Origin of the sequence: Bradyrhizobium sp. ORS 375, from assembly GCF_000239775.1 — a bacterium.
In the GTDB taxonomy this organism is placed as follows: Bacteria; Pseudomonadota; Alphaproteobacteria; order Rhizobiales; family Xanthobacteraceae; genus Bradyrhizobium.
The window spans coordinates 1-57,671 of sequence record NZ_CAFI01000494.1 but is presented as its reverse complement, the minus strand read 5'-3'; the positions used below and the strand labels follow the sequence as shown (position 1 = coordinate 57,671).

The window sequence follows — 57,671 nt, the reverse complement described above, 5'->3', positions numbered from 1 at the left end:
CAATCATCTCGCGACGCTGCTGTGGCCAGCCACACTGCGCCGGCTCTATGTCGCTGCCGACGCAGATGCCGCAGGTTCCAGTGCGGCGAAGGCTTTGACGACACGTGCGCTGGACTCCGGCATTGAGGCGGTCGAACTTTGTCCGCGCCTGGAAGATTTCAATGAAGATCTCCGCGCGTTCGGGAAAACCCAGCTTCGGGAATTGCTGCGGCCTCAGTTGCTGCCCGAAGACGCCGCGCGGTTCATGGGCGTGGGTGCGGCCTAGACGCCCAGCCTTTGCTTGGGTGCCGTTCGGCATCAGCGACGCGTGCGGGTGCAAGGGGAATCTCGTCTATGCCCGAGAGGGCCGCGCCGAGGGCCTTCTTCAGAGGCGATCGGACGTCAGTCGGTCCGGTCCGGCAATGACGGTGCGCAGCTATTTTCCGCCGGCCCGCAAGCGGGCCTTTGCATCGCGAAGCAAAATAGCTGCGCACCGCCATCCTCCGCTGTCGCTCCGGCCCGCTGCTGAGGTGCAGCGGGTTCTGGTCCGGGCCGCCCGCCGTCTTGGAGATCGCTATGGAAGGCCGCGATGGGCGCGGCTCTGACGATCACAGACGAGGTCCCCATGTCCGACCCGCACGACGAGATGCACGAGCCGCACGACATCCAATCGACGACCGACGACGCCCTGACCGAACTCCAGCTGCATGGCTACCGTCCCTTCGACGACGAGCCTGATCCGCGGCCTTTACCCGAAGGCAGGATTATCGCAGGCGCCGTCGCCGACATCTTCGACGCCCTGGTCGCGACGCTCTCTGACACCCGCCTCGAGCCCGAGCTGAAGGATCTCCTGTGGTCGACGGTCAACCTGTTCCACCGCGCGACGATGCGCATCGAGCGCGAGCTCGACGACAACGAGCAGGCGCAGCGCGCGAGCCAGCGGGAGCAGAACGGCTCGGAGGTCCGCTCCGTCGAGCTCGAGCGCCTGACGTCGGAAGGGCTGTCACTGGTCGAGCGCCGCAACGCCATGGAGCTGTTCCGCGACCTAGCCACAGAGGCCTTCGAGCTCCACACGCGATCACCTTGGCGCCCTCGGTCGGGATCGCAGGTCAACCATCGCACGCTGACAGCGGCCATGATCGACTCCCGCGACTTCCTCGCGGCCAAGCGCCGCGCCGAAACCGAGGTCATGCTGCCAAAGGGTCCGAAGATCGCAATCACCGGCGGACCTGACTTCAACGATGTCGCACTCATCTGGGACCGGCTCGACAAGGTCTACGCCAAGCATCCGGACATGGTCCTCCTGCACGGCGGCTCGCCGAAAGGTGCCGAACTGATCGCCTCCAAATGGGCCGCGAACCGCAAGGTACCGCAGATTGCGTTCAAGCCCGATTGGACCAGGCACAACAAGGCCGCACCCTTCAAGCGCAACGACGCCATGTTGGAGACGCTGCCGATCGGCGTCATGGTCTTCCCCGGTTCGGGCATCCAAGGCAACCTCGCCGACAAGGCTCGTCGCCTCGGTATTCCCGTTTGGACCTTTGGGCAGGGCGGCGCGTGAGCGCCGCCGACGCCAACCATTATGGAAGGCGAGCGGAGACGCGGAAGTCGGCGCGACTCTCCGCAACTTTGTCCAAATCGAGATTTAAGCCGTTTGGATCGCGCCGCGGTGGTTGGTGGAAGGCGCATCCGTCAAAGTCATGTGCGGAGGCCGCCACCATGCTCGCCATTGCCCTTATTCTAGGACTGATCAGCCTTGGCCTGATGTGCCGAGCGCTGTTTGCGCTGGCCGTGCACGCGCTGCCATTCTTCGTTGCCGTCAGCATCGGCATCGCGCTCGTGAATGCCGGAGGCGGTGTCGGCTCGGCATGTCTCGCCGGGTTCATCTCGGGAGTGTTCACTCTGGTCTGTGGTCGGGTTCTGTTCGCCGTATCGGGATCTGTTCTGGTGCGCGGCGTCGTTGCGGCTGCCTTTCTCATTCCCGCTGCGATCGCTGGGCGTCACGCGGCGCTGGGGCTGGCTCTGCTCGTCGGCCCATTACCTCTCTGGCGCGAGATCATCGGATGGTCAGGAGCGCTGCTGGTGTGTTGTGTCGCCTTGCGCCAGTTGCTTGGTCACGAACTGCGTCGCCCGTCTCGCTCCGAGCGGGATCACGACCAGCCTCTTCGTTCCTTGCGGCTATGAACTCTGTGGGGACGCCAAGCCGCCCGGTTCTCGAGTGGGCGTCGATGATGGCAGGTATGCATGATGAGCGCGTCTTGAGCTGAAGAGCGCTTGACCGCGCAGCTTGCGGCCACTTTGGCGAGGATCTCGACCCAGCTCGATAGGTTGGACGGCTGAAGCGGCGCGTTAGCAAGGCATTGAGTGCGATCCAGACGCTCTTTTCTTTCCGGCGATTTCTGATCTTACGCCTGGTGCTGCCGTCCTCTTGCGCAGCCTCAGTTCACCATGTCTCTCCTGTGAGCCGATCGGGGCAGCAACGCACCTTGCCTCGTGATGGCTTGATCTGGCCGAAGAACGGCTACGCCTCGATCGCCTGAGCGCAACGCCGCCGGCCAACTTTCTTCCCCTGGGCTGAAGCCCATTCCTCGCGGGACAAGAAAGTTGGCCGGCGTCGTCCTCCGCTGTCGCTTCAACCCTTCGGGTGCGCCGTCGCTCGCCATTCGCCCGAGATGCGCCATCGAGGCCGCGGTGGTCGCGGCCCGAACCAGCCAAGGAGAGACAACATGGCTTCCATCGGTTCCTTCAAGAAGGTCGGCGACGATTTCCAGGGCGAGATCATCACCCTGAGCCTCAAAGCCAAGGGCGTACGCATCGTCCCCGAAGCCAACCGCTCCAGCGAGAACGCGCCCAGCCATCGGGTCTACGCCGGACGGGTCGAGATCGGCGCCGCCTGGGCCCGCCGCTCCGAGGAGGGACGCGACTATCTCTCGCTCAAGCTCGACGATCCCTCTTTCAACGCGCCGATCTACGCGAACCTGTTCGACGACGAGGGCGGCGAGGGCTACACGCTCCTGTGGTCGCGCCCGCGCAAGGCGGCGGAGTGAGGTCGTGATCGTGCCCCGCCCAGATCTCGCGGGGCACGATCTAAGGCCTCGGCGGCCCGACACTCGGTTGAGCTACGCCTGTCACAGATTCGATCTTTGGCCACTGCCAAGCTATCGGTTTCTGGTCTTAGGTTGTCTCGGATTGCACGCACAAACGTATCGATCGCGGAGCGTATGCAGTCAGATGCCGGCTCGCGTCGTCGTAAAATAGAGCCGGGATTTGCGGCCAGACAGTCTGCGGAGGTTGCTCCACGAAGCGCAGGATGCTTGCTGATTGCTGAAATGAAGTGTCCCCATGACCTACGTTGTCGGCCTCTTCCAACTTGCTCAGTCAGAAACTCATCGAAGCGCGATTTGGTGCCGGCTGCTTGCGTCTCAGTTTTTGATTGTTCTTCCAAGCCGCCGGGCTCTGTGGACATATGGTAATTTTGCATTGACCGCCGGGTCTTCGAATGGAAATAGGGATAGTGATAATCCGATCTGCCTGTTTGAATCTTTGTAGCGGATTGGCTTCAATCGCGCCGACATTGCGCCCTGCTGTGCTCGGCTATGGGTCGATTAGCTATGGGTCGATTGCCTGAGTTGTACGAAAAGGCTGTCATTCGTGAAATCGATCGTCAGAAGCACGAAGGGCGTCGTCCGGATGGATGCCAGGCGAGCGGGGCCGCCTCGTCTGATGAGCGGCGGGTTTCGATGGCGGCATCTGGGTCCGGCATCAGCCCGATTGCTATCGGCAATTCCAAGATGAAGCCAATGGACGATGCCTGGGGCGTGCCTCGTCGTTTGGGAAGGTTGATCGCTTCACCGAGAGCATACGCGCGGCAAAAGACGCTGCTTTCAGGCCTGCGCTGGCTGCGGACGGATCATCCGGTCGGACGTGTTGAGGTGGATGGTTTCGATCCTTTCTGGATCGTCACGCGTCATGCAGACGTGCTTCAAATCAGCCAGAGGCATAACCGTTTTCGCAATGGAGACCGGTCGCACACCTTGGTGCCGCGCGCGTCCGACCAAGCCGCAAGGCGGCAGTCCAACGGCAGCCCCAATCCGATCCGCACGCTCGTGCACATGGATGAGCCCGATCATGCGAAGTACAGGCAGCTGACCCAGCTGTGGTTTGCCCCGGCGAACATGTCGTCGCTCGAAGACCAGATCCGCACCATGGCGGTCGCTGCCATCGATCGCATGGTGGACCACGGATCAACCTGCGACTTCGTCCGGGACGTCGCCGTGCACTACCCGCTTCGTGTCTTGATGCGCATTCTCGGCGTTCCGGCGGAAGACGAGGCTAGCATGCTCAAGCTCACGCAGCAGTTGTTCGCCAGCGAGGATGCCGATCTCGGATATGGCGGCTCATCCGCAGGAGATCCGGCCCGACATGCCCGCGAGCTTCATCGTCTCCTAGGTGAGTTTCGTGACTATTTCGTGCCGCTGCTAGAGAAGCGCCGTCGTGCTCCAGCGAATGATCTCATCAGTGTGATCGCAAATGCCAGGGTCGACGGCAAGCCGATCGACTACTTCGAGGCCGTAAGCTATTACGTCATCCTCGCCACCGCGGGGCACGACACCACATCGTCATCGATCTCCGGCGGGCTATGGGGATTGTGTAGCAACATCGGCGAGCTGCAGAAGGTCAAGGACGACCCGAGACAAGTGCCTCGCCTTGTCGAGGAGGCGATCCGATGGACCTCTCCCGTTCAGCACGTCATGCGGACAGCGGCCGATGACGTGACTTTGCATGGAAACCTGATCAAGAAGGGGGACTGGCTGATGTTGTCTTACCTGTCCGCCAATCGCGACGAGAGCGCCTTCGAGGAGCCGGACAGCTTTCGGATCGATCGTGACGGCTCTCGCAGCATCGTTTTCGGACAGGGGATTCATGCCTGCCTGGGACAGCACCTCGCTCGCATCGAGATGCGGATTTTCTTCGAGGAACTGCTGGCGCGGCTTGTTAGCGTCGAGATCACCGGACGGCCGCAACGGTCAGCATCGCTGTTCATCGGTGGACCGAAGAGCCTGCCGATCCGCTTCAAGTTCGGTTGAGGCCGGCAAACCGCTCAAGCGAGCAATCGGGCAGCCGCATGCCCATCCCGCGGCAGCGCCGCTCCGCCGAGTCGAACAGGGCCTCGGCCTCCGCGCGCTCGTCGGATAGCAGTCGCAGCTGACCCAGTCCGATTTCACAGCGCGCGTGCTCCGGTTCGAGCCCCAGCTCGTCGCAGATCTCGCTCGCCTGGTTGTAGTAGCTGCTGGCCAGCTCCAGGTCGGACGGCGAGCTGGAACTCTGGTGGACTTGCGCAAGAAGGCGGAGCGCATCCGCCTCGATCGCCCGATACTTGTGCTTGCGCGTCAGCTCGAGGACGTTCTCGGCCTCCGCGCGGATATCCGCATTGGTCCCATGCATCAATCTGGCAAAGCCGAGATAGACGCTCGACCATGCCTCGCCATACGCGAACTTGGCGCTACGCGTGTACATCTCGGCCCTTGCGAGCAGGGCGATGCCTTCCGCCCCTCGTCCGGCAAGTGCATAAGCGTAGCCCAACGAGGTCAAGACCACGGGAACGAGATAGTCGATCTGACTGGCCTTGCAGATCTCTAGACTTCGTTCGAGGTGTTCGAGCGCCGGGCCAATGTCGCCCTGGTGCGACCGAACGAAGCCCGCCCACCAGTAGGCCAGGACCAGATCGGCCGGCCGCTGGACCTCGTCGGCGATCAGGCACGCCTTCTCCGTCGCCGCGATCCCGGCCGGAAAGTTTCCCAGCCGCGCCTGCGAAGCTCCGAGCATTCCGAGCCAGAGCACGGATCCGGTCCCGGTCGTGCCGCTGCGCTGGTGCCGTAGCGGGCCGTCTATCCAGCTCAGGTTGTCCGCGAGCAGCGCCACCGCCTCCCGGAATTGCCCGCGCCACATATAGGCTTGGCCGAGGAAGAAGCTCGCGCTGAGTGCGATGGCGGGATCGCCGATCTCGCGAGCGATGCTGCAGGCTCGCAGGCCACACTGAATGGTCGCGTCGAGTTCGCCACGGAAGTTGTAAACGAAGGATCGCGCGACGTTGATGGATGCCAGCCGGCCGCGATCGTTGATTGCGATGGCGGACAATTCCGCCTCGGTCAGGTATTGATCGAGGGTCTCGTAATCGCCGGTCGCTCCGAACACCTGGCGCAGTTTGAGGCGAATATCAATGCCCTTGCAGATATGATCGCGGTCCTGCGGAAGATGAGTCAGCGCCTGGAGCGCTGAATCGAAGAAAGCTCGCGCATCGCGATAGGCCGACAGGTCCATCGCCTTGTCGCCCGCGCGGCAAAGATAGCCGAGCGCGTCTTCCCACCGCAACGCATGCAGCGCGTGATGGGCAAGGCTCGCCATGTGGACCTCGTCCCGATCCAGGGCCTTGAGCGCACGAAGCACGTCGGCGTGCAGGGACCGGCGCCGCGCGCCCACCATGCTGTGATACGCAACGTCGTGAATGAGCGCGTGCTTGAAAATCAGCGATCTAGTGTTCGGCGTCTCACTGAGAAACTGCCCGATCTTCAAGTCCAGCAACGTCTCATTGAGCTCATTCTCGTTCGCCCCCATCACGCTGGTCAGTAGCGGAATGTTGATCTCCGATCCTATCACCGCAGCGACCTGCAGGAGCGCCTTGCGTTCTGGGGGCAGGTGGTCGATGCGTGTCGCTATGACCGATTGCACCGAGCGCGGAATCTGGATCTCGCGGACGTCGCGCGTCAGCTCATACCCCTGTGCGCCGAGCTGCAGGCTGCCATTGTCCAGCAGGGCCCGGACGGCCTCCTCCAGGAACAGCGGAATGCCGTCGGTCCGCTCGACCACGAGGGTTCGCAACGCGGCCTTGCCGTCGCCGACGAGGGCTTCGAACAGCTTCTCCGCGGCAGCCGGGGCCAGGCGGTCGAGCGTGACCTCGGGAAGCTTGGGACTGCCGCTCCATTTGTGTTCGTGCTCCGGGCGGAACGTCATGATCAGCAGGACGCGGCTCGCGCCGATACGATCGATCAGGCTGTCGAGAACGTTCCTGCTTTCGGCGTCGGCCCACTGCAAATCGTCGACCCACAACAGGAGTCCGTTTGTCTCTGCGAGGCAAAGCAGCAGCTGATTGACGCTTTCGATCATTTTGCTTCGGCGCACCGCCGGATCGAGCGCGGACCAGTCGCCGTCAGGGGCGGGCAGGTTCAGCAGCGCTCGGAGCGCCGGAAGCGACACGGAGGCGCCGCTGGGCAGGGAGGCGAGGCGGACGCGCAGACGCTGCTCGGCGTCGGCAGGCGAGGCATCCTCTGCAATCTCGCACCATGCGCGCAGCATATTGCCGATGGCCAGGAATGGCGTGCCGCGCTGGAATTCGACCGCGGCGATCTTCAGCACCGTCCAATCCGAGGGCTCGGCGCCGGCCATGAACTCGTGCACGAGACGCGATTTGCCGCTGCCGGGCTGGCCGCGCACCGCAATCGCCTGACCCCCACCTGCCTGGGCCCTTTCGAAGGCCCGTTGCAGCTCGGCCAGTTCGAGCCTTCGCCCGACGAAAGGCGAAAGCTGTCGCGCCGCTGAGACGTCCCATCGCGTCCGCGCTCCCGTGCGGCCCGCAATCTGATGGACCTGGACGGGTTGATGAACGCCTTTCACGGGCAGGAGTCCAAGTGGACGCGCATCAATGAACCCTGACGCCAGGCGCATGATATCGTCCGTGCAATAGATCGTGCCCGGTGAAGCCATCTGCTCCATGCGCGCCGCCAAGTGCACCGTCGGGCCGATCGCGTCATAGTTGACCGACAGATCGTTGTGGATCGCGCGAACCAGGACGTCGCCGGTGTGCAGCCCGACCCGGAGCAGGATCTGCGAGCCGCAAATCTCGCGGACGTCCTTTTGCATGTCCAGGGCCGCATACGCTGCGCGGACAGGGCTGTCCTCATGCGCCAGTGGAGCGCCGAACAGCGCCATGATTCCGTCCCCCTGGATCCGATTGATCGTGCCGCCATAGCGGTGGACGGCGCGAACCATCGCCTCGATCGGACGCCGGAGGAATTGATCGGCGTCCTCCGGGTCAAGGCCGTCGATCAGGGCTGTCGAGCCCCTGATGTCGGCGAAAAGCACGGTGATCTGCTTTTTCTCGCCCTCGATAAGGGTGCGAGTGTCCAGGATGCGTCTGGCCAGATTTGCGGGAAGGCGAACTGGGGCTGTCATATGATCCCAGTCCTGCGCCAGCACCGTTTTCGGTGGCTCTGGAGCCAAAAGGCTCCCGCATTTGCCGCAAAACCTGTCCGACAGCGGGGCTTCAGCCCCGCATTGATCACAAGCCCTTCGCACCGATGCGCCGCAACTCTTGCAGTGTGAGCTATCGGGTGGGGCGTCGGAGCCGCACGCGGGGCAGTTCATTGAGAGTCCTGAAAGATCGTGCTTTCTTCGAACTTATAGCTCTGCCTTGGCTGCGGCATCAAGGCGGATATTCAATGTTCGGCCGCTAATATCTTTGCGCCACAAGTAAATTCGTGACAATTTGAGATTGCGAGGAGCGCCTTGTTGTACCGAGCGGTGGCTTGCGCGCTGGACGTTGCGAGGAAGCCCGCAAGAACCAGGCGCGCCCGACGGGTGTCGCGTTGGCCAAATTGTTGGGGGGAAACTCGCAAGTCCGGATGCGTCGATTGACCGTGTGTGAGCCCATTGTAGGGTCAATCCTGGGACATTTTGTCTCTGATTCAAAGGTGGGACCGATGACGAGGACGACAGTCAGGCATTATCCTGGCAGGTCAGACATCAACGCGCAATTTTCTGCAGCAAACCTTCGAAAGTCGCTTGCCGACTTCAAGAAGATCAAGACGTCAGGTGGAGACTATCCATTCGGCGCGCTCACAGCTCTGTTCTATCGATTGAGCGCGAGTGAGAAGGAGGTCTGGGAGAACGACCTGAAGATTTATCCGAAGGCCGTGCAGGATGAGATCAAGCGGCATGTGATCGCCGCGCTAACTCATGTCGACGAAGAGGGTAAGGAGTGTCCCGTACCGCTCTCGATCAGTTGGAAGGCCGGGGAGAAGGCGGTCGTTTCGACTTACGACGTTGATCGTGGAACGTATAAAGTCGAGATCTTCGGATTTCCAGCACCGGCGACGTCTTCGCTCGCCGAGCGGCGCTTAAAGCGCAAGTCTTGAGTGGGCCTGGTCGGTGTAATTCGATAGATCGAATTTTCAATTGATCGGTTGCTCTCTTCTCGATGTCTCTGAGCTGTCGGTTGGAGGCTAGAAGGTTTGGTGCGATCGATTTAGGGCTCATAGGAGCGGCGTCCCTGCAGGACGTCGCTCAACTCTGTGCGGGTATGAGGTCGAGATCTGAGATCGATTGTTGCTGCGCCAAACTAACGCCGCGCCGCTTCCTCTCGAATCCGGTCAGCTACAATCTCCGGCTCATCTCCGGCGTGAGGATGACGCCTGATATGCGACGCCGGCGAAAACAGTCCGCTGGGGTTCCGATAATGCGTATCCGGAGTCGAAAAGTAGAGGCGCTCCGCTGCTGAGACCTTGTGCGAATCGTCTCGTCTCCGATAGTGACGCCGGTATCGGAGGGCGGAGCAGGCGGCCATGCAACAATCGAACGATTCTATTCTGCGCGAGCTATCGGGCGCGCAACTGGGAATCTGGACAGCGTTACAGCTCGATCCGACGGGCTGCTTGTATCCGCAAGCCCATTACTTCGACATTGAGGAACATGTCGATCGCCGACTTATGGAGCTTGCCGTCTCGACAGCGATTTCCGAGATGGATGCCCTGAACATCCGGATCGTAGACAGCCCCGAAGGCCCGCGGCAATTCTGTGAACCGCGGGTAGCCTGGAGTATGCCGTTTATCGATCTGTCGGCAGAAGCTGAGCCCGTTTCGGCCGCCGAAGCTTGGATGCGGCGAGACATGACAGGAGCGAGCGATCTCGGTCGCTGGCCCTACTACAACTTCGCCTTGCTTAAAGTCGAGGAAAGGCGCTTTCTATACTACGTGCGTGTGCACCATATCGTCGGTGATGGGGTCAGCGCACTTATCCTGTCTCAACGAGTTGCTCGCATCTACTCCGCGCTTATCGCTGGCAGAAAAGCAGCTGCGGAGGACAGGCCGACGTGGTTTGAAACGCTCGACCTCGAACTCCACTACCGCGCCTCAGCGGGTTATCAACGTGATCGTGATTACTGGACCCGACGAATGGAGGGCTGGGAGGCTCCCCCGACGTTGTCGGGTCGTGCTCCTGGTCGCACGGCGAGCTATCTCCGATACACTGATCGTCTTCCTCAGGATCTCGCAGAGACGCTCAGGCAGACGGCCGCTGCAGCGAAAACCACTATCGCGCAGGTGATGTTTGCGTCCGTAGCTGCCTATATCCATAGATTGTCCGGCCGCCGCGATGTCGCAATCGACTCGGTCGTCACCGGCCGCATCGGGGACCGGGCCCGGCGGGCATTTGGGAATATGTCCAATGTTCTACCACTGCGCTTGGAGATCAGCCCCGACGACACCGTAGGGAGTCTTCTAAGGTCGGTAGCCCTGCGATCGCGGGAGCTGTTGCGACACCAAAGATACAGGGGGGAGGAGCTGCGAAATGCGGCTCGTGCCAATGTTGACACCGTCAGTCTTTGTGGAACGTTCGTCAACGTCATGCCCTTCGATTATGACGTTGAATTCGGTGACGTCCGGGGCCACGAGTGCATGCTATCGACGGGGCCGGTCAACGACCTGGAGATCTGGGTATATACCGGTTTGGCGCGAGGAGACATCCGAGTCACGCTCAACGGAAATCCGAGTAACTACGATGCCGCCGCGCTAGAAAGTCATTTCGCTCGATGGACGACAGTGATGTCGCAGCTGACGGTCGAGTCGCTCGACAAGAAGATTTGCGAGCTCGTGATTGTGGGGGAGGAGGAACAGAGAGAGCTGCTGGCCATCGGCGCGTCGTGTCCCCTGAGCGCGCCCGATGACGTAGTCACGTTGTTCGAGGCGCAAGTCGAGAAGGCGCCGCATTGTCAGGCGGTGTCCTATTCGAACCGCGTCCTCTCGTTCGCAGAGCTTGATGCCGAAGCGAACCGAATAGCCGTTACTTTGATGGAAATGGGGGTGGGTCCCCATGATGTCGTTGCGGTCGCCGTGGAGCGTTCAAGCGTGCTCAGCGCGATCCTAGGCGTGCTCAAGGTCGGCGCGGCGTTTCTTCCTCTCAATCCGGATACGCCGTCTCACCGAGTGCGTCAGATCCTGGATGACGCGAGGCCGGCTGCATTGATCTCTGCGTCGGATGCATTCCGGGCCGTCGCCATGGAAGCCGCAGTCGAATACCTCGATGTCGGCATAGGTGACGCTCCCCGCAATGTTGAAGCGCCGAAGAAGCTCGGCACTTCAAAGACGCGATCTGCGAGTTCGCTTCAGCATCCCGCCTATGTGATGTTTACGTCGGGTTCGACGGGGCGCCCCAAGGGAGTGGTTGTCGAGAGGGGCGCTTTGGCTTCTTTCTTCCACGCGATCTCGCTGCAAATTCCGTTCTCGCCAGACGATTGTCATCTCGCAACGACCACCGTGTCGTTCGATATCTCCATTTTGGAGCTGCTGCTGCCCCTCCTTAATGGTGCCAGGGTTGTGGTCGCTGAGGAAAGTGACGTTGCCGACCCCAACGCGCTGAAAGCGATCATTCGAAGATCTGGCGTGACTTCCATGCAGGCAACGCCCAGCCTGTGGAAGCTCTTGGTCGCAGAAGACAGGCAGGCCCTCAGCGGCGTTCGTGTTCTGACGGGAGGCGAGGCGCTCTCGGTCGAACTGGCGAATCTCCTGGTGTCGAGCACATCGAGCGTCTGGAATCTATACGGGCCGACGGAGACGACCATTTGGGCAACTGCACGGGAAGTGCTGCGCAGTGATGCCGCAGGTTTAGCGAGTGAAGTGGTTTCTCTGGGAACTCCACTTGCAGGCGTCCGGACGTATGTGCTCGACTCGACTCTCCAGATATCCCCGGTCGGAGTTGTTGGCGACCTGTACATCGCCGGGCCCACGCTCGCGCGAGGCTATCTAAACCGCTTTGGTCTGACCGCCGAGCGCTTCGTTGCTGACCCGTACGGTGCGCCAGGGAGCCGAATGTACCGGACGGGAGATCTTGCCTATTGGGATGCAAGCGGAGCCCTGCGATTTTGCGGGCGCTCCGACCACCAGATTAAGATCCGTGGTCACCGCGTAGAGCCGGCTGAAATCGAGGCGATCCTCACGGCAGACCCGCAGGTGCAAGAGGCGCTTGTTATGATGCAGGAACGTGCGGGCGAGCAGCGGCTCGTCGCCTACGTTCTGGCGCAGAACGGCGTAAGCCGCGGACAAGATCAGCCCGATCTCGCGGGCTGGATGGGCAGCTATGATGCTGCGTATGGTCTTGCGCCAACGTCCCTGGAGGCCATGGACGAGATCGTTTGGCGCGACAGCTATCAGGGCGCTCCGTTTCCGCGAGAGGAGATGAAGGTTTGGCTCGACGAAACGGAGGCATGCGTAAAAGCGCTGCGGCCGAGGAGGGTTCTTGAGATCGGATGCGGGGCGGGTGCGCTGCTGAGGCGATTGGCGCCCCATGTTGAGTCGTATGTTGGCCTGGACTTTGCGGCGCAGCCTCTCGCAACACTTCGAGGCTATATGGAGAAGCAAGGCGGGCTCGATCATGTTGAGCTTCGGCACAACGCCGCGCACGAGCTCGACTTTATGTCCGACGACAGCGTCGACGTCGTCATATTGAACTCGGTCGCGCAGTATTTTCCGAATCTGGACTACTTTATAAGAGTTCTCGCGCAGGCGGTTCGTGTCGTATCCGCGGGCGGATCAATCTTCGTCGGAGATGTGCGCAATCTCACGTCGCTCAGGGCCTATCATGCTTCCGTGGAGCTGTTTAAGTCGGCGCCGAGCTCTTCTGTTGCAGTCTTGAAATCGCGGGTGCAGGCCGGTCTTGCCAATGAGAGGGAGCTCGTACTCCATCCCGCTCTGTTCCACGATCTGGCAAGCTCGTGGCCGAAAGTTGGAAGCGCTACGATCGCGCCTAAGCCGGGAGACTACGCAAACGAGATCAGTCGCTTTCGATTCGACGCGATCCTGCATGTCGGCCGGAAGAGATCCATCGCAGACCCTCAAACCTGGATAGCTTGGTCCCCAACCGAAGACTGGGAGTCGCACGTTCGGCGCGCGATTGCTCTAAACCCGAATGCACCGATCGGTTTGAAGGGAGTGAGAGACAGGCGTTGCGCGGGCGCGATCGCGGCAGGTCGGATGTTGTTCGAGGGAGGTGAACAGCAGCTCGACGTCGCGGCGGTCCATCGAAAATCGGCAGAGCCGTTCGGTGAACAGCTATCGCGGATCCATGACCTCGCAACTGAGCTGAATGTTCCGTTCGAATGGATTCGGTTGGAAGCCGACGAGGGCTATGACGGCATCTTCAGTCCGGAGTGGCGGTTTCAGGACGGGGACTCTGCGGGGCTGACGGAAATCGATCATCGCCGTGGTAACCAGCCGAGATTGAAGGAGGATGCTGGTGAGTTGATTTCTCGCCTGAGAGAGGCGCTCGTCCGGTCGCTCCCCTCTTACATGGTTCCCTCGTTTATCGTCCAAGTTGCCGCGTGGCCACTCACGGCGAACGGAAAACTCGATAGACAAATGCTGCCGCGGCCGGACCTGGCGCGATCCCAATCATATCATCCGCCGCGGACCAGCGTTGAGCGCGCACTGTGCGGGATATTCGAGTCGGTGCTCGCCACCGAGCGGATTGGCATTCACGACGATTTCTTCAAGCTTGGGGGAGACTCGCTTGGTGCCACCCGAGTTGCCGGCCGCATACAGGCTGTTCTCGGGAGGAAGGTTCCCGGTCGTCAGCTGTTCGACATGCCGACCGTGGCGCAGTTGGCTCTTCACCTCGGACATGCCAGAAGCGTCCAGGGAAGGAGGTTGTCTGCTGGGGAGCGCCCGCACCTGCTTCCAATGGCGTCGACCCAGGAAAGTCTTGCATTTCTGTGTCAAGACCTGGAGGCAATCCGGGCTTACAACATTCCGCTGGCCTTCAGGGTGACGGGAGCCCTTGACGTTGCCGCACTCAGCACCGCGCTGCTTGACGTCGTGAATCGGCACGAGAGCCTCCGAACACTTCTTCATACGATGGAAGGCGATCCGAGGCAGGTGATCGCTTCAGTCGAGTGGGCGGCGGCTCGCCTGGAGGTCGTCAGGTTGGACGCGGCCGAGGCGGAGCTTGCGCCCATGCTCGCCGATCTTTCGCGGTACAGGTTCGATCTGGCGAAAGAGCTGCCTTTGCGTACCGCGGTGTTGCATCTTGGCGCCGAGAGCTGGGTCGTTCATCTGGTGGTCCATCACACGGCTGCGGATGGCTGGTCACGAGCGAGGTTGGTGGACGATCTCTCGGCAGCGTATGCGGCTCGGGTTCTGGGAAGAGAACCGCGTTGGGCGCCGCTGCCCGTTCAATACGCTGATTTTGCGCTCTGGCAGCGTCGCCGGCTGGGAGAGGCCGACATTGCTGATCAGGTTGCGTACTGGAGAAAGGCGCTCGCGGGAGCCCCAACGCAAATCGAACTTCCCTTCGATCGGCCTCGATCGAGAACAGTAAGCTATGCCGGCGATGCGGTCATTCTTCATCTTGACTCTGATGTTCATCGAAAAATGCGCGAGCTAGCGCATGCAAACGATGCAAGTCTATTTATGGTCCTGCTCGCAGCGATATCGGCGTTCCTGACCCGGATCGGGTGCGGAGACGATATCGTCATCGGCAGTCCAGTCTCGGGACGAGGCGAGATCGTTCTGGATGAGCTCATCGGATGCTTCGTAAACACGTTGCCGTTTCGGATCGACACAGGTGGCCAAGTCAGCTTTTCATCGCTTCTGGCGCATACCAGGGATGTTGCGCTTAAGAATTATGAGAATCAGGATCTGCCGTTTGACCGGATCGTCGAGACAATTAATCCGCCACGGTCGCTGGCTGTACACCCGATCTTTCAGGTCATGCTCAACATGCAGCCGCGTCAATCGCCGCCGCCGAACTTCTCGGGTGCTTCGGTCAAGTGGGAAAGGTTTGAGCCAGAGCTTGTGAGGTTCGACCTCGCCTTCGATGTGACCGAAAGTGATCGCTCCGATTCGGAGGCCGGTGGCGTTCGAATTCGTCTCGAGTATCGGTCGGATTTGTTCGACCGCTCGACCGTCGTGCGGCTCGGTAACTGCTTCAAAGAGCTTCTGGCAAGCGCATTGGAGGCGCCGGATCTGGCGGTTGCGGTCCTGGAGATCATGGAGAAGGACGAACGCGAGCGTCTCCTCTCGCTTTGGAATGATACAAGAAATGCCGTCGCTGAAACATCGCTACGAGCTCTCTTTGAGGAGCAGGTCGTTCGCAACGCCGGTGCGATTGCAGTTCAGGACGAAGCAGAGTGCCTCACTTATGATGAACTCAACGCTCGTGCAAACCAATTGGCCGTCCATCTTATTGAGCTCGGCGTTGCGCCGGGGGATGCAATAGCTGTTGCGCTTCCACGCTCCTGTGCCCTGATCATTGCTTTGCTGGCTGTTTTCAAGGTTGATGCTGCCTATGTCCCGATCGATCTCGGGCTTCCGAATGATAGGATCGGATTGATTCATAGCGATGTGCTGCCGCGATTGACGATATGCAGCTCACGCAACGTTGGCTCTCTCGATCGTGCGGTGCCAGGCGGCTGGAAGCTGATCTATGACTCCCCGGAGACGATGCGGGCGCTCGCCGACAAGCCAACCGCCAACGTTGGTCTCGTAAATCACGCCTCCGAACACGATCGGCCCGCATATATCATTTATACGTCGGGGTCGACCGGACGGCCCAAGGGTGTTGTTGTCCGGCGACGTGGTCTGTTGAACCTCCTTGCGGCCGCCACGAGGATAATCGCATATTGCTCGCATCACCGGGTTCTTGCTTCGACTTCTATTGGATTCGACGCATCCGTGCTGGAACTTGTGTTGCCGCTGATTTCTGGTGCGCGGCTTATCATGGCCTCCCAAAAGGTCGTGGTCGACCCGCTTCGCCTCGTGCAGGAGATCGAGCGATTTGAGGTCACGCACATGCATGGCACGCCGACCCTTTGGCAGACGATGTTGGCAACTGGCCACAGAACGTTCCTGCGGCAGCTCTGCGTCATGTCAGGTGGAGAAGCGTTGCCCTCGGATGTGGCACGGGAACTCTTCCAGTTCTCGCGCGGGCTGATGAATCTCTATGGACCGACAGAGATAACGATATTCTCGACAGCGCATTGGTTGACGGCGGCAGATGTCGCAGATCCGCCCATTGGCGTGCCGATCGATAACACGCGGATCTATGTTCTCGATCGAAACCTGCAGCTGGTGCCAACGGGAGTGATCGGTGAGCTTTACATCGCTGGCAGCGGGGTCGCGGCTGGCTATCTCCGCCAGCCGGGATGGACAGCAATGCGGTTCGTGGCGTGCCCCTTTGGCTCCCCAGGGACGCGCATGTATCGCACAGGAGATCTGGTTCGCTGGCGGAGCGATGGCGCGCTTCTGTTTGTTGGGCGAACCGATGACCAGGTGAAGCTGCGCGGCTTCCGCATTGAACTCGGCGAGATTGATGCAGTCTTGCGTCGCCATGAGCAGGTCCGCGCCGCAAGGACCGTGCTCGCGAAGGACACGCCGGGCGGCGGACGGCTCATCAGCTATGTCGTCCCAAGCATGGGGCTGTCGGTGGACACCGGAAGATTGCGACAAGCGTTGAGCGAAGCCCTGCCAAGCTACATGGTTCCCTCCGTCATCGTCCTCGTAGACGATCTACCACTGAGCGCGAATGGAAAGCTCGATCATTCGCGATTGGCGTACCAATCATTCGCCGAGCACGAACCACCTCATGTGTCTACCGAGAATGAGAGGCTGCTCGTCACTTTGTTTGCCGAGATCCTCGATTTGGAACAGGTCGACGTCAACAAGAGCTTCTTTGAATTGGGTGGACACTCTCTGCTCGCGATGCGACTGACCGCCCTGATCAGGGAACGGCTAGGCATCGACCTGCCGGTCTGGACCGTGTTCGAGAAGCCAAAGATAATTGAGCTTGCGGCGACCTTGGACGAAAACGCGGGCTCTCCGCAATCTGAGAGAGTCTCCCACGCGATAGTGCTGGGACGGAGGCTGGTGATCCGTCAGAGCGCGCGTGCGAGGTCCCTGATCTGCGTTCATCCTGTGGCGGGACTCTGCTGGCCCTATCTTGGGCTTTCCAAGCATCTTCCGGAGGACATCTCGATCTATGGTTTGCAGACGGCCGCTGCTTTGGAACCGAGCTTGCTGCCCCGCTCGCTCGACGATGTGATCTTACGCTGCATGGAGGATTTGATCGAGCTGCAGCCGACCGGGCCCTATCATCTGCTGGGTTGGTCATTTGGCGGCATGATCGCGCACCGCTTGGCTTGTGAACTTGAGGCAAGCGGACAAGAGGTCGCGCTACTCACGATGCTCGACAGCTATCCTCCCGGTATGGTGTCTGCGGAACATGCCGACGCAGAACCGGAATTGTTACACCACTGGATGACCTCGATTGGCTTGCATCTGTGTGCCACAGGCCGGGAGCTGACGCCGGCGGACTGCATCGCGGCTCTGAGACGTGCGAACCATCCGCTGAGTGGATTGGAGACCGAGATGATCGGCCGTTTGGTCGATGCGTTCCGCGCGAATATTCGGGTGGCGAAGCGGGCCGCTGCCATACCTCAGTTCGGAGGCAGGACGGTTCTTTTCGCCGCTGCGAAGAAGGCGGAAGCATCGGGCGTTCCGCCTGTCATGGCCGACCTCTGGCAGCCCTATTGCAAGAGGCCGATCTGCCTGAGAGACATCGATGCGACGCATGATCAAATGTGCGATCCGGGGCCGCTCTCGATGATCGGGCGGAGTCTAGCGGCCGAATTCGGACTGCTTTTTGAGCCCGCCGAATGAAGCGATATCAGTATGGGAGGCAAGCATGAACCCGTTCGATGATCCGAAGGCAAGCTTCTGCGTGTTGGTCAATGCTCAGGGACAGCATTCATTGTGGCCGAGACATATCAAAGTCCCCGCGGGTTGGGAGATGGTCGGGCCCCAAGGGGACCGCGAAGAGTGTTTGCGCTGGATCGATGCGAATTGGACCGACGTCGGTGCTGCGTGAGTCGGCCGATTGCGTCGTGCCGCACGAATCACGGCGCGCGGCCGGCGCTCATTTAATTTGATCGGGTGGTCTGGCTCGACGTCCTAAACTGCGGATTCGTCTCCATGTTCAAGGCGTTCAATGAAACCGAAATGCGCAATGCGTGGGGCTCTGTCCTTGCGTGCTTTGGCGTCGCCTTATTCGTTCGAGGTTTCACCTCCTACGGTCAGGCTGTGTTTCTGAATCAGTTGCAGGTCTCGCGCCATTGGTCCCCCAGTCTGATCGGTGGCGCGACGACGCTTTCGTTTCTTTGCGCCGCCCTCCTTCTGCCCTGGGTTTCGGGAGCTGTGCGCCGCTTCGGTTCACGGGTGGTGTTGACGAGCGGCGTCGGTCTGGTCGGACTCGGTTCGGTCGCGATCAGCCGCTCGGGTGAACCTTGGCACCTCTATATGGCCTCCATCGTCGTAGGAGTGGGGTCAGCGGCTGCCAGCGCAACTGCGATTTCGATTGCGCTGGCGGAGCGATTCACCCGGCAGCGCGGATTTGCGCTCAGCCTTGCGCTCAGCGGAATAAGTGTCGGGGGATTCACCGTTGCGCCTGGGTTACTGCTGCTCGCCCAGCTTCAGGGCTTCGAGCAAGCGGTTTTGCAGACTGTCGCCGGGCTCGTTTTGGTCTTGTTGCCTTTGACATGGTGGGGACTGAAGTGGGCGGTTCCAGCACAGCAAGCAGCCGCTGTTGCGCCTGTCAGCGGCTCGAGGCTCTTGCTCGACACCAGGTTCTGGTCGATCGCTGCGCCGTTCTCTCTGGTCTTGGCGGCTCAGGTTGGCGTACTGGTCTACCAAGTCGACTATCTCGTCCCTCTCGTCGGAACGGAACGGGCCTCTGCCTCAGTAGCCTGTGTCGCAGTGGCAGCATTGCTCGGGCGCATCTTTCTCGGCGCGAACATCGATCGGTTACCTCCACGCAGGGCAAGCGCTGTCATCTTTGCGTTTCAATCTGCATCGACTGCGATGCTGATCTGGTTTCCTAGCTACCCGATCATGCTTTACGTCGCGAGCTGCCTCCTTGGGATTGCCGCCGGTAATGTGATGACTTTGCCGACTCTCATCCTGCAGCGTGAGTTTCCTGCGGCCTCATTCGGCAAAGCGCTGGGCCTCCTGATGTCAGCAGCGCAATTCGCATCGGCTTTGATGCCGGGAATGCTAGGTGCGCTGCACGATTTCAGTGCATCATACGGTCCGGTATTTGCAACATGTTCGAGTCTGCCGCTACTAGCGATCGTAATGGTGGTTTACGCGCCGGCCCCTTCGAGGGGAGAGCAACAACTTAGCACGAGTTGACGCCACGCGAGATCTGGCTCGGAAGACTATGCTCTACCAAAGCGGAGCCGGAGTCGTCGCGGCCCGCGTACCGTACCTTCGGACCAGAGAACAGCTTCGCCCGGGACCAGGGAGAAATTCGGGATACGCTTGAGCCATTCTTCGAGAGCAATGGCAATTTCCATGCGTGCAAGATGGGATCCAATACATCGGTGGATGCCGAGACCAAATGCGACGTGCCGATTTTCCGTTCGGTCGATTATGACTTTGTCGGCATCGGGAAACACTGACGGGTCACGGTTTGCGGCTGGAAAGGACAACAGAACCATGTTGCCCGGTTTCATGGGGCAACCGGCGACAATCGTCTCCTTGACCACTTCCCTTGCCATTGTGACCGGTGCATACGCGCGCAGGAATTCCTCGACCGCACTGCTCATCAGCTGGGGCTCGGCAACCAATCGCTCACGATCCGACGGCGTTTGCGCGAGATGCCACAAAGCGGCTCCGATTGCGCTCCAGGTGGTATCGATGCCTGCAACAAGGATAAGCCGGAGTGTGCCCAGGATATGACTATCATTGAGGAGGGAGCCATCCTCTCCAGTCGTGGTCATGAGGGTTGAGATCAGATCGTCGGATTTACGCAGACGCCGCTCTTCAATCTGTCCCGAAAAGTAGTCGTTCATTTCGAAGAACGCGCGCATCAATGAGGCGCGGTCAGTGATGCCGAGGACGAGGAATTCGTGAATCCACTTGATGAATAGCTCGCCATCCTCCTCGGGAATGCCCATCATATGGGCGATCGTGCGGACGGAGACATACTTGGAGAACTGGATGGCGGCGTCGCATTCGCCCTTCGCGATGAAGCCATCGATCAATTCGTTGCATATGTTGCGAACGCGAGGCTCGAGAGCCTTGACGGCTGCGGGCGCGAAAGGTGCAAGAAGCGGTTGTTTCGCAGCCTTGTGTTCGGGAGGATCGGTGGTGATAGGCGGCGCGGGATGTTTGATTTCTGGACGTTCATCTTGAACCAGAATTCGGCGCGATGAGAAATGGTCCGTATCATATGCGATCTCGCGAACGGCTTCATAGGTTGTCGGCATATAGCAACCAAGAAACCGATCGGTGTGAACGATGGGAGCTGCAGCGCGCATGAGAGCCCAGATCGGATAAGGGTCTTTGGTCCAAGCGTAATCCGTATGATCGAAGTCATTGATCCAATCGGTCACGGGAGGATGGTGGGGCGAACGATCAGACGTTCCGGACATTCTGCGCATTCCTTGTAGTTTGAGACCAAACCATGTTGGTGAAGTAGGAGTTCGGGCGGAGTTACGTCGGGATGATCAGGATGGCACCCTCGGGACAGTTGAGCTGGGCTAGCCGAGCTTTGGCCTCAAGCTCTGGAGGAACGATGCCGTCGCCAATTTCATGAGCGTTGCCGAATTGGTCTAGCTCGAACAGCATGCTCGCCAAAGAGTTGCATCGTGCGTGGCCCTGACATTTTGCATGGTCAATTCTGACCCGGAGGCGGCCCGACGCTGATGTTGGATTGATCATAATTTTCTCGCCTGATTCATGAGAATTCAATATATTTGACGAGCACGAAGGACTGATCAAAGATCTCTCATCTCCGAACGCAATTGCTGTGGAAAATGGCGCACGAAATCGGTTTCGGAGTACGAAGAGATGGACGCTTGAACATGGTATGTTCTTGGGTCACGTGGGAGATCCTTGGGGCGCATTCTCATCCGGCTTCGCCACGCGACGAGATCCCCGGTTGTCGGATGTGTTAAACAGTCCCGCCAAGCTATCCTAAGTAGAAAAAGGCTCGTATGGAACCGTTGAACAATACGCAGATCGAGGCCGAGCTGAAATTGCTATCTCAGAAGCAGGTCATCCTGGTTGCGTTGATGGGCTTGCTGGTCGGCGTTCTAGAGCGCGAGGGATCCCGAGATTTGCTCTCCAAGTTTTTGTCAGAGGCAGACCGTCTGGAGCCCTTTATTCCGACTGTTCCAAGGAACGAGTGGGAGATGATCTTGAAGCTTGTGAAGTCTTTTGCAGATCAGGTTGAGGTCGGCCCTAACGGAGCTACAAAGTAAGTTGGCTGTGGAGGAGGCGGAATGAGTGGAGTGTTGCGTGAGGCGCAGATATGATTTCATGCTCGAACGTTGTTGCCGGTGGATAGCGCATGATTGATTGATGCCTGCATCTGCTATGCTGGCGAGGAGCATGTGAAGGGCGTCATACGACTGATTCTGTTTGATGCAGAGCAGTTTTAGTCGGAACGATTCGACCAGCCACATGGATCTGTTGAGTTTGACGGGCCTGTTCGCGAACGATGCACCGAATTGGCCTTCGGTCGACCGAAACTTAGGTTAGCTGCGGTCGCGCCGGGGGCATCGGCCGTGGGGCACGCCGATAGGCGTCAGTTAGCCCAGGCATTCTTGGTCATCGAGTAGAGACTGCAAGTCAGGATCTGCACTGGGACTGGCTGGTGGAGCTTTGGGTCGGATGGCGGCAATCGGCGTCGCGCATCCCTTATTTTCCGTTTGGTCCAAGTTTCGCCGTGGCGCTCAACATCGAAATCGGATCGGAGCAGCGGGCGACGAAGACGTCCCAAGCCTTTTAAGAATTCCGATCGGGCGCTCGCGAAAGATGATGCGCCAAGTCTCGTTCGGGGCTTGCGGATCTCGGCGGCGCGTCAGGGCGGTTATGCTTTCATTGATTCAAGCTATTTAAGCTGCGGCGACTGGGTGTGCGCCCGCTTGCGTGATCGACAAACACTCCCCGGTCGATGCCAAATTTTGAGCAAGCTTTGGCATTATCGGTTCTTTATACGTCGCCCCTTCTTGTTGAGATCCACTGCCGGCGGCGTCGGCTTCAACAGGTCTGCCGGCTCGACGCCGAGGCCCGCCGCGAGTGCGGCGAGCACGTCGATCGAAGCGGCATTGCGGCTTCTCTCGACCATGCTGATATAGGTCCGATCGATGTCGGCGCGGTGGGCGAGCTCCTCCTGCGAAATGCCTTTGGTTCGGCGCAGGCGCTTCAAGTTGGCGGCCAGGACGTCTCGGATGTTCATCTCCAAGACAGCACAGGCTTGTCGAGTATTTCACCACGGAGTATTTTCTACAAATCGGCACCAAGCGATTGATTGCGTTGACTAATGGTGCTCGATCCCCATCGGATGTAGAGCTGCTCCTTCTGCTGCCGGCCAAGAATGAGAGTTGTGTTTGCCTTTGTGGGTTTCTGACCGATGTCCTTTCCCCCGCTCGATCCCGATGTCGCTGACGTGGCTCCGTCCGATCCCGTCCTGACGCGCTATGATGAGGAACACCTCGTCACTTATCTCCGCCTGCTCGACGCGGAGAAGGCCGGCGCGGATTGGGAAGAGGTCGCCCAGATCGTTCTGCACATTGATCCGGTCTGCGAACCCGAACGTGCGCGCCGCGCGTTCGACAGCCATCTGGCGCGTGCAAAGTGGCTCTCGGAGGAAGGCTACAAAGGCTTCCTACGTAGTCCTCCAGAGACCTGAAGTTGTGCAACCAGGGCGGAACTCGATTGCCTCAAGCAATCGTGTAGTTGGTTGTGGCCGCAGTCCGCATCCATGTACCTGCGCGAGTCGAGAATCTCTTCAACAATCTTAAATGGCGCCATCATTGGCCTATTGCGTTGCAGTCCTAACCTGATGAGGACAGCACGATGTCGGAATTCGATTGGCGCGCACCCAAGGCCTACGCGAACATTCATCGCGCGGACCGCCCAGGCTTTGCTTGGGAGAGTGTTCGCCGATCACCGAACTATTGTACGCAATTCTCGGCGATCGCGCATCCTGATCGCAGTGCGCCTGCCAGCTTCCGGAAGCATTGGGGGTTGATATTTCGCAGCTGATCCCGCGCTGCCTTTCGATGCCCAGCCTGTGTTCTGGGCGCCTGAGGAGTTGTCGACTGTTCTGGCGCTCGTCGAGATCGGCAAGCATATGCCGGTCGTCGCGCCGATCGTAAAGCTGCCGTCGTTCGCGCCGGATCAACTGCGCCGAGCGACAGACGGCTGGCATGTCGTCGCTCGAATCGGCGCAAGCCAGCACCGCGTGTGGCTTCGCAGGAAGCCGTTGAGCGCGGTGTCCTACGCGGCGCTGCTGCCGTATGACCGCGACTTCAAGATGCGCAACGAGGCTGCCGACCGTCTCTGGCGTGCCCTGCGTGCGCAGCCGCTTGGACCCGCCTCTGACGGCTTGACGGAGCAACGACGCACGCGCCTGGTGCTGATCTTGCGCGCGCTCGACGGTTGGCAGCAGGGTCATAGTCATCGAACTATTGCAGAAGTGTTGTTCGGCGCAGCGCGCATTCCCGCGCGCGCTTGGAAAACGAGCGAAGTGCGCAGCCAAACCCGACGTTTGGTTGAGGACGGCCTGTCCTTGATCCGCGGGGGATATCGGCAACTCCTGCGGCCGCCGCGCAAAGACGAATAGATTCTCGCATTCGAGGGGAGGTGGCCGGAAACGGCCACCTCGATCTGCGGCCTCCCCCTTCACTGGCCTACGCCTCCATGCTGGCCGGCAACGCGCTGCACTACGAGGAAGCGCGCAGGTCTGTCCTGGAGGTTGCCAGATGTCCGATTCTTTGGCCGGTCTTCCGCCTCGCTTTCTTCGTACACCCGAGGCTGCGCGTTATCTCGGCCTGTCCGGCCGCACGCTCGAGAAGCACCGGACCTACGGCACTGGCCCGACCTATCGCAAGATCGGCGGCCGCGTGGTCTATTCGCTCGACGACCTCAAAGCGTGGGTCGACCGCGGCACGAAAACGTCGACCGCCGATCCAGGGCAGGGGACGGTTTTGCCGGCCAAGCGGCATTCCGGTCTGGTTCCCTATGCAGGCAAAGAGCGCCGCGCGCAGCGGGCTTTGCGCGCGTGAGCATGCGTCATTTGCGCAAATCCGAGCGCGCCCAGCTCGATCTGTTCCGTGCGCTGCCTGGCGATCTTGCGCCACGCGATGCGCAGGATCTGATGGCCTATCCGTTCTTCTCGCTCGCCAAAACCAAGCGTGTGGTGCCGATCGACTTCCGCGCCGGGACCGTCGCGATCCGTGTCGAGGCTGTTCCCGAGCATGGCATGGCGACGATCTGGGATGCGGATGTTCTGATCTGGGCAGCGTCGCAGATCGTCGAAGCGCGTGACGCCGGACTGAAGACGTCGCGCCTGATGGCGGCCACGCCGTATGAGATCCTGACGTTCGTTGGGCGTGGCACGGGCGTGCGCGATTACGACCGTCTGAAAGCAGGTCTCGACCGTCTGCAATCGACCACCGTGCTGACCTCGATCCGCCAGCCGACAGAGCGGCGGCGGCACCGGTTCTCCTGGATCAACGAGTGGAAGGAGACCGCGGATGCGCATGGCAAGCCCTCCGGACTGCAGCTGATCCTGCCGGATTGGTTCTATTCGGGCGTCATCGATGATGCGCTCGTGCTGACGATCGACCGCGATTATTTCGCGCTGACGGGCGGATTGGAGCGCTGGCTTTATCGTCTCGTGCGCAAGCATGGCGGTCATCAGGACGGCGGCTGGAGCTTCGATCTCGGCTATCTCCACGCCAAGTCCGGCAGCCTCTCACCGCTCAAACATTTTGCCTACGACCTGCGCGAAATCGTCCGCCGTCAGACATTGCCGGGCTACGAGCTCGTACTCACCCGCGATCCGAACGGAACCGAGCGGCTGAATTTCACGGCCGCAGTCACGGACCCTGTCGCTCGGCGCTTTGCCAGGCATTCCTCATCCAGCGCTGTAGGGGACAAGCTGTGAATTGTCTCGTGCTATCGGGGACCGGAAGGCTCGTGCCATCGGGGACCGGATCCTCGTGCTATCGGGGACCGAAATCGGTCTTAACCCGCTCTGTCAGTTCAGCTTTTCGGTCCCTTAACTTACCTAACTGCAAAATCCTTCGGATTTTGTCTAACGGGCACCGTCAGCGCCGCACCGTTGGACGCCCGCCGCCTTTGCGTGGGCGATCCTCAAGGGTGCTCGAGCAGCCTTCTGTGCGCTCGTGCCGGGCCCTCCAGCGCCTCCCAATCCTGTCCAAACGAGAGATGATCAGATGAGCGAGCTGACGCGCGTCCAGCTGCTATGGCTGCAGGGTAGAATCGAGAACCGCATCCGCTTCGGTCGAACCGTGCAAGAGTTGCGGCTCGATCACTTCCGTCTCGTCGTCTCATTCACGCCCGGCAGCGTGTTTGCGTTCGTCCGCTGGTCGTCGAATGACTACGGCACGGTGCTGTCGCGGATCGACATTCTGCAGGCTGTCTACCCTGGGGAATCCTGCGCCACCGTGCCCTTCGTCGGCCCTGGGGCAGCTATTCTGCTGCAAGTGTTTGGCTGGCCGAAGGTCGAACGCGTGCTGCAGCACATCGATGCGATCGAGGCGCTCGGCATCGACCCAGCGGATGTCGCACCGGATCATTGGCGGCACGTTCAGAACCGCTTCACGGCCAACGAGCCGCCGCGGCCATACACGCTGCTGCGACACCGGGCCTGGCTGCATCGCCGGAGCATCATGCCATGAGACGGCGCTCGTCCCTCGTCGTGGCGACGCTCTTCGGTGTCGCGCTTTTGCTCGGACCGAGCGCGCTCGATCCGCGGCCGCGCTTCGTCTGGAATGCCTCGGAAAGCTTGCCTATCGGGCTCTATGCCGTGCATCCGATCAGAGACTGGTACGTCACCGAGCTGGTGGTCGTGAGGCCTCAAGCGCAGCTGGCGTCGTTCCTCGCCGCCGGCGGCTACTTGCCGGTCGGCCTGCCGATGCTCAAGCGGATCCTTGCCCTTCCCGGCCAAACCGTCTGTCGCCGCGAACTCCTGATCATCGTGGATGGCGTAGAAGTTGGCGCCGCGCGATCGAACGATCACCGTGGTCGTCCGCTGCCGGATTGGCAGGGATGTCGCGCCGTCGGCGACGAGCAGATTTTCCTCATGAACTGGCAGTCGGACAGCTCGTTGGACGGCCGATATTTTGGTTTGACGGCGATGTCGGATGTCATCGGACGCGCCGCTCCCTTGTGGACCAGGGAGCCGTCATGATGCGCTCGATCTGCAGCCGACTTGCAATGAAACCGTCTGACCGGCAGCAGAACCGCGGCGGCTTTCGGGCTCTTAGCAGTGCTGCTAGTACCAGTGTTAGCACTAGTGCCAACGCCTGCTCCAGCCTCGCGTCGGGCGCGTCGGATAGCAGCGAATGTCGGTTCGCGGTCGAATGCAGGGTCGGGCAATCCAACCCTCGAGGCGCGGATGCCTTGCACTCCGGGCATTTGTCTTGCGCCGAATTGGACGACGAAACGGCTAGTCGGCCGAACGATCGTATTCGTATGGTCGGCGCCTATTGTTCTCGTGTGGATGACGCTGGATCGCATGTCGAACGATGGAGGTTTGCTCACCTCCGGGCTCCATCGTTGCAGCGAATTCGGCCGATTGCGAAGACACTTAGTGGGCGATCTCTTGTCCACCAAGCGCTTGATGGCGACTCCCGCTGCGACATTTCTGATGCCGATCAGCTCGACTTCGTCGCTGCCGCCAACCTGCCGTCCTGTCGCGCACCGCGAGCGATGGCGGCCGCCCACGTTCTCGGCTTGTCTCGGGATCGCCGTTTCTTCTCTAGACCCGTCTGGAGTACGACGAGACGCCCGAACACGCGAACTGATAGGTCCGTAGAGAGCAAGCCGGAATCGGACGACGTTTCAGTGGCGGCGTAATCGGGCGGGTGCGAGGTGAGACAGTCGCGGCAACAAAGGCGCAGCATGGCGGGGAATCAAAATTGATTCGCCGAAGAGGACGTCCGCCGATGAAACTCTCAGCAGCACTCGACACCTCCAGCACCAAGACCGCAATCTGCGTCGTGAACAGCCGCGACGGCGCAGTCGTGTTCGAAGCCAGCGTGTTGACGGATCCTGCGATCATTTTCGAAGCGTTGGCACCGTACCTGCCACGGCTCGACAAGGTCGGCCATGAAGCGGGAAGTGTAGCGCCTTGGCTGCACCGTGAGCTCGTGTCTCTTGGCTTGCCCATGGTCCTGCTGGAAACGCGGCAGGCCGCGGCTGCCCTGGAAGCCCAGCGCAACAAGACTGACAAAAATGACGCGCGAGGATTGGCGCACCTGGTGCGTGCGGGTTGGTATCGACCGGTCCATGTCAAGAGTCAGGAGAGTCACAAAATACGGCTTCTGCTGGGACACCGGCGAACGCTGAAGCGCAAACTGCTCGACATAGAGAACGAGATCAGACAGTCGCTGAAGGTGTTCGGATTGATGGTCGGACCGCGGGTCCAGCGCGCGACATTTGTAGCGCGAGTGCACGAGTTGGTCGCTTGCGACCGGCTTATCGCCGGCGTGACAGACTGCATGTTGAGAGCGTGGGAAGCACTGTGGACCGAGTACAAAAAGCTGCATCATCTGCTGGTGCAGATGGTGGGCCGCGACGAGCTCTGCCGACGTTTTTGTGCCATTCCCGGCGTCGGCCCGGTGACGGCACTGACCTTCAAGGCGGCCATCGATGATCCGCATAGGTTCAGCAAGTCGAAGACCGTCGGCGCGCATTTCGGACTGACGTCCCGGCGCATCCAGACGGGCACATCTATCGACATCGAAGGGCACATTTCGAAGTGCGGCGACGGGGAGGTGCGTACCGTGCTCTACGAGGCGGCTAGCGCGATGCTGGTGCGATCCAAGCAATGGTGCGGCATCAAGGCGTGGGGTGTCCGGATCGCAGCGAAGCGAGGCCACAAACGCGCGGTGGTGGCCGTTGCACGCAAGCTGGCCGTGGTCATGCATCGCATGTGGATCGACGGATCCGTGTTCCGGTTCGCAACCGAAGATGAAAGTGCCGCTGAACCGACTTTTAACAACCCGACGGCGCTCGCCACCGCAATGTGAGAGCTCTGGCGAGCGCCGTCTGGCAGACAGCTCGACAACAGAAGAATGGCTGAGTTTCCGCTGATCGGCGGAAAGGCATTTGGTGGATCGAAGCGGATGTGGAGAGCACGCTATCTTGCCGGCGACGACAGTCCGATCGAGGCTGCGAGCGCGCGTGAGTGCCTGTGTTGCCCCGCGATCCTGACGACGACATGTGCGCCCGCATGGCGAGCGGGGCTGAGCACGGACTCCTGCATGGACCACCAGATGTCATCACCGCAAGATCACGACGAAAGCCGAACCATTGTCATGTTGTCGACCGCTCGGGTGCAGCCGTATAGTATGAAGCAGAGGAGACGGTCATGTCGAAGAAGAAGGCGGAGAGACGCCCGATTACTCCGGCAAGATAAAAGCGGCTCGCCGGTTGAACGCCAAGCCATTGACATGGCTTGTGTTCAACCGTGCCGGTCGGTCGGAGCGCGTGCCGCGCTCTGCACTTTTATTAGTGAAATCAATGGTGTTTTCGGCACTTTCGTTTTTCCGGCTGCCCCGGGGCGCCGCGCATGACCACGAGCGAGCGCGAGTTCCGCATCCGACCGGGGCGTATTCGTCAGGGGCGGAGCGCCAAGGCGAAGAGCTTCATCAATCGCGTGCTGCGGGCGGCGAACGCTGCGGGGCACGTGCCGCCGTCGTCAGTAGTGAATGGACGCCACGCGGTACGGGCTCATTCGACATTCGGGCGAGGCCGGGTCAGCTTCAGCCGCGAGCGGCTGTTCGCCCCGGCTCGGCGGGTTACGGTCAAGGCGCGCATCGCAAGACACACGGGCCGCGCGTTTCGGTCAGCTCCGCTGGCGACGCATCTCGCTTACCTGAAACGGGACGGGGTTACGCGCGATGGCGAGCCGGCGCGGATGTTCGATGCCGCTGGCGATCAGGCCGATGAGGCTGGGTTCGAGACGCGGGGCAAAGGTGACCGGCATCATTTCCGCTTCATTGTCTCGCCGGAGGACGCCGCCGACATGGTGGACCTCAGGGCCTTCACCCGCGATCTGATGCGGCAGATGGAGGCCGATCTCTCGACAGGGTTGGAGTGGATCGCTGTCGACCATTGGAACACGGATAATCCACACATCCATGTGCTCGTCCGCGGCGTCGACGAGACGGGCGCGGATCTCGTGATGTCCCGGGATTACATCAGCCGTGGCCTGCGCGCTCGCGCCGAGGAGCTGGTTTCGCTGGAGCTCGGCCCGAAGCCGGAGCACGAGATCCGGAGAGCGTTGGAGCAAGAGATATCGGCCGACCGTTGGACGCGGCTCGACCGCGAGATTCGGATGGCGGCTGACGAGGTCGGCGCCATCGATCTTCGTCAAGACGCACCCGGTCTTCCGGAGCGGCAGGTCGTCGGGCTGATGCGCGGGCGTCTGCAATATCTCGAACGCCTCGGGCTCGCGACTGCGGCCGGCCCGAACGAGTGGATGGTCGAGCTCGGGGCCGAGCGGAGGCTGCGTGAGCTAGGCACGCGCGGCGACATCATCAAGACCATGCATCGGGCGTTCGCTGCCCGCGGCGAAGAGCGGGCTATGCCGGATTTCGCTATCGATGATTCCCAGGCTGACTCGCCCATTGTTGGCCAGATGGTCGACCGCGGGCTGCATGACGAACTGACCGGCGAAGCCTATGCCGTGATCGATGGCGTCGATGGCCGGGCGCACCACGTCCGCTTCCGCGGGGTCGAAGCCTTTGCACAAGCGCCGCCGTTCGGCGGCATCGTTGAGGTTCGCTGCTTCGGCGGAAGCGACGAGGTCCGACCAACGCTGGTGTTGGCAACGCGGTCCGATCTCGGCCTCGCCGACCAGGTGAGGGCCGAGGGCGCGACTTGGCTCGACCATCGGCTGGTCGAGCGCGAGCCCATGCCGCTGGCCCCTGGCGGCTTTGGGGCCGAGACAAGGGACGCGCTCCGCGCCAGGGCCGAGTATCTCGTGGGCCAAGGACTGGCCCGGCGTGATGGCCAGCGGATCGTCGTCCAGCGGGATCTCTTGAAGACGCTGCGGCAGCGGGAGTTGGAGGCCGTCGGGGCCAGGATTTTGGCCGAGCTCAAGCTCCCGCATCTGCCGGTCGAGCTTGGCGCGCCGGTTGCCGGGACCTACCGTCAGCGGCTCGCGCTCGCCTCGGGACGCTTCGCGCTGATCGACAATGGTCTCGGATTCCACCTCGTGCCGTGGTCGCGCGAGATGGACCAGCGGCTCGGGAAGTCCGTCACGGGCCTCGCCAAGGCCGGCGGCATCGAATGGCAGCTCGGTCGCAAGCGCGACCTCGGTCTCTAGTTCAATCGGGAGAGCGTACATGCCGGCAACCAGGATCCTGTGGGGCCAAGTCCTTGCCGTCTCGTTGATCGTCCTGCTCGCGGTCTGGGGCGCGACTGAATGGACGGCGTGGCGGCTTGCATTTCAGGCTCGATTAGGACCGCCGTGGTTCACCCTTGCGGGATGGCCGGTCTATTGGCCGCCGGCGTTCTTCTGGTGGTGGTTCGTCTATGACGCTTACGCGCCGGCGGTGTTCACTGAGGGGGCGGCGATCGCGGCACTGGGGAGCCTGCTGGCCGTTGCTGCCGCCATCGGCATGTCGTTGTGGCGGGCGCGCGAGGCGAGGATCGTCGCGACCTACGGCTCTGCACGTTGGGCTGAGCCGGTGGAGGTCGAGAAGGCGGGGCTGCTCGGTGATGACGGTGTCGTGCTGGGACGGCTTGGGCCGCGCTATCTCCGTCACGACGGACCCGAACACGTGCTGTGCTTTGCGCCGACCCGCTCCGGCAAGGGTGTGGGTCTCGTGGTGCCCTCGCTTCTGACCTGGTCGGGATCAGCCATCGTCCATGACATCAAGGGCGAGAACTGGCAGCTGACGGCCGGCTTCCGCGCGCGGTACGGCCGGGTGCTGCTGTTCGATCCGACCAACCCAAGGGGTTCCGCCTACAATCCCTTGCTGGAAGTCAGGCGCGGCGCCTTCGAAGTGCGTGACGTGCAGAACGTCGCGGACGTGCTGGTGGATCCTGAAGGTTCGCTCGAGAAGCGCAACCATTGGGAAAAGACCAGCCACTCGCTGCTGGTTGGGGCCATCCTGCACGTGCTCTACGCGGAAGCAGACAAGACCTTGGCGGGGGTCGCCGCCTTCTTGTCCGATCCGAAGCGGTCGATCGAGACCACGCTCATGGCGATGATGGCAACGCCCCATCTCGGCGAGGCAGGACCACATCCCGTGATCGCATCGACCGCGCGCGAGCTCCTGAACAAATCCGAGAACGAGCGATCGGGCGTGCTGTCGACCGCGATGTCGTTCCTCGGGCTCTACCGCGATCCTGTGGTAGCAGAGGTCACCGGCCGTTGCGACTGGCGCATCGCTGACCTGATCGCGGCCGAGGAGCCGGCCACGCTGTACCTGGTCGTGCCGCCGTCCGACATCTCCCGCACCAAGCCGCTCATCCGGCTCGTGCTCAATCAGATCGGCCGTCGCCTGACCGAGGATCTGCAGGCGCGAGCGAGGCGGCATCGCGTGCTGATGATGCTGGACGAGTTTCCGGCGCTCGGACGGCTCGACTTCTTCGAATCTGCGCTCGCCTTCATGGCCGGCTATGGGATCAAGAGCTTTCTGATCGCGCAGTCGCTCAATCAGATCGAAAAGGCCTATGGGCCGAACAACGCGATCCTGGACAATTGCCATGTTCGGGTCAGCTTCGCGACCAACGATGAGCGGACCGCCAAGCGTGTCTCGGATGCGCTTGGCACAGCGACCGAAATGCGCGCCATGAAAAACTATGCCGGTCATCGGCTGGCGCCCTGGCTTGGCCACCTCATGGTCTCGCGCCAGGAAACCCCGCGGGCGCTGCTGACGCCGGGCGAGGTGATGCAGCTGCCGCCGACGGATGAGGTTGTCATGGTCGCGGGCGCGCCGCCGATCCGGGCCAAGAAGGTTCGCTACTTCGAGGACCCACGGCTTGTCTCGCGGATCATGCCGCCACCGGAGCTGGCGCGATCCGAGACTTTGCGGAGGGCAGACGATTGGTCAGCTCTGTTAACGATCGCGCCGGTGCTGGCCAAGTCGGAGGCGAGATTGCCGACGAGCGAGGATCAGGCCAATGGTGGTTTGCGCCGCGAGCCGGAGCTACCGGAGCACGTTGCGATTGCGAGTGAAGCGGTGCCAGCGGACCCAGCTGACGAGTTCTCGCTCGTGCTCGATGACGATGACCAACTGCATCTGCGGCCCGATGGGCGCGATCCGGCAATGGTGAGTGTCGCACGCCAGGCCGCGCTCGACCCTGGCGACGATCTCGGCCTGTGAGCTCCGTTCGATGCGCGATCGCATGAACGTCTACTTCCCGCCCGAGCTTCTGAAGCAGATTACAGAACTCGCCGATCGTAAGAAGCTGTCGCGGTCGGCGATCGTGGAAGCGGCCGTGCTTTCGTTCCTGTCGCCCGACGGAGCCGACCGGCGAGAGGCGGCCTTCACGCGCAGGCTCGACCGCCTGTCGCGGCAGATGCAGCGACTGGAGCGCGACGTCGGTATTCTTGCCGAGACGCTCGCGTTGTTCGTCCGTTTCTGGCTGACCGTGACGCCGCCTCTGCCGAATGAGGCGCAGTCCGCTGCGAATCTCAAGGGGCGTGAGCGCTTCGAGGGCTTCGTCGAAGCGCTCGGCCGGCGGTTGCAAAAGGGACAAAGCTTTTTGCGGGATATCCCGGAGGACTTCGTAAGAAGGCCCACGGGAGAGTCATCCAGCCAGCGAAAAGAAGGCGGCGAGTTCCAGCAGGGGAACTTTAGAACACCGGAAGAATGATGCCCGTAATTCAACGGCTACATCATTTAATAGTTATGCAAGCTGTTCGCATCAGGTTCGTTCCAGGTATCGGCACCGGCGCCGCAACCTTTTCCATACAGCTTTGGTGTGTGCATGCGGATCAGTCTGTCCGTTCGGATTTACGCGATTATCGGTCTGAGTTTTTGTGGTCTTCTCGGTCTGGCGCTGTTTCAGGCGCTAAATCTGTCGACCTCTCTCCGGCAGCAGAGGCAGAGCGAGCTTCAGCATCTCGTTCAGAACGCGCTGAGCATCGTCCGAGACGAGTACGATAAGGCAAATGGCGGCGGCACACCGATGGTCGATGCTCAGAAGCGCGCGGCCGAACGCCTCGCAAAGCTGAGATACGGCAGCGGCGACTATTTCTGGATCAATGATCTGGTACCGCGCATGATCATGCATCCGCTCAAGCCGGAGCTCAACGGCCAGGATCTCAGCGAGAACAAGGATCCGAGTGGTAAGCGTCTCTTTGTGGAATTTGCTGCCGTCGTAAAGGGGCAAGGCGCTGGTTTTGTTGATTATCAATGGCCGAAGCCGGGCAAGGATGCGCCGCAGCCCAAACTGTCATATGTCGCAGGTTTCGAGCCCTGGGGATGGGTCGTCGGAACGGGCGTCTATATCGACGATATGCAGGCTCAGGTCTGGCACAGTGCGAGCGAAGTGATTTGGGCAGCGCTTGGAGTCATTGTGATCGTCGGCTGCATTACGCTCTTGATTGCCCGTCGAACCTCAAAAGCGCTGGCGAGCATGACAGCAGCGCTCGACCGGCTTGCCAGCGGCGATTTTGACATTCAGCTGCCGGGTCTGGCGCGGAAGGACGAGCTCGGCGACATGGCGAGATCGATCGCGCAATTCAAGATCAAGTCGATGGAGAGGGCGAACGAAATTGCCCGTGAGGAGAGCGAGCGACTTCAGGCGATGGACCGTATGAAGGCAAATGCCTTGCGGGACATGGCTGAGACCGTCGAGCGTGAGACCAACAAAGCAGTCGGTGAAGTCGCTGGCGGAACGGAAGAGATGGCCGGCAACGCGTCTTCAATGACCGAGAGCGCACTCACGCTTGGTAAAAACAGCAGCAGTGTAGCTGCCGCAGCCGAGCAAGCTCTGGCAAATACGCAAACCGTTGCGCGTGCATCTGCACAGCTGGCAACGTCCATTTCGGAGATCGCAGCACAGGTGAAATCGTCGCGAGAGCTCACCGCTCGCGCTGTCTCAGCTTCGGCAGAGGCCCAGACCACCGTGGCAAAGCTATCGGAAGCTGCAAGCAAGGTCGGTGCGGTCACCAGTCTCATCAACGAGATCGCGGGCCAGACCAACCTTCTCGCTCTTAACGCAACCATTGAGGCCGCTCGAGCCGGGGAAGCCGGGCGGGGATTTGCCGTTGTGGCCTCCGAAGTCAAGTCGCTTGCCGAGCAAACGGCCCGTGCAACGAGTGAGATTGCCCAGCAGATCAGCGAAATCCAGAGCTCCACACAGGCTTCGGTGGCCTCGATTGGAGCGATTAGTGAGGTGATCCGCAACGTCGAAGCTGTCTCTTCGACGATCGCAAACGCTATTCAAGCGCAGGATGGCGTGACGCTGGAGATCTCGCGCACCGTCGAAGAGACGTCCCATGCCGCTCGGGAAGTCGCCACTCAAATTGCCTCAGTGTCCCGAGAGGCAAGTGAAACTGGCCGGCGCGCTTCTCAGATCAGAGATGGGTCGCTCGACATCGCCAAGAAGGTCGATCTCTTGCGGGAGACGCTGGTTCGCGTAATTCGGACGTCCACGGGCGACGTAGACAGGCGGCGTTCAATCCGCGCGGAGATTGGCCGGCCGGGCGTTATCACGACGGATGGCAAGATCATCAATGTGCTCGTGCGGGACCTATCGCTTGGTGGGGCCATGGTCGAGCAGGCAGATGCGCCATTTCCAGCAACTGATCGACAGCTTGAGCTCGCGATCGAGGGGATAGGCTCGCACCTGAAGGGAGCGATCGCGCGAACGAACGGTCAATCGGCAGTGATCCTCTGGAGGCATACCGGCGATCAAAAAGCGACAGTTGAGCACCTGATGTCTCGGTTGGCGGCTTGAAGTTCGTCGGGAGCGACTGCCCGTGAGGGTCTAGCACAGGTTTGCTTGTGGAGGCTGGCTTTCGCACCCTGTGTCTAGCTGGGCGGTCTTGGCCGCTTGCGGAAGGCGCTTGTCGGTGTGCGTGGCCTATTGGCCAGCCTACGCCAGGGTTTCTTTTCCTGCGCAAGAACGCGACATGCTGTGGCGTACGCGTGCGATGAACCGGGAAGCGATCTATCGACGGACCAAATGGGGTCCGAGCGATGAAGAAAAAGATCACTCTGCAGCTCTCCAGCGAGATTCTCGACCGTCTGAAGAGCGTGACGGACGAGCGATGTGTGAACCGCGCGATCCTGGTGGAGAGGGCGCTGGAGCGCTTCCTTCGTGAGCCGGCGGATGCCGAAGCGCCGCCAGACGATCGACTTGCTGGTTTGGAACAGCGGCTCGAAGGCATTCAGCGGGACCTGAAGCTGCTGAACGACACTGTTGGTCTTCATGCCCGCTATCACTTGGCTCTGACGTCGCTCGGGCGCGACGGGACGACCCAGGCCTCGGCGAAGCGTTTTGAAGAAGCTCCAGCCACCGAACGCGGTGAAGGGGAGGTTCGCGAGCGTGTAACGGAGGGCCGTTCTTCCGAGCAGGATGATCAGGCTTTGCCGTTCGGAGCTCCGACCCGTGGTGCGAGTCGCGCGCGGACCGCTGCGCCAATCACCGAGGTGTCGTGGGGCGTGCCGGCCGCCGGGGAGGGCGGCGAGGATCCCTTTCGCCTTGCGGAGGGATCGCTCCGCTGAGCGCCCTTACGTCGACACACCCGGTGACTCCGAGCCGGACTACATGTTTGGCCGAAACGGCGTTGCCGACAATGACCATAGCCGGGCCATAGCCGGCTGGGCTGTCGTGGCTCTAGTCTTCATGCCATTTGCGGCCGGTTACTTCCTCTCGTACCTGTTCCGGACAATTAATGGCGTGGTCTCCGTACGTCTCGCTGCCGATTTGGGCCTGAACGCCGCCGACCTTGGCCTGATTACGGCAGTCTACTTTCTGGTGCTCGCGGCCGCCCAGATCCCGGTCGGCGTGATGCTCGATCGCCACGGGCCGCGACGAGTTCAGAGCGCGCTGCTGCTGGTCGCTGCCTTCGGCGCAGCCGCGTTCGCGCGCTCGACCGGACCATTATCGCTGCTGATGTCACGCGCGGTCATTGGGCTCGGCGTCGCAGCTGCTCTCACCGCCGGCCTGAAGGCGATTGTTCTCTGGTTCCCACGCGAGCGCGTTGCGCTAGTGAACGGATACATGGTCATGCTCGGCGCGCTTGGGGCGGTTGCCGCCACGGTGCCGGCGGAAGCGGTGCTGGCCAAGACTGGATGGCGGGATCTGTTCGACATCTTGGCCGTGACCACGGCGGGTACGGCGATCCTGATCTTCTTCCTGGTCCCGGAGCGCGATGTTGACGGGTCATCCGCAGCAGCCGGCGGCGGTCTGCGAGAGATCCTGGCCGATCGACGTTTTTGGAAGATCGCGCCGCTGTCTGGCGCCTGCATTGGATCGGCCTGGTCGATGCAAGGTCTCTGGGCGCCCGCGTGGATGACGGACGTGGAGGGAATGACACGCACGGAGGTAGTGACGGCGCTCTGTGCGACGGCGATCGTGCTGAGTCTTGGGGCTTCGCTGCTCGGCATGCTCGCGAGTTGGACCCGTGGGAAGGGCATCAGGCCAGAGACATTGCTCGCCTTCGTGGCGATCCTGTTCATTCTGGCCCAACTGGGATTGGTCTTACGACTGCCGCTGCCGACGATCGGTCCCTGGCTGATGATCGCTATCGTAGGATCGGCCACCGTGCTGAGCTTTGCGATCATCTCGGACTATTTTCCAAAAGAGATGGCCGGTCGAGCCAATGGCGTTCTGAATGTCGTGCACTTCGGGTGGGGCTTTCTTGCGCAATACGGGACAGGCCTGCTGGTGGCCCTCTGGGGTCAACAGGATGGTCACTATCCGGCCGTCGCGTACCAAGTGGCATTCGGTGTGAACGTGGCACTGCAGACCGCATCGCTCTTCTGGTTCGCGATGCCAGGTAGAGGACATGCGACCACGCCGGCACTCGATAGAGTGGACTTCGCACTCGACAGCAATGCAACAGGTTCCATTTTCTCTCCCGGAGTTCCCATTTTGCTCGAGGAGCCGCTAGCGCAAGGCGAGTGGTGAGGCTGCCAAGAGCACCAGCAGCCCGGGTTACTACCGAGATAGATGTTAACTGTCATTTTATGGACGCGCAGCGATCAATTGCGAACGAGATTCAGTTGCTAAACCGCTGCAGATTGTAGGTTCCAAGTATGATTTCATCTTTGATGAACATGAAGACGTCGCGCAAGCTGGGCGCCGGCTTTCTTCTGACTATCGTGGTCTCGGTCATCGCCAGCTTCATCACATGGCAGGACCTGAGTACATTGGCGCAGAACAATGGTTGGACTGTCCACACCTACCAGGTGATCGATCAGACTAAGGCGTTGGTCTCCGCGATGGTCGATGCCGAGACCGGCGTGCGCGGCTTCCTGGTCGGCGGTACCGATAACTTCCTCGAGCCCTATAACAATTCCGACACGGCCTTCAAGAAGGCGCTTGCCGAGGTGAAGCAGCTAACGTCGGACAACCCGACCCAGCAGCGCCGCTTCGACGAGATCGCGAAGGCCGCCGCCGGCTGGCGTAAGGATGTGGCGGAGAAAGAGATCGCGCTGATGCGTGATCCGCAGACCGTGCAGGAGGCGCGCAACCTCGAAGCCTCCGGTGCAGGCAAGAAGTACATGGATGGCCTGCGCGCGCTGGTGAAGGAGGCCATCGACATGGAAGCTTCGCTGCTTCAGACGCGCGCGGAGGCCGCTGAAGCCGCGTTGGCCTCGTCGAAGACGGCGATCATGACGAGCGGCGTGCTGATGGCCCTGATCGCAATGATCTCGCTGCTGGTGCTGAATGCCGCTGTGACCCGCGGCATCACCAGCATGACCGCCGCGATGGGCCGCCTCGCCAATAACGATCTCAGCGTCACCATCCCCTATGCCGATCGCCGCGACGAAGTCGGCGAGATGGCCAAGGCCGTGCAGATCTTCAAGGACAATGCCATCCGCGTCCAGGCACTCGAAGCCGAGCAGAAGGAGCCCGAGCGTCGCCAGGCCGAGAACCGCCGCCGCGACATGATGGATCTCGCCGGCCGCTTCGAGCAGACCGTGGGTGACATCGTCAACGCCGTGTCGACCGCCTCGGGCCGGCTGGAAGGCTCCGCCAATACGCTGCGCCGCTCCGCCGAGCGGGCGCAGGAGCTGACGACCACTGTGGGCTCGGCCTCCGAGCTCGCCTCAAGCAACGTGCAGTCGGTCGCCTCCGCGACCGAGGAACTGTCCTCCTCGGTCACCGAGATCAGCCGCCAAGTCCAGGAATCCGCGCGCATGGCCAACGAGGCCGTCAACCAGGCGCGCCGGACCAACGACCAGGTGAGCGAACTGTCGAAGGCCGCCGCCCGGATCGGCGACGTCGTCGAGCTGATCAACACCATCGCCGGCCAGACCAACCTGCTGGCGCTCAACGCCACCATCGAGGCGGCGCGCGCCGGCGAAGCCGGCCGCGGCTTCGCGGTGGTCGCCACCGAGGTGAAGGCGCTGGCCGAGCAGACCTCCAAGGCGACCGGCGAGATCGGCCAACAGATCTCCGGCATCCAGAGTGCAACCCAGGAATCGGTCGGCGCCATCAAGGAGATTTCGGGGACCATCGAGCGGCTGTCGGAGATCGCCTCGACCATCGCCGCCGCGGTGGAAGAGCAGGGCGCCGCGACCCAGGAGATCTCGCGCAACGTCCAGCACGCCTCGCAGGGCACCAGGGACGTTTCCACCAACATCGTCGAAGTGCAGCGCGGTGCCAGCGAGACCGGCTCCGCCTCTTCGGAGGTCTTGACCGCGGCGCAGGCTCTGTCGTCCGACAGCAATCGTCTGAAGGCCGAGGTGGGACGGTTCTTGGACACTGTCCGCGCGGCATAGGCGAAACGTCGTAGATGGCAAGGCGCACCTTTGCCCTCACGGATCGTCCATGATTGCGAACGTCGGAAAGCGAAATCGCGCAAAATGGCCCGTTTGGGAGATCTATCAGGTGCGCGTTTCACGCTCGGCTAAGTATAGCTACGCAATCTTGCCATCTGTGCTCAGATGGCAATGAGATCTGCGGCATTTTCTTTGTCCTGCGTTTTAGATGGTGAATGGGCCATGCCAGACATAATACAGTTCCCCGGTTCAAAAAAAGCAGTAGCTTTGGTCCAGCAGTCACCTGTGCCCCATTTGAACGCAGTTGTCGCGGAACACCTATCCTCAGCAATTGTGAGGCAAGCCGACAGGCTGGAGCAGCAGCTATCTTCATGGCGCTGTCTGCTACAAAAGATTGAACGCGAATGTGACCCGAGCGAAGGCCTAGCTCCAAGCTCGTCAGACGAATTTGTACGAATAATCCGGCAGCAAATGGATTTGGCGGAGCAAGTCATTGCGGATATACGGCTGAATGTCTCGGCTGTGCGGAAGACATTGAGGTAAACCAGACTGCCCGTCATCCGTTGCAGAAGTTAAGAATGCACGTTCTGGGGCCTTCGGTCCGCGTACAACTCCGTCGAGCTCGCGTTTAGTTCGGGCCAAAGAGTCTGGCTCTGGTCTTCCTACCAGTTGCGAGCCTGCTCGGCTCTCTCGTACAGCCGGACCATCAAACGTGCGGAGCTTTTGGTCATCTCGGGCTATTTCCAGAGGAGATGGTCGGGCGAGCGAACGCCGTCCTGAGTGTTTTGTGATTTCCGGAGGGGGCGTGCACAATACGCGCAAGAATTGCTGGTGGCGCATTGGAGCCTAAAAGAAGACGGCACCATCCGCTGATGCTCATCAGGTGTTCGGCTTGAATGTTACCCTCGAGACTACCGCCCTCGCTCGGCTCTCAATCCGCACAAAGCCGGCGACCAAGGCAGTCGGACGATCGACTCAGGTGCGGCGGTCGTGAGGTGCGCCGCATCCTTTGTGACTTTCCAGCAGTGGCCTTCAAGCTCAGCGTCTACCCTTTTCTTCGCCAGAGCGCGCAGTTGGCGAGCGTGATCTTGCTCAGCGGAGCTGCTGCATTCTTTGATCATCCGGTTCGCGCGCCGCGCGTGCGCTTGGACGAATCGGAGATCAGGGGTGACGGGGATCGCTCAAACGCAGATTGCCTCGCGTGGCGCGCGCATGCTGAGAACAGCTCTGGGGCCGGCAGTCGAGCTCCTTCTCGACGATGCATCTGTGGTCGAGGTGATGCTCAATCCGGACGGCCGGCTCTGGGCTGATCGTCTGGCATCCGGTCTGGTTGACACGGGCGAGATGGTTTCCGCTGATGATGGCGAGCGGATCATTCGTCTCGTCGCCCACCATGTCGGGCTCGAGGTCCATGCGGGATCCCCGCGCGTCTCGGCAGAATTGCCGGGTACGGGCGAACGGTTCGAAGGTTTGCTTCCGCCCGTCGTCGCCGCGCCGACCTTCGCGATCCGCAAGCCGGCCATCGCGGTCTTCACGCTCGATCATTACGTCGCTGACGGCATCATGAGCCTGGTGCAGGCTGGTGGCTTGCGGAAAGCCGTGCTCGATCGCTGCAACATTCTGGTGGCCGGAGGCACGTCGACTGGCAAGACCACGCTGACCAATGCGCTGCTAGAGGTGGTCGCGGGGACATCAGACCGTGTCGTGCTGATCGAGGATACCCGTGAGCTGCAGTGCTTTGCGCCCAATCTGGTCGCGCTTCGGACCAAGGACGGCGTGGCGTCGCTTTCCGATCTTGTTCGTTCGTCTTTGCGCCTTCGGCCGGATCGTATTCCGATCGGCGAAGTACGCGGTCCTGAGGCGCTCGATCTCCTGAAGGCCTGGGGCACGGGGCATCCCGGCGGCATCGGTACGATTCACGCGGGCTCTGCGCTCGGCGCGCTCCGGCGGCTGGAGCAGTTGGTCCAGGAGGCCGTGGTGACCGTGCCGCGAGCCCTGATTGCCGAAACCATCGACGTGATCGCCGTACTGACCGGCCGCGGTCGCGCGCGCCGCCTGAGCGAGCTCGTGCGCGTGGAGGGGCTTTCTGAATCCGGAGACTACGTCCTCGCACACATGGGAGATCACTGGTGACGATACCGATGAGAACATTGCCGGCGAGTTGGGTTGTTGTGGCGGCGGTCTCGATGCTGCTCGAAGCCCCCGCTCACGCCGCCGGCTCGAACATGCCGTGGGAGCAGCCGCTCAATCAGATCCTGCTGTCGGTCGAAGGGCCGGTCGCCAAGATCGTCGCCGTGATCATCATCATTACGACCGGTCTGTCGCTTGCCTTCGGAGAGACCTCGGGCGGCTTCCGGCGGCTGATCCAGATCGTGTTCGGGCTCTCCATCGCCTTTGCGGCCTCAAGCTTCTTCCTGTCGTTCTTCTCCTTCGGCGGCGGGGTGATGATCTGATGGATGAACAGGTCAAAGGTTTTGTCGCGCCGGTCCATCGCTCCCTGACGGAGCCGATCCTGCTCGGTGGGGCGCCGCGCTCAGTCGCAATCGTCAACGGCACGCTGTCGGCAGCGCTGGGTCTAGGTCTACGCCTCTGGTTCTTCGGCCTGCTGCTCTGGTTTGTCGGCCACGTGATCGCGGTGTGGGCCACCAAGCGCGATCCATGGTTCGTCGAAGTGGTGCGCCGTCATCTGCGTATTCCCGGTCATCTCGGTCAGTGAGGTCAGCCATGTTCAATCTCGCCGAATATCGCCGCACCAACATACGTTTGGCCGACTTTCTGCCTTGGGCGGCGCTGGTCGATGAAGGCATCGTCCTCAACAAGGACGGCTCGCTGCAGCGAACGGCGCGTTTCCGAGGTCCTGATCTGGAGAGTTCGGTCGAGTCCGAGCTCGTGGCTGTCGCTGCCCGCCTCAACAGCACGCTGCGGCAGCTGGGATCGGGCTGGGCCATCTTCGTGGAGGCGCAACGTCATTCAGCAGGAGCCTATCCGCCTTGCATGTTTCCGGATGCCGCGTCCGCGCTGGTCGATGCCGAGCGGAAGGCGCAGTTCGAGGAAGAGGGGGCCCACTATGAGTCGAGCTATTTTCTGACGTTTCTCTACCTGCCGCCGCGCGAGGACGTCGCACGTTCCGAACGCCTTCTCTACGAGGGCCGACCGCAATCCGATGGCGTCAACGGCCGGGAGATCCTGCGCGGCTTCGTCGACCGCACCGATCGCATCCTGCAGCTGATTGCCGGCTTCATGCCGGAATGTGCCTGGCTGGGTGACGACGCCGTGCTGAGCTACCTGCATTCGACGATCTCGACCCAGCGCCAGCGCGTCCGCGTCCCCGAAATCCCGATGCATCTCGACGGCCTGCTGGCCGACCAGCCGCTCACATGCGGTCTAGAGCCGATGCTGGGATCGGTTCATCTGCGTGTGCTCACCATCGTCGGGTTTCCGTCGGCAACGACGCCGGGGATCCTGGATGATCTGAACCGGCTGGCCTTTGCCTATCGCTGGTCGACCCGCGCCATCATGCTGGACAAGCAGGATGCGGTGAAGCTCGTCACGCGCATCCGCCGGCAGTGGTTCGCCAAGCGCAAATCGCTGGCTGCCCTTCTCAAGGAGGTGATGACCAACGAGCCGGCGAGCCTGGTGGATACCGATGCGCATAACAAGGCGATCGATGCCGACGCGGCGCTTCAGGACCTCGGCTCCGACGACGTCGGCCAGGCCTATGTCACCGCGACAGTGACGGTCTGGGATGCGGACCCGGCACGAGCGGACGAGAAGCGGCGCTTGGTCGAGAAGGTCATCCAGGGCCGCGACTTCACCTGCATGGCCGAAAGCGTGAATGCCGTCGAAGCCTGGCTTAGCGGTCTGCCTGGGCACGTCTACGCCAATGTTCGCCAGCCGCCGCTCTCGACGCTGAATCTGGCGCACATGATTCCGCTGTCGGCGGTCTGGGCCGGCGAGACGCGCGATCACCACCTGAAGGCTCCGCCGCTGCTATTTGGCCGGACGGAAGGGGCGACGCCGTTCCGCTTCTCGCTCCATGTCGGTGATGTCGGCCATACCCTGGTGGTCGGGCCGACGGGTGCCGGCAAGTCGGTTCTGCTGGCGGTGATGGCCCTGCAGTTCCGCCGCTATCCCGGCTCGCAAATCTTCGTCTTCGACTTCGGCGGCTCAATGCGGGTCGCAGCGCTCGCCATGGATGGTGACTGGCACGACCTCGGCGGAGCGCTGTCGGCCGATAGCGAAAGCACGGTTGCGCTGCAGCCTTTGGCCGGGATCGAGGACGTGACTGAGCGCGCCTGGACGGCCGACTGGATCACGAGCCTGTTGGTTCGCGAGAAGATTGTGGTCACCCCGGAGGCCAAGGAGCATCTGTGGTCGGCCTTGACGTCGCTGGCGTCTGCACCGGTGGCAGAGCGCACCTTGACCGGCCTTTCGGTGCTGCTGCAGTCCAATAGTTTGAAGCGTGCGCTCAAGCCGTATTGCCTCGAAGGCGCCCATGGGCGGCTGCTGGATGCCGATCACGAGGCGCTCGGCAATGGATCGGTTCAGGCATTCGAGACCGAGGGACTGATCGGGACGGCCGCCGCTCCCGCCGTGCTGTCCTATCTCTTCCACCGGGTTGCGCAGCGGCTCGACGGCCGGCCGACGCTTCTGATCATCGATGAGGGCTGGCTGGCGCTGGATGATGCCGATTTCGCCGGCCAGCTACGGGAGTGGCTGAAGACGCTGCGGAAGAAGAACGCCTCGGTCATCTTCGCCACCCAGTCACTCTCCGACATCAACGGCTCGGCGATCACGCCCGCGATCATCGAGAGCTGTCCGACCCGGATCCTGCTGCCGAATGAGCGTGCGATCGAGCCGCAGATTGCGGCGATCTATCGCCGGTTCGGCCTCAATGATCGCCAGATCGAGCTCATCAGCCGCGCAGTCCCGAAGCGCGACTACTACTGCCAGTCCCGCCGCGGCAACCGGATGTTCGAGCTGGGGTTGGGCGAGGTGGCACTCGCATTCACGGGGGTCTCGTCCAAGACAGATCAACTGGCGGTGTCGGAGGTTTGGGCGGCGGCCGGGAAGGAGGAATTCGCAGCGGCCTGGCTCCGGCAGCGAGGTGCGGGCTGGGCAGCTGATCTCATCCCGAATCTTGAGAACCTGGAGAGGGGCTCGTGATGTGGATGCCGAGATGGGCGGCTTCAGTCGCTGTGATCTTCCTCGTTTCGGCACCGCCGTCGCAGGCGCAACTCGTTGTGTTCGATCCCAACAACTACGCCCAGAACGTCCTCACCGCCGCGCGTGAGCTGCAGCAGATCAACAATCAGATCCTGTCACTAGGGAACCAGGCGCAGATGCTGATCAACCAGGCGAAGAATCTCGCGAGCCTGCCATACTCTTCGCTGACGCAGCTGCAGCAGTCGATCCAGCGCACGCAGGACCTTCTGAAACAGGCGCAGCGCCTCGCCTACGACGTTCAGCAGATCAATCGCGCCTTTGCGACGACCTATGCGCCGGCGAAAGCGAATGCGACCGCGCAGGACCTCGTCAATAACGCGCAGTCGCGCTGGCAGACCTCGGTGGCCGCGCTTCAGGACGCGCTGAAGGTCCAGGCGGGTGTCGTCGGCAATCTCGACGCCGTCAGGAGCCAGTCGGCCGCACTGGTCACAGCGAGCCAGGGCGCCACGGGAGCGCTGCAGGTGACCCAGGCCGGGAACCAGATCCTGGCCTTGCAGGCGCAACAGCTGGCCGATCTCACGGCGGCGGTGGCTGCACAGGGCAGGGCGCAGAGCCTGGACACGGCGCAGCGTGCGGCCGCCCAGGATCAAGGGCGCGAGCAGCTTCGGCGCTTCCTGACGCCAGGGCAGGGCTACCAGCCGTCCAACGTGCAAATGTTCCACTGAGCATGAGTGGCCGACCCGCGGATCGCTTTGCGGCCGACTAAGGAGCTTTCGTAATGACCGGAACGGGCATCATCGACCAATTCCTGGAGACGTTCACCCGGTCGATCGACAGCGGCTTCGGTCTGCTCGGCGGTGAGGTCGGCTATCTCGCGTCCACGCTGGTGGCCATCGACGTCACCTTGGCCGCGTTGTTCTGGGCATGGGGCGGCGAAGACGACGTCATCGCGCGGCTCGTGCGGAAGACACTGTTCGTCGGTGTCTTCGCCTATCTCATCGGTAACTGGAACAGCCTCGCCCGCGTCGTCTTCGAGAGCTTCGCTGCATTAGGCCTGAAGGCGTCTGGCTCGGCGCTGTCGACGGCGGATTTCCTGCGGCCGGGCAAGATTGCGCAGGTGGGCCTCGATGCCGGGCGTCCCCTCTTGCAGGCGATCTCGAGCCTGATGGGCTATGTCAGCTTCTTCGAGAATTTCGTTCAGATTGCCGTTCTCCTGTTCGCCTGGGTGGTCGTACTGCTCGCCTTCTTCATCCTGGCGATACAGTTGTTCGTGACGCTGATCGAGTTCAAGCTGACGACGCTCGCCGGCTTCGTGCTGATTCCGTTCGGCCTGTTTGGTAAGACTGCGTTCGCCGCAGAGCGGGTGCTCGGCAACGTCATCTCGTCGGGCATCAAGGTCCTCGTGCTTGCCGTGATCTCCGGAATCGGTTCGACCTTGTTCGGTCAGCTCACGCAAGCCGCCGGTGGTGATCCCCCGACGATCGACAGCGCCATGGCTCTGGTACTGGCATCGCTGTCGCTGCTCGGTCTCGGACTGTTTGGACCCGGCATTGCCAATGGACTGGTTTCGGGCGGGCCGCAGCTGGGCGCCGGTAGCGCTGCCGGCGCATCATTGGCGGTAGGCGGCCTTGTCGTGGCTGGCACTGGTCTGGCGGCAGGAGCTGCGGGGCTCACTGGTGCTGCCTTCTCCGGCTCAGCAAAGGCGGCTGCTTCCCTTCGCTCTGGTGCGTCCAGCATTTTGCGCGGTGGCACTCCTGGAGCTGATGAGGCGGGGGCAATCGGAAGCCCGCTTCGTCAGAAGGCGGAGGCACGGAGCAACGGCGTCCATGGCTCTCATGGAGCTGAGGGCGAAGTTTCGGCCAGCAGCTCGCCCCGTTGGGCGCAACGCATCAAGGCGGCGCGAGCCATCCATCAGGGCACATCCACGACCACGCAGGCCGTGCGCAATGCCGAGCAAGGCGGGCATGGCGGCTCCGTCGATCTCTCCGAGGGGAAATCCTGACATGTTCAAGCGTCCATCCGTTCACTACGGCCGCACGCCCGAGCCGGTGACGCCATATCAGAAGGCGGCCCAGGTTTGGGACGAGCGCATTGGTTCGGCGCGCGTCCAGGCCCGGAACTGGCGGCTGATGGCATTCGGCTGCCTTGTCCTCGCGGCCAGCTTTGCTGCCGCGCTGATCTGGCAGTCGACACGCGGGACAGTGACTCCGTGGGTGGTCGAGGTCGGCCATCTCGGCGAGGTCCAGCGCGTGGCGCCGGCCATCGCAGACTACAGGCCGACCGATCCGCAAGTCGCCTTCCATCTCGCACGCTTCATCGAGGATGTGAGGGGCCTGCCGGCCGACGGCATCGTGCTGCGCCAGAATTGGCTGCGCGCTTACGACTTTACGACCGATCGTGGAGCGGCGGCGCTCAATGACTATGCGCGCTCCAACGATCCCTTCACGCGGCTCGGTAGGACCCAGGTCTCTGTCGAGGTTTCCAGCGTCATCCGCGCTTCACCCGACAGCTTTCGGATCGCGTGGGTTGAGCGCCGCTATGAGAACGGCGCGCTCGGCGCGACCGAGCGCTGGAGCGCGATCCTCACCATCGTGCTCGCAATGCCCGACAATGCCGATCGGCTGCGGAAGAATCCGCTCGGCGTCTACATCCATGCCATCAACTGGTCGAAGGAGTTGTCGCAGTGAGCAATCCGATTGCCTGGGTGTTGCGGGCCAGATGGATCAACGCGGCTGCGATTGCTGGCGCGTTAGGCGGTTGCGTGACAACGACACCCCCAAAGATCAGCTATGACAGCGAGGTGCCGCCTCTGACTGCTCCTCCCGCGATCGTGGATGATAAGCCAAGACCGCTGCATTTGCCGCCGGCGTGGAAAGTGTCGCTCGGCGGCAAGGCCGGGGCGAAGGAGGAGTCGGAGCCGCTCGATAGGGTCGAGATGGCGAATAGCGCGGCGCGTGTGGAGCCGCGGAAGCGGGGGTATTTCAACGCGGCGCAGATCTATGCCTACAGCCCGGGAGCGCTCTATCAGGTCTATGCCGCGCCCGGGCAGATCACGGACATCATGCTCGAAGAGGGCGAGCAGCTTACTGGTTCCGGCCCGGTCTCGGCCGGAGACACCGTGCGCTGGGTCGTGGGTGACACCGAGAGCGGCGCCGGGGAGACGCGCCGCGTGCACATCCTGGTCAAGCCGACCCGCCCGGCGGTCGAGACCAATCTCGTCGTCAACACCGACCGGCGGACCTATCTGATCGAGCTCCGGTCGCGCGAAAAGCCCTACATGCCAGCCGTTGCCTGGTACTATCCGCAGAATGCCAAGGTCCGGGCGCAACAAGCCGCCTTGAGACCGGATTTGCCCGATCCGGCGCAACGGCGTCTTCGCTATCGCATCGAGGGCGATGATCCGCCATGGAAGCCGGTGAACGCCTATGACGATGGGCGCAAGGTCTACATCGAGTTCGCCCGCGGCATCGTTCAGGGTGAAATGCCGCCGCTGTTCGTGATTGGCCCAGACGGCGCGCCGGAGATCGTCAACTACCGGACCTTCCGCAACGTGATGATCGTCGATCGGCTGTTTGCCGCAGCCGAGCTGCGTCTGGGCGGTGAGCCGCAGCAGAAGGTCCGGATCGTCAGAACCGACGGAGCGTCCCAATGACCGGTCCGGAGGATATTGCTTCGGCCGCGCCAAAGATGTCTGCAGCTACAGACCAGCGCGCACAGGAGATGCGACTGAAGGGTGATCCGCCGCCGATCACACGGCTGTCGCGCAAGGTCCTTGCCGGCGGGAGCGCCATGGCTCTGCTCTTGATTGGCGGCGGCTTCATCTGGGCTTTGCAGACCAGCAAATCACGCCCAGCAGGCTCAGGTGAGCTCTACAACACCGACCATCACGACGTGGCGGATGGCGTGTCGGCCTTGCCGCGCGATTATGCCAGCGTGCCGAAGGACGTCCCCGCTCTTGGTCCGCCGCTGCCCGGTGATCTCGGCCGGCCGATCCTGGCTGCACAAGGACAGGCATCCAACGGAATGCCAGACCAGGACCAGCAGCGGCGCGAGCAGGAAACCGAGGCCGCCCGCGTCAGCCGGCTGTTCGCAACGACCAATGTTCGCGATACCCAGCCGCCGGCGACCTCGTCTCCGACCAGTGATCGGGCGATTGTTGCGTCAGGCGCCGACGATCCGTTTGCCCAGAATGGGCAAGAGCGAAAACTTGCGTTCATGAATGCTCCCGTCGATCGGCGCACGACAAGCCTGGATCGCGTGACCAGGCCCGCATCGCCTTACGTGGTGCAGGCCGGGACCGTCATTCCGGGGGCCCTCATCACGGGAATCCGCTCAGACCTCCCAGGACAGCTCACGGCGCAAGTCACCGAGAACATCTTCGATACGCCTTCCGGACGCGTCCTCTTGGTGCCGCAAGGAGCTCGGCTGATCGGAGTTTATGATAGCCAGGTGACCGCCGGCCAATCACGCGTGCTCCTGGTCTGGACCCGGCTGATCATGCCCAATGGCCGATCGATCGTGCTTGAGCGGCAACCGGGCGCGGATGCGGGCGGCTATTCTGGACTGTCGGACGAGGTCGACAATCATTGGCGACAGCTCGCGGGGGCAGCTCTGCTCTCGACCTTGCTCTCGGTGGGCAGCGAGGTGAACGCAGGCGCGAATCCGAATACGAACAATGCGACGATCCTTCAGGCGCTGCGCCAAGGATTCGGCAACGCAATGAGTCAGACAGGTCAGCAGCTCGTACGTCAGCAGATGAACGTTCAGCCGACTTTGACCGTCAGGCCTGGCTTTCCTGTGCGGGTGATCGTCAATCGTGATCTCGTGTTGGAGCCCTATCGAGGATAGCCATGTCATCGATCTTGAAGATTACGGCGCTGCCCAATGAGAAACCCGTGAAGCTCACGATAGAGTTGCCGGCTTCAGTGCATCGCGATCTCTTGGCTTATGCGCAGCTGATCGTGCCGCAGACCGGCAAAGCAGAGCAGGAGCTGCCTAACCTGATCGTGGCGATGGTGACGCGGTTTATGGCAACAGATCGTGCGTTCTTGAAAAAGAGACGCACTTCAGATCGCGGTTGACTGCCGGTGTGCCGGCTCTCGCGGGCCGCATAGACGAGTACGTCACCACAGCGCTGCAGGCCTCGAATGGCAGAGGGCCATCACTGAAAGGAGGTCTCCGACCGACGCGGCATGGCGGCTTCCTTGTTCCAGATTGCGGGCTGCCAAGCTCCCTGAACCCACCGACCCCTTGGGCAGCGGTGCAAAGACTCGACTCTATGTTCATGTTATGTTCTCATCGTGGTCATGACGACTGACCGCCCTGCCAGCTGGCGCATGCCGACCCGGAGACATATGGACCAGCTTGCCCGCTACGTCGGCAGGAAGGCCCCTTCCGGGCGCGGGCTCGCCCCAAACGACGACCTGCCGCCGGAATACTGGGAGGCGCTGCTGGAGGCCGCCGGCGCCAACGGCGGCCAAGGGGACCCTGCTGCGTCCGGACGACTGCTTCGACTCAATCAGGTGCCCGATCACGTGCTGCGCGTCGGCTGTCGGCGCTGCGGCCGAACCGTCGAGATCCAGAAGGCCGATGCCGTCCGGCTTTACGGTCCAGAGTCCGTCTGGCGGGACGTGGGCCAGCGCCTGCTCGACGACACCTGCACGCAGAGGACGGGACGCCACGAAGAGGACGGCTGCTGGCCGTCGTTTGGGTGAGCCGGCGGGATGGCGCCCAAACGTCACCCGACACCGCTCAGCGGAGGCGACCGCAAGGCGTTGCAGAAGGAGCTCGGCCGGGCTCGCGCAATGACGACCATCCTCGCCGAGCGGGCCGCCGAAGCACGGGCCGAGGGCGAGGCGCTGATCCGCAAAGCCGATAAGCTTCTCTGCGAAAGCTGGAACGAGCGGATGTGGGCCAACGGCGGTCCCGTCGACCCATCGCCAGCGATCGACCAGGCGATCAACGGTGGCTGCGCGGCGACAATCAAGGTGAGAACCCGCTGCGCCATCCGCCGACCACCTTTGTCCACGACTTGGCTGGCCGGCTCCGGTGCAGCCGGTGCGCGGGGGCCAATCGCCGACCGCCTGCGACGCTGGTACAAATGGCGCAGCGCCCCCGCCAGGCAGCTCCGGAGACCTGACGATGTGCAATCTCTACTCGATGACCAAGAACGCCGACGCCATCCGGCGGCTGTTCGGAGTGCAGCAAGGGAACGACCGCACGGGCAATCTGCCGTCCATGCCGGGCATCTTCCCGGACTATCCCGCGCCGATCGTCCGCAACTCGGCCGCCGGCCTGGAGCTCGCGATGGCGAGGTGGGGCATGCCGTCCTCGGCAAAGGCCCTGATGGATGCGACCAAGAAGCGGGCCGAGAAGCTTGAAGCCAAGGGCAAGACCGTTGATTTCAAGGAGCTGTTGCGGCTTGAGCCGGACAGCGGGACGACCAACATCCGCAACGTTGGCAGCGCGCACTGGAAACGCTGGCTCAGCCCCGACCACCGGTGCTTGGTCCCGTTCACGTCATTCTCCGAGTACGACACGATCGACGGCAAGAAGGTGCCCGTTTGGTTCGCCGCCGACGAGAGCCGGCCTCTCCTGGCGTTCGCCGGCCTCTGGACAACCTGGACATCAGTCCGCAAAGCAAAGGAGGGCGAGGTCACGATCGACGTGTATGGTTTTCTGACCTGCGAGCCGAACGCCGAGGTCGGCACTGTGCACCCGAAGGCGATGCCGGTGATCCTGACTAGATCCGAGGAATTCGACGCCTGGCTGCGCGGCCCGTGGGACGAGGCCAAGGCGCTGCAGCGGCCCTTACCAGACGGCGCGCTGCGGATCGTAGCCACCGGTCCGAAAGAGGATCCTTGGCCGTCGGGTTAGGTCTTGAGGCCCGAAACACCTGGACCAACGCGAGCTCTGACGATTGCGAATCCCTGCTGCGTGCTGACCGAGCGGAACGAGTAGGCGGGCGGAAGGATTCGTTCTGGTGGAGTGATTTCGATGCTGACAACGACCGAACGAAGACCTGCAATCCGAAGTCTGCGAGGCTGGGCCATCCACGTCCTGCAAGAGGCTGGAGCCATCCACGAATGCGAGGAGCACGGTTGGGCAAGGGACCGGGCAGATCCGCACGCGCGCCAGCGCGCAGTCGATGTCGCCCGTCAGGACCCTCCGGACGGCATCTCGCCTGACGAAGCCATCGCGGAGGTCCGCAATGTCCTCGATTCACTGGGCGACACCTGCCCCGAGTGCCTGCCCGAATAGCGATTGCAGACCTATCCACGTAACTTCGCGTATCCGAATGCGAGTTGCGCACCTGGGCAGCTTGTCACTTGCTGGCCTTTACGGGCCAATCCGCGACCTTGATGCGTCCTACGAAAGCGGCTGGACCTGAGCCGTCGGCCTTGTAGATGAAAGCCTCGCCTTCCTGGACGTCACCGGCCTCCTTGCCGAAAGCATCGGCGATGTTCGTCTTGTGGGTGATCAGGACAGTGTTAGTCCCTGCCTTCGGCGGCGCATCGATGAGTTGACGTACCGCTTGGCCCACCCTTGCATTGGCGCCGGAAGGATTCGCCATTCCGGACGCGCTCGCGTTGCTGCTATCGTTCAATGCATCGACAGGCTTGACCTCGTGACCGGTGATCAGCTTCCCCGTCTCGATCGCGCGGTTCAGCCGGCTGGTGTAGACATCGCCGACCGGGATCGCGAGTTCCTTTATCGCCATCCCGATCTGCCGCGCCACGTCCCGGCCCTTCTCGCTCAGCTGGCGCTGGGCGCTCATGTCGTCGAACTTGTAAGGATAAATGTCTTTTTGACTGTCGTCCGTAGCGGTGTGCCGAAAGATCAGTACGTAGGCGCCTTGCTTGAGTGAAGCGATGAGCCCGGCCGTATCGGCGGCGGTAGCGTGTTGAGAGAAGCCGGCGAGAACGGCAAACAATGCGAGGCGGCAAAGAAACTTCATGCGCGAATTCCTCTGTGCAAAGGCCAGAGGATGGTCGCGCGTAGCGCAGTCCGTTTCAATCGCAATCTTCGGCCGGACTAAGTTCCCGCTTTGCGTAATTGAGCAACTGCGAATAGCCGTGCGGCGACGGAAGGCGCTTGGCAGCGCCGCTGACCCGAATTCGGACATGCTCTCAGGAAGGAGCAGTGGAACTGGAATTCTTGCCGCGATCGAGTCCTAATAATCCGGATTGAACCTGGTGACCTTGCGCAAAAGACTAACATCTGGAATGCAGTTGGCCCAGTCGGAGATCGCTGAGGCCCTGCCGCCTTAGGTCTTGCGGGCTCGGTTGACGCCAATTCGCCGCAACCGTGTCGTCCCTTTCGTACGTCAGCGTGAGGGCAACGGTCGCCCTCCTGCATGCAATCGACGATAAGGTTTCAGGTACATCATTGATCTTTACTGGCGCAGGCGGACGCGAGTTGGAGGAGTCCGATTCGGGTCAAAGCGGTCTTACCCGAGTATTCTGCGTCGCTGCGGCTTAGCTGGCTTGTACCTGCACGATAGTCCGATCAGCTACAGCTCAATTCTGAGTTGGACGCAGATGCGAAGGAGGGCAACCAACATGACGTGCAAAAGCGACGCTGAAACTGCTTGCCGACTGATAGCCGCAGGCGAAGGCGATCTCCGAGATCGATACCCCTTGGATGATCATTTCTTTGGCCAGCGCCATCCGCCATTTTAGAAGATATTGCATGGGCGTTAGGCCGACGACCTCGCAGAAGCGCTGCGCGAATACCGATCGGGATGCGCCGGCGGCCTTCGCCAACCTGGCGACCGACCAGTCACGGGACGGATCCTGATGCAAGGCTTCCAGGCATGCGGCGATCTGCGGATCGGCAAGACCGGCCAGCAGGCCGGGGTTCACGTTCGCATGCTCCCCGCCCTGGTAGCGCATGACCTCGATCAAAAGGATTTCCAGCAGACGTTCGATGACCAGGGCGGAACCCGGCCGACCCTCCCACGCTTCGGTGCCGAGCATCTTTAGGAGCGACGCCACGCGTGTTGCGCCCGATGTCGCAAAACCGATCTCGATCACAGAGGGGAGTATGTCCTTCAACAGTCCCAAATGCGTGCGGTCGAACGAGAACCGGCCGCCCAGCAGCTTGAATGTGGGAGCCGTGCTCGACGGATCGGTGACGATCGACCGTGCCGACGGGTTGGATTGAGGAGGCGGAAACCTGATCGGCTTTGTCTCCTCGCTGTCCCCCATCATCCATTGGTCAGGCGCCGTCATCATCAGGAAGTCGCCGGAGGCCATCGTCCGCGTTGGTCGGCCAGCAAGCTGAAGCCTGGCGCTTCCCTCGGTGACCAGAACGAAAATCGTGTCCTGGAGCGAGGGATAGCGAATGGCCCACGGGCCTCGCGCGTCGAGCTGCTTCCAGAGCAGCGCGCGGGGTTTGAGGAGCCGGACGACCTGGGTCAGGGGATCGGAAATCGGACGATCTCGAAAGAATTGCGGACGCCTCGATATAGAGAGTCCTGAAAGCCGTCGCTAGGGTCCTCGCTACAGGATGATCCTAGAAGAGCAGGTCGCTGAACAGCGTTGCTGATGGTTCGCCGAAGAGAGTGATCGGTTTGCGTCTGAAGCGATCCGACAGGTGAGGCGTCACGTGCCAGCTCCCCCCAGCCGAACTGGAGAACGATTGCGATGCAAGCCGATGCCCTACAGCCGGATGTGAAGCTGTCGAACTGGAGGCAATCGCCTCAAAATCATCGCGCGTTCCATCATCTCCCGTCCGAAATCGCAACAGCACGCGTCCGATCCGGTAGCAATGGAGACCGGTTTCCCAACTCATCCAAGTCGATCGAGACGTTTTCGCTCCGGTTACCCAGTGGCTCGTCCATGGGCCTCGAGCCGTTTCTGGCGGCGACATCGACCGATGCCATGATCGTGCTTCACGATGGGCGGCTTGTTTACGAGGCCTATCGCAACGGCATGGAGCCGAACTCGCGCCACATCGCGATGTCCGCGACCAAGGCTGTCATTGGTCTGCTGACGGAGATCCTGGCGGCGGATGGAGCGATCGAGCTCGATAGGCCCATTACCGCCTATGTGCCGGAGGTCGCCAACTCGCCCTACGCTGCCGCGCGCGCGAGGGACTTGCTCGACATGCGCGTGGCTGTCCTTTTCGACCCGGCGCAGGAGAGGCGCTACTCACGATCGGTCGGATGGGAGCCGCCCGGCGATCCCAAGGCGGATATCCGGAGCTTTCTCTCCCGGCTCAGCGGCCCGGCGTGGCGATGCGGGGGCGGCTTTACCTACCATTCCGCAAACACCGATCTGCTCGGATGGGTTGTCGAGAGAGCAACCTCCGCGAAGGTGCAAGACCTGCTCTCCGAGAAGCTCTGGACTCCCATCGCAAGCGATGATGCCGAGCTCACCCTGGATTGGGACGGCTTTGCCCGTAGCGCAGGCGGACTCTGTGTGACGGCCCGCGATCTGGCGCGGCTCGGGCATGTGGTTTGCCTCGACGGTTCTTCCGGCAGCGCGAACATCTTCCCGAACCACATCGTGCACGGCCTTGCGACCGGCGGTGATCGCAAGGCGTGGAGCTCCGGTCAGTGGGGTGAATCGTTCGCTCCCATCAGCCGAAGCATGAGCTATCGCAGCGGATGGTTTACGGTCGACACCGATCCGGACATATTGTTCGCGATGGGCATCCACGGTCAGAACCTGTTCGTTGACCGCAAGAACAAGATCGTCATGGCCAAATTCTCATCCTGGCCGCAACCCGTTGACGGTCGAACGATGTGGCTGACGCATGCGGGGTTCGACGAATTGCGCAGGTGTCTACGATCGAGCTGATGACGCGTCGGCACTAACCTTGCCCCGTGCCTAAAGTCGACCGATGAGCGTTGGCTACATAGCGTGAGCCTATCGATCGCTGTGGTTCGCCAGGATGAGGTGCTCCGCTGATGGCAGGGTGAAACGAGGCTCGATACCGAGCAGCGGGGCTATTCTCGCGATGACGCGGCCTCCAGTGGGCGCGGCATTCCAAGCCGCGGCAATATTCCCGTGAGTTTCGGTCAGTCCCGACGGCTCGTCCAGCATGATAAGAACTTGAAATCGCGGCTCGTCAGCGGGAAAGACCGCGATGAAGGATGTCAGCACGCGCTTCTTCGCATAGCGTCCATTGACAACCTTCTCGGCTGTTCCGGTCTTTCCGCCGATGTAATATCCGGCCACGTCCGCCTTTCGTGCAGTTCCTACTTCTGCATTGAGGCGCATGAGGAAACGCATTTTCTCGCTTGTCTCAGCTTTGATAACGCGTTTTGAGATCAAGGCCGCTTCGGACTCATTCCTCTTCAGAAAGGTTGGCGGAATCAGGAGGCCGCCGTTCACAAGGGCATCAACACCCATCACGGCCTGGAGTGGCGCTACCGCTACGCCGTGGCCAAACGAAATGGTGACAAGGTTTATGTCGCCCCAACGCTTTGGAAGAAGTGGCGTCGCCGCCTCAGGAAGTTCGGTCCGAAGTCGAGATAATTGTCCCATCTTGGCGAGGAAGGCTTTTTGAGCCTGCACCCCTTGTCCGAGCGCAATCCGCGCGGCCCCGATGTTGGACGAATAAGTGAACACCTCTTTCGTCGTGATGAATCGGTGCTGCAGTTCGTCATCGTGGATCGTAAACTTTCCATAATGAAGATTGCTTCGGTCGTCCCATGTGGAGTTCAGGCTGATCTTCTGGCGCCATCGAACGGATCCGCGACCCGCCGATTGATTTCGGATTTATGCCAGTCGCGGTGAGCAATCCTTCGGCCTCATTGCCTTCGATGGCGCGGGAAAGGTTGGTCGGTCCACGCAGATCTTCAAACCGATTTTCAGGATATCTTGCCAATGAAACTCCGTCCGATCGCATCAGTCCGAAGGCGTCCCTGCCGCGCGAGAGCTCGATAGAATTCGGAGAAGTGTTCTGGCGAAACGGTGATCCCCATAACGCCATTGAAGGCCGTGGTGGGGTTGGCGAGGCGGCGACCGCTCACGACGAAGAACCGTTGTGCCCCAATACGCGCGCGGACCACTTCGCTGATATAGGTTTCTTGCAAGGCCTCGCGGGCCAATAGTTTGGGGTTGGTCTGGCTGGAGTTCTCTTCGGAAGTTCAAGAGAAAGCGTGAACTTGAGTCGTTCTGGCGTTATGAAGAGCCGCAATTCGCGAAGTTCACGACCGGTCTCGACCGAGGATGCAAGTTCGAGCACGCCGATGTCGAGTGAATACAGCCCGCTCAGGTCCCAAGGGTACTCTGCCAGCGGATGAAAAACGCGCTTCGGGCATCCGCCCCTTGAAAGGGTTCACGCGACGGCGCGCTACTCTGGATAGCGGAAAGGCTTGAAGGTGTGCAGGGCGCACGGGCGCGCGATCTGGAGTGAGAAAGGACCAGGCGTTCGAGGCTGACCTGGCGGTCAAAGGGTGACCCACGAACGTAGCGAGTCAGTGCCTACAAACGTAAGCTACACACCCCTTCGACATCGAGACCGCAGTCCTCGGCAAACCCGCTTGGCAGCGCTGCGGAAGGCGCCGCTCAGGATTGGGACGAAATTCCCCATGCGACGAGCTGTCGCTTGATCGATTTGCACATGAACGAAAGCCAAATGCGACTAACGTGAGTCAAAGCGCCGAGGAACGTGTCGCATATAAAGGGGGTTTGCTGACCGAGGAAGCAGGCGTCAGTAGGAGGTGCAGGATGTCCCATAAAAACTCAGAGACCGAACGCTTCGGAGGCCCAGGTTCGTCCCGGCAGGATCGAAAGCATCCAGAGAAAGGCGGTCGCGAGCACGACCGGCCGACCTCAGGTTCGCCTACGAACAGCAGGCGTTCCACTGTCTCGGGCGGGGGAGGAGAACGTGACCTGCATCATACCCACGATGATCGGGAGAGGAGCTGAAGTGCTGTCCGTCGCCCGATCGTCCAGCGGCTTTGGCGACTGCCAAATGCGATCTAAACCTTTGCAGCCGCGAGGTAATTGCAAAGACGATAGGCATTTTATCTGCGCACTCTCAATGGCGCGGGAGACTAAGCCGAGCTTGCTGATCCAGGTAAGTGCGGCGTCGCAAATATGCGACGAAGCAGGCAAAGTTGTCGACTAGGTCAAGCACCGGCTCCTCGTGCTCGGCCGGAGAGCGCCTGAGATCGCAATGAACTCGTGGCGGCAACTGAAGCTTATCCTCAAGATCCGCTGGGGCGAGTTTTTCTGGCAAGGCGCGAGTGCGCAGAGCTAATCTGACGCTGCGTTGGGTCGTCGGTCTC

General features: G+C 61.5%; 46 protein-coding genes and 3 pseudogenes (1 of these 49 running past the window's edge). 40 read left to right on the top strand and 9 right to left on the bottom strand.

The features are described 5' to 3' along the window. From BRAO375_RS34525 to BRAO375_RS34505, 5 genes are all read left to right on the top strand, one after another. Window positions 1-265 carry the 3' end of a DUF7146 domain-containing protein gene (locus tag BRAO375_RS34525; protein ID WP_009032060.1) on the top strand. 785 nt of this gene lie to the left of the window's left edge, so the window shows 265 of its 1,050 coding nt (coding positions 786-1,050); its start codon lies beyond the left edge, outside the window; the stop codon is at window positions 263-265. A 339-nt stretch (window positions 266-604) separates the two neighbouring features. Then, a complete protein-coding gene (locus tag BRAO375_RS34520; RefSeq protein ID WP_009032059.1) occupies window positions 605-1,540 on the top strand; it encodes a DUF2493 domain-containing protein in 936 nt (311 codons plus the stop codon). 158 nt (window positions 1,541-1,698) lie between these two features. Further along, entirely contained in the window at window positions 1,699-2,163 is a 465-nt protein-coding gene (locus tag BRAO375_RS34515) for a hypothetical protein (protein WP_009032058.1), read from the top strand. A gap of 542 nt (window positions 2,164-2,705) precedes the next feature. Beyond that, window positions 2,706-3,026, top strand: coding sequence for a DUF736 domain-containing protein (locus tag BRAO375_RS34510; RefSeq protein ID WP_009032057.1), 321 nt, complete (start codon window positions 2,706-2,708; stop codon window positions 3,024-3,026). Between the two features lie 582 nt (window positions 3,027-3,608). Further along, window positions 3,609-5,066, top strand: a complete 1,458-nt coding sequence (locus BRAO375_RS34505) for a cytochrome P450 (RefSeq protein WP_175345413.1) — start codon at window positions 3,609-3,611, stop codon at window positions 5,064-5,066. Here the strand turns inward: BRAO375_RS34505 and BRAO375_RS34500 are convergent. Both BRAO375_RS34500 and BRAO375_RS39095 read right to left on the bottom strand, forming a co-directional pair. After that, window positions 5,053-8,232 carry an ATP-binding protein gene (locus BRAO375_RS34500; RefSeq protein ID WP_244423432.1) on the bottom strand — a complete coding sequence of 1,060 codons (3,180 nt, stop codon included), beginning with the start codon at window positions 8,230-8,232 and terminating at the stop codon, window positions 5,053-5,055. The genes BRAO375_RS34505 and BRAO375_RS34500 overlap by 14 nt on opposite strands. A 42-nt stretch (window positions 8,233-8,274) precedes the next feature. Beyond that, a pseudogene (locus BRAO375_RS39095) lies at window positions 8,275-8,400 on the bottom strand (double zinc ribbon domain-containing protein); the annotation flags it as partial. 335 nt (window positions 8,401-8,735) lie between these two features. Here BRAO375_RS39095 and BRAO375_RS34495 point away from each other — a divergent pair. The 4 genes from BRAO375_RS34495 to BRAO375_RS34485 all read left to right on the top strand — a co-directional run bounded on the left by BRAO375_RS34495 (window position 8,736) and on the right by BRAO375_RS34485 (window position 19,484). Beyond that, entirely contained in the window at window positions 8,736-9,170 is a 435-nt protein-coding gene (locus tag BRAO375_RS34495; RefSeq protein ID WP_009032054.1) for a hypothetical protein, read from the top strand. 426 nt (window positions 9,171-9,596) lie between these two features. Continuing rightward, a complete protein-coding gene (locus tag BRAO375_RS34490; protein ID WP_009032053.1) occupies window positions 9,597-17,957 on the top strand; it encodes a non-ribosomal peptide synthetase in 8,361 nt (2,786 codons plus the stop codon). A gap of 25 nt (window positions 17,958-17,982) precedes the next feature. Further along, entirely contained in the window at window positions 17,983-18,165 is a 183-nt protein-coding gene (locus tag BRAO375_RS36870; protein ID WP_083842596.1) for an MbtH family protein, read from the top strand. A 104-nt stretch (window positions 18,166-18,269) separates the two neighbouring features. Next, window positions 18,270-19,484 (top strand): MFS transporter, encoded by a 1,215-nt coding sequence (locus tag BRAO375_RS34485; RefSeq protein WP_009032052.1) that lies wholly within the window; start codon window positions 18,270-18,272, stop codon window positions 19,482-19,484. Window positions 19,485-19,510: 26 nt separating this feature from the next. On the opposite strand, the gene BRAO375_RS34480 is transcribed toward BRAO375_RS34485, so the two are convergent. Together BRAO375_RS34480 and BRAO375_RS34475 are read right to left on the bottom strand one after the other, a co-directional pair. Beyond that, on the bottom strand, window positions 19,511-20,728 hold the full coding sequence (locus BRAO375_RS34480; protein ID WP_009032051.1) for a cytochrome P450: 1,218 nt from the start codon (window positions 20,726-20,728) through the stop codon (window positions 19,511-19,513). Window positions 20,729-20,789: 61 nt separating this feature from the next. Further along, entirely contained in the window at window positions 20,790-21,017 is a 228-nt protein-coding gene (locus BRAO375_RS34475) for a ferredoxin (protein ID WP_035643614.1), read from the bottom strand. A gap of 275 nt (window positions 21,018-21,292) precedes the next feature. Between BRAO375_RS34475 and BRAO375_RS34470 the strand changes: the two genes are divergently transcribed. Further along, on the top strand, window positions 21,293-21,559 hold the full coding sequence (locus BRAO375_RS34470) for a hypothetical protein (RefSeq protein WP_009032050.1): 267 nt from the start codon (window positions 21,293-21,295) through the stop codon (window positions 21,557-21,559). A 722-nt stretch (window positions 21,560-22,281) separates the two neighbouring features. Here the strand turns inward: BRAO375_RS34470 and BRAO375_RS34465 are convergent. Next, on the bottom strand, window positions 22,282-22,539 hold the full coding sequence (locus BRAO375_RS34465) for a helix-turn-helix domain-containing protein (RefSeq protein ID WP_009032048.1): 258 nt from the start codon (window positions 22,537-22,539) through the stop codon (window positions 22,282-22,284). A 174-nt stretch (window positions 22,540-22,713) separates the two neighbouring features. Between BRAO375_RS34465 and BRAO375_RS34460 the strand changes: the two genes are divergently transcribed. The 29 genes and pseudogenes from BRAO375_RS34460 to BRAO375_RS36855 all read left to right on the top strand — a co-directional run bounded on the left by BRAO375_RS34460 (window position 22,714) and on the right by BRAO375_RS36855 (window position 51,685). Beyond that, window positions 22,714-22,992, top strand: a complete 279-nt coding sequence (locus BRAO375_RS34460) for a DNA -binding domain-containing protein (protein ID WP_009032047.1) — start codon at window positions 22,714-22,716, stop codon at window positions 22,990-22,992. A gap of 167 nt (window positions 22,993-23,159) precedes the next feature. Next, entirely contained in the window at window positions 23,160-23,348 is a 189-nt protein-coding gene (locus BRAO375_RS38810) for a transcriptional regulator domain-containing protein (RefSeq protein ID WP_083842595.1), read from the top strand. A 49-nt stretch (window positions 23,349-23,397) separates the two neighbouring features. After that, window positions 23,398-23,928 carry a DUF2285 domain-containing protein gene (locus BRAO375_RS34455; RefSeq protein WP_244423430.1) on the top strand — a complete coding sequence of 177 codons (531 nt, stop codon included), beginning with the start codon at window positions 23,398-23,400 and terminating at the stop codon, window positions 23,926-23,928. Between the two features lie 139 nt (window positions 23,929-24,067). Further along, window positions 24,068-24,370: a helix-turn-helix transcriptional regulator gene (locus BRAO375_RS34450; RefSeq protein ID WP_009032045.1), complete on the top strand. Its 303-nt coding sequence runs from the start codon at window positions 24,068-24,070 to the stop codon at window positions 24,368-24,370. 2 nt (window positions 24,371-24,372) lie between these two features. Beyond that, a complete protein-coding gene (locus tag BRAO375_RS34445; RefSeq protein ID WP_009032044.1) occupies window positions 24,373-25,254 on the top strand; it encodes a replication initiator protein A in 882 nt (293 codons plus the stop codon). 292 nt (window positions 25,255-25,546) lie between these two features. Then, entirely contained in the window at window positions 25,547-26,011 is a 465-nt protein-coding gene (locus BRAO375_RS34440) for a DUF2840 domain-containing protein (RefSeq protein WP_009032043.1), read from the top strand. Beyond that, a complete protein-coding gene (locus BRAO375_RS34435; protein WP_009032042.1) occupies window positions 26,008-26,523 on the top strand; it encodes a S26 family signal peptidase in 516 nt (171 codons plus the stop codon). Before BRAO375_RS34440 ends, BRAO375_RS34435 begins: the two co-directional genes overlap by 4 nt. Before the next feature lie 757 nt (window positions 26,524-27,280). Continuing rightward, on the top strand, window positions 27,281-28,366 hold the full coding sequence (locus BRAO375_RS34430) for an IS110 family RNA-guided transposase (RefSeq protein WP_009032040.1): 1,086 nt from the start codon (window positions 27,281-27,283) through the stop codon (window positions 28,364-28,366). A 542-nt stretch (window positions 28,367-28,908) separates the two neighbouring features. Beyond that, entirely contained in the window at window positions 28,909-30,669 is a 1,761-nt protein-coding gene (locus tag BRAO375_RS34425) for a relaxase/mobilization nuclease domain-containing protein (RefSeq protein WP_009032039.1), read from the top strand. Window positions 30,670-30,688: 19 nt separating this feature from the next. Continuing rightward, a complete protein-coding gene (locus BRAO375_RS34420; RefSeq protein ID WP_009032038.1) occupies window positions 30,689-32,677 on the top strand; it encodes a conjugal transfer protein TraG in 1,989 nt (662 codons plus the stop codon). A gap of 10 nt (window positions 32,678-32,687) precedes the next feature. Beyond that, complete coding sequence (locus BRAO375_RS34415) at window positions 32,688-33,170, top strand: ribbon-helix-helix domain-containing protein (protein WP_009032037.1); 483 nt, start codon at window positions 32,688-32,690, stop codon at window positions 33,168-33,170. A 114-nt stretch (window positions 33,171-33,284) separates the two neighbouring features. Further along, window positions 33,285-35,261, top strand: a complete 1,977-nt coding sequence (locus tag BRAO375_RS34410; RefSeq protein ID WP_009032036.1) for a cache domain-containing protein — start codon at window positions 33,285-33,287, stop codon at window positions 35,259-35,261. 242 nt (window positions 35,262-35,503) lie between these two features. After that, window positions 35,504-36,031 carry a ribbon-helix-helix domain-containing protein gene (locus BRAO375_RS34405; protein ID WP_009032035.1) on the top strand — a complete coding sequence of 176 codons (528 nt, stop codon included), beginning with the start codon at window positions 35,504-35,506 and terminating at the stop codon, window positions 36,029-36,031. Between the two features lie 43 nt (window positions 36,032-36,074). After that, window positions 36,075-37,439, top strand: coding sequence for an MFS transporter (locus BRAO375_RS34400; protein ID WP_052536189.1), 1,365 nt, complete (start codon window positions 36,075-36,077; stop codon window positions 37,437-37,439). A gap of 143 nt (window positions 37,440-37,582) precedes the next feature. Then, on the top strand, window positions 37,583-39,259 hold the full coding sequence (locus BRAO375_RS34395) for a CHASE3 domain-containing protein (protein WP_009032033.1): 1,677 nt from the start codon (window positions 37,583-37,585) through the stop codon (window positions 39,257-39,259). A gap of 1,167 nt (window positions 39,260-40,426) precedes the next feature. Further along, entirely contained in the window at window positions 40,427-41,392 is a 966-nt protein-coding gene (gene trbB, locus BRAO375_RS34390) for a P-type conjugative transfer ATPase TrbB (RefSeq protein WP_009032032.1), read from the top strand. An 8-nt stretch (window positions 41,393-41,400) separates the two neighbouring features. Continuing rightward, window positions 41,401-41,712, top strand: a complete 312-nt coding sequence (locus BRAO375_RS34385) for a TrbC/VirB2 family type IV secretion system protein (RefSeq protein WP_035643607.1) — start codon at window positions 41,401-41,403, stop codon at window positions 41,710-41,712. Beyond that, window positions 41,712-41,975, top strand: a complete 264-nt coding sequence (locus BRAO375_RS34380; RefSeq protein ID WP_009032030.1) for a VirB3 family type IV secretion system protein — start codon at window positions 41,712-41,714, stop codon at window positions 41,973-41,975. The genes BRAO375_RS34385 and BRAO375_RS34380 overlap by 1 nt, the downstream gene beginning before the upstream one ends. An 8-nt stretch (window positions 41,976-41,983) precedes the next feature. Further along, window positions 41,984-44,425: a conjugal transfer protein TrbE gene (trbE, locus tag BRAO375_RS34375; RefSeq protein WP_009032029.1), complete on the top strand. Its 2,442-nt coding sequence runs from the start codon at window positions 41,984-41,986 to the stop codon at window positions 44,423-44,425. Continuing rightward, on the top strand, window positions 44,425-45,150 hold the full coding sequence (trbJ, locus tag BRAO375_RS34370; RefSeq protein WP_009032028.1) for a P-type conjugative transfer protein TrbJ: 726 nt from the start codon (window positions 44,425-44,427) through the stop codon (window positions 45,148-45,150). The genes trbE and trbJ overlap by 1 nt, the downstream gene beginning before the upstream one ends. Window positions 45,151-45,203: 53 nt before the next feature. After that, window positions 45,204-46,427 carry a P-type conjugative transfer protein TrbL gene (gene trbL / locus BRAO375_RS34365; protein WP_009032027.1) on the top strand — a complete coding sequence of 408 codons (1,224 nt, stop codon included), beginning with the start codon at window positions 45,204-45,206 and terminating at the stop codon, window positions 46,425-46,427. A 1-nt stretch (window position 46,428) separates the two neighbouring features. Beyond that, window positions 46,429-47,112 carry a conjugal transfer protein TrbF gene (gene trbF / locus BRAO375_RS34360; RefSeq protein WP_009032026.1) on the top strand — a complete coding sequence of 228 codons (684 nt, stop codon included), beginning with the start codon at window positions 46,429-46,431 and terminating at the stop codon, window positions 47,110-47,112. Window positions 47,113-47,120: 8 nt separating this feature from the next. Continuing rightward, the gene (trbG, locus tag BRAO375_RS34355) at window positions 47,121-48,077 is read left to right on the top strand and encodes a P-type conjugative transfer protein TrbG (protein ID WP_502689005.1); all 957 of its coding nucleotides are present in this window, start codon (window positions 47,121-47,123) and stop codon (window positions 48,075-48,077) included. Continuing rightward, complete coding sequence (locus tag BRAO375_RS34350) at window positions 48,074-49,273, top strand: TraB/TrbI/VirB10 family type IV secretion system protein (protein ID WP_009032024.1); 1,200 nt, start codon at window positions 48,074-48,076, stop codon at window positions 49,271-49,273. Before trbG ends, BRAO375_RS34350 begins: the two co-directional genes overlap by 4 nt. Before the next feature lie 2 nt (window positions 49,274-49,275). Next, entirely contained in the window at window positions 49,276-49,506 is a 231-nt protein-coding gene (locus BRAO375_RS34345) for a DUF2274 domain-containing protein (protein WP_009032023.1), read from the top strand. 273 nt (window positions 49,507-49,779) lie between these two features. Continuing rightward, window positions 49,780-50,139 (top strand): hypothetical protein, encoded by a 360-nt coding sequence (locus BRAO375_RS34340; protein ID WP_009032022.1) that lies wholly within the window; start codon window positions 49,780-49,782, stop codon window positions 50,137-50,139. 9 nt (window positions 50,140-50,148) lie between these two features. Then, window positions 50,149-50,564: pseudogene (locus BRAO375_RS38805) on the top strand (hypothetical protein). Window positions 50,565-50,566: 2 nt separating this feature from the next. Next, window positions 50,567-51,301 (top strand): SOS response-associated peptidase, encoded by a 735-nt coding sequence (locus tag BRAO375_RS34335; protein WP_009032021.1) that lies wholly within the window; start codon window positions 50,567-50,569, stop codon window positions 51,299-51,301. Window positions 51,302-51,421: 120 nt separating this feature from the next. Further along, window positions 51,422-51,685 carry a hypothetical protein gene (locus tag BRAO375_RS36855; RefSeq protein WP_083842594.1) on the top strand — a complete coding sequence of 88 codons (264 nt, stop codon included), beginning with the start codon at window positions 51,422-51,424 and terminating at the stop codon, window positions 51,683-51,685. 64 nt (window positions 51,686-51,749) lie between these two features. Here BRAO375_RS36855 and BRAO375_RS34330 read toward each other — a convergent pair whose 3' ends face one another. Next, complete coding sequence (locus BRAO375_RS34330) at window positions 51,750-52,382, bottom strand: histidine phosphatase family protein (RefSeq protein ID WP_009032020.1); 633 nt, start codon at window positions 52,380-52,382, stop codon at window positions 51,750-51,752. Between the two features lie 562 nt (window positions 52,383-52,944). Further along, the gene (locus tag BRAO375_RS34325; protein ID WP_283806112.1) at window positions 52,945-53,847 is read right to left on the bottom strand and encodes an AraC family transcriptional regulator; all 903 of its coding nucleotides are present in this window, start codon (window positions 53,845-53,847) and stop codon (window positions 52,945-52,947) included. Window positions 53,848-54,072: 225 nt separating this feature from the next. On the opposite strand from BRAO375_RS34325, the gene BRAO375_RS34320 reads away from it, so the two are divergent. Further along, entirely contained in the window at window positions 54,073-55,230 is a 1,158-nt protein-coding gene (locus tag BRAO375_RS34320) for a serine hydrolase domain-containing protein (protein WP_035643600.1), read from the top strand. A 69-nt stretch (window positions 55,231-55,299) separates the two neighbouring features. Here the strand turns inward: BRAO375_RS34320 and BRAO375_RS34315 are convergent. Both BRAO375_RS34315 and BRAO375_RS38800 read right to left on the bottom strand, forming a co-directional pair. Then, window positions 55,300-56,109: pseudogene (locus BRAO375_RS34315) on the bottom strand (penicillin-binding transpeptidase domain-containing protein); the annotation flags it as partial. Beyond that, window positions 56,039-56,263: a hypothetical protein gene (locus tag BRAO375_RS38800; RefSeq protein WP_244423428.1), complete on the bottom strand. Its 225-nt coding sequence runs from the start codon at window positions 56,261-56,263 to the stop codon at window positions 56,039-56,041. The pseudogene BRAO375_RS34315 and the gene BRAO375_RS38800, both read right to left, overlap by 71 nt. Window positions 56,264-57,671: the final 1,408 nt, after the last annotated feature.

Coding starts and splice junctions, on each gene's coding strand:
- BRAO375_RS34520 (WP_009032059.1), top strand. CDS start 605: ATGTCCGACCCGCACGACGAGATGCACGAGCCGCACGACATCCAATCG.
- BRAO375_RS34515 (WP_009032058.1), top strand. CDS start 1,699: ATGCTCGCCATTGCCCTTATTCTAGGACTGATCAGCCTTGGCCTGATG.
- BRAO375_RS34510 (WP_009032057.1), top strand. CDS start 2,706: ATGGCTTCCATCGGTTCCTTCAAGAAGGTCGGCGACGATTTCCAGGGC.
- BRAO375_RS34495 (WP_009032054.1), top strand. CDS start 8,736: ATGACGAGGACGACAGTCAGGCATTATCCTGGCAGGTCAGACATCAAC.
- BRAO375_RS34490 (WP_009032053.1), top strand. CDS start 9,597: ATGCAACAATCGAACGATTCTATTCTGCGCGAGCTATCGGGCGCGCAA.
- BRAO375_RS36870 (WP_083842596.1), top strand. CDS start 17,983: ATGAACCCGTTCGATGATCCGAAGGCAAGCTTCTGCGTGTTGGTCAAT.
- BRAO375_RS34485 (WP_009032052.1), top strand. CDS start 18,270: ATGTTCAAGGCGTTCAATGAAACCGAAATGCGCAATGCGTGGGGCTCT.
- BRAO375_RS34480 (WP_009032051.1), bottom strand. CDS start 20,728: ATGTCCGGAACGTCTGATCGTTCGCCCCACCATCCTCCCGTGACCGAT.
- BRAO375_RS34475 (WP_035643614.1), bottom strand. CDS start 21,017: ATGATCAATCCAACATCAGCGTCGGGCCGCCTCCGGGTCAGAATTGAC.
- BRAO375_RS34470 (WP_009032050.1), top strand. CDS start 21,293: ATGGAACCGTTGAACAATACGCAGATCGAGGCCGAGCTGAAATTGCTA.
- BRAO375_RS34465 (WP_009032048.1), bottom strand. CDS start 22,539: ATGAACATCCGAGACGTCCTGGCCGCCAACTTGAAGCGCCTGCGCCGA.
- BRAO375_RS34460 (WP_009032047.1), top strand. CDS start 22,714: ATGTCCTTTCCCCCGCTCGATCCCGATGTCGCTGACGTGGCTCCGTCC.
- BRAO375_RS38810 (WP_083842595.1), top strand. CDS start 23,160: ATGTCGGAATTCGATTGGCGCGCACCCAAGGCCTACGCGAACATTCAT.
- BRAO375_RS34450 (WP_009032045.1), top strand. CDS start 24,068: ATGTCCGATTCTTTGGCCGGTCTTCCGCCTCGCTTTCTTCGTACACCC.
- BRAO375_RS34445 (WP_009032044.1), top strand. CDS start 24,373: ATGCGTCATTTGCGCAAATCCGAGCGCGCCCAGCTCGATCTGTTCCGT.
- BRAO375_RS34440 (WP_009032043.1), top strand. CDS start 25,547: ATGAGCGAGCTGACGCGCGTCCAGCTGCTATGGCTGCAGGGTAGAATC.
- BRAO375_RS34435 (WP_009032042.1), top strand. CDS start 26,008: ATGAGACGGCGCTCGTCCCTCGTCGTGGCGACGCTCTTCGGTGTCGCG.
- BRAO375_RS34430 (WP_009032040.1), top strand. CDS start 27,281: ATGAAACTCTCAGCAGCACTCGACACCTCCAGCACCAAGACCGCAATC.
- BRAO375_RS34425 (WP_009032039.1), top strand. CDS start 28,909: ATGACCACGAGCGAGCGCGAGTTCCGCATCCGACCGGGGCGTATTCGT.
- BRAO375_RS34420 (WP_009032038.1), top strand. CDS start 30,689: ATGCCGGCAACCAGGATCCTGTGGGGCCAAGTCCTTGCCGTCTCGTTG.
- BRAO375_RS34415 (WP_009032037.1), top strand. CDS start 32,688: ATGCGCGATCGCATGAACGTCTACTTCCCGCCCGAGCTTCTGAAGCAG.
- BRAO375_RS34410 (WP_009032036.1), top strand. CDS start 33,285: ATGCGGATCAGTCTGTCCGTTCGGATTTACGCGATTATCGGTCTGAGT.
- BRAO375_RS34405 (WP_009032035.1), top strand. CDS start 35,504: ATGAAGAAAAAGATCACTCTGCAGCTCTCCAGCGAGATTCTCGACCGT.
- BRAO375_RS34400 (WP_052536189.1), top strand. CDS start 36,075: ATGTTTGGCCGAAACGGCGTTGCCGACAATGACCATAGCCGGGCCATA.
- BRAO375_RS34395 (WP_009032033.1), top strand. CDS start 37,583: ATGAACATGAAGACGTCGCGCAAGCTGGGCGCCGGCTTTCTTCTGACT.
- BRAO375_RS34385 (WP_035643607.1), top strand. CDS start 41,401: ATGAGAACATTGCCGGCGAGTTGGGTTGTTGTGGCGGCGGTCTCGATG.
- BRAO375_RS34380 (WP_009032030.1), top strand. CDS start 41,712: ATGGATGAACAGGTCAAAGGTTTTGTCGCGCCGGTCCATCGCTCCCTG.
- trbE (WP_009032029.1), top strand. CDS start 41,984: ATGTTCAATCTCGCCGAATATCGCCGCACCAACATACGTTTGGCCGAC.
- trbJ (WP_009032028.1), top strand. CDS start 44,425: ATGTGGATGCCGAGATGGGCGGCTTCAGTCGCTGTGATCTTCCTCGTT.
- trbL (WP_009032027.1), top strand. CDS start 45,204: ATGACCGGAACGGGCATCATCGACCAATTCCTGGAGACGTTCACCCGG.
- trbF (WP_009032026.1), top strand. CDS start 46,429: ATGTTCAAGCGTCCATCCGTTCACTACGGCCGCACGCCCGAGCCGGTG.
- BRAO375_RS34350 (WP_009032024.1), top strand. CDS start 48,074: ATGACCGGTCCGGAGGATATTGCTTCGGCCGCGCCAAAGATGTCTGCA.
- BRAO375_RS34345 (WP_009032023.1), top strand. CDS start 49,276: ATGTCATCGATCTTGAAGATTACGGCGCTGCCCAATGAGAAACCCGTG.
- BRAO375_RS34340 (WP_009032022.1), top strand. CDS start 49,780: ATGGACCAGCTTGCCCGCTACGTCGGCAGGAAGGCCCCTTCCGGGCGC.
- BRAO375_RS34335 (WP_009032021.1), top strand. CDS start 50,567: ATGTGCAATCTCTACTCGATGACCAAGAACGCCGACGCCATCCGGCGG.
- BRAO375_RS36855 (WP_083842594.1), top strand. CDS start 51,422: ATGCTGACAACGACCGAACGAAGACCTGCAATCCGAAGTCTGCGAGGC.
- BRAO375_RS34330 (WP_009032020.1), bottom strand. CDS start 52,382: ATGAAGTTTCTTTGCCGCCTCGCATTGTTTGCCGTTCTCGCCGGCTTC.
- BRAO375_RS34320 (WP_035643600.1), top strand. CDS start 54,073: ATGCAAGCCGATGCCCTACAGCCGGATGTGAAGCTGTCGAACTGGAGG.